Origin of the sequence: Pontibacter locisalis, from assembly GCF_042684605.1 — a bacterium.
Taxonomy (GTDB): Bacteria; Bacteroidota; Bacteroidia; order Cytophagales; family Hymenobacteraceae; genus Pontibacter; species Pontibacter locisalis.
In genome coordinates, this window is record NZ_JBHULU010000004.1 from 166,396 (window position 1) to 224,066 (window position 57,671).

Annotated in this window: 51 protein-coding genes and 2 tRNA genes (2 of these 53 only partly in view); 29 read left to right on the top strand and 24 right to left on the bottom strand. The window is 45.1% G+C overall.

What is annotated here, in order from left to right:
• Together ACFSRY_RS03860 and ACFSRY_RS03865 are read right to left on the bottom strand one after the other, a co-directional pair.
• On the bottom strand, positions 1-844 hold the 5' portion of the coding sequence (locus ACFSRY_RS03860) for a T9SS type A sorting domain-containing protein (protein ID WP_377503448.1). 1,427 nt of this gene lie to the left of the window's left edge; the window shows 844 of its 2,271 coding nt (coding positions 1-844); the start codon lies at positions 842-844; the stop codon falls past the left edge of the window.
• A 241-nt stretch (positions 845-1,085) separates the two neighbouring features.
• Positions 1,086-2,219, bottom strand: a complete 1,134-nt coding sequence (locus ACFSRY_RS03865) for a T9SS type A sorting domain-containing protein (protein WP_377503449.1) — start codon at positions 2,217-2,219, stop codon at positions 1,086-1,088.
• A 264-nt stretch (positions 2,220-2,483) separates the two neighbouring features.
• Here ACFSRY_RS03865 and ACFSRY_RS03870 point away from each other — a divergent pair, with 264 nt between their 5' ends.
• From ACFSRY_RS03870 to rodA, 10 genes are all read left to right on the top strand, one after another.
• Positions 2,484-2,942, top strand: a complete 459-nt coding sequence (locus ACFSRY_RS03870; RefSeq protein ID WP_377503450.1) for a Fur family transcriptional regulator — start codon at positions 2,484-2,486, stop codon at positions 2,940-2,942.
• A gap of 95 nt (positions 2,943-3,037) precedes the next feature.
• Positions 3,038-3,544, top strand: a complete 507-nt coding sequence (locus tag ACFSRY_RS03875) for a PaaI family thioesterase (RefSeq protein ID WP_377503451.1) — start codon at positions 3,038-3,040, stop codon at positions 3,542-3,544.
• 162 nt (positions 3,545-3,706) lie between these two features.
• On the top strand, positions 3,707-4,432 hold the full coding sequence (locus tag ACFSRY_RS03880) for a hypothetical protein (protein ID WP_377503452.1): 726 nt from the start codon (positions 3,707-3,709) through the stop codon (positions 4,430-4,432).
• A gap of 121 nt (positions 4,433-4,553) precedes the next feature.
• Complete coding sequence (gene purN / locus ACFSRY_RS03885) at positions 4,554-5,147, top strand: phosphoribosylglycinamide formyltransferase (RefSeq protein ID WP_377503453.1); 594 nt, start codon at positions 4,554-4,556, stop codon at positions 5,145-5,147.
• 31 nt (positions 5,148-5,178) lie between these two features.
• A complete protein-coding gene (gene purH / locus ACFSRY_RS03890; protein ID WP_377503454.1) occupies positions 5,179-6,702 on the top strand; it encodes a bifunctional phosphoribosylaminoimidazolecarboxamide formyltransferase/IMP cyclohydrolase in 1,524 nt (507 codons plus the stop codon).
• Positions 6,703-7,009: 307 nt separating this feature from the next.
• On the top strand, positions 7,010-8,035 hold the full coding sequence (locus ACFSRY_RS03895; RefSeq protein WP_377503455.1) for a rod shape-determining protein: 1,026 nt from the start codon (positions 7,010-7,012) through the stop codon (positions 8,033-8,035).
• Positions 8,036-8,043: 8 nt separating this feature from the next.
• Positions 8,044-8,910: a rod shape-determining protein MreC gene (gene mreC, locus ACFSRY_RS03900; protein WP_377503456.1), complete on the top strand. Its 867-nt coding sequence runs from the start codon at positions 8,044-8,046 to the stop codon at positions 8,908-8,910.
• A complete protein-coding gene (locus ACFSRY_RS03905; RefSeq protein ID WP_377503457.1) occupies positions 8,900-9,427 on the top strand; it encodes a hypothetical protein in 528 nt (175 codons plus the stop codon). The genes mreC and ACFSRY_RS03905 overlap by 11 nt, the downstream gene beginning before the upstream one ends.
• Positions 9,428-11,257 carry a penicillin-binding protein 2 gene (gene mrdA, locus ACFSRY_RS03910; protein WP_377503458.1) on the top strand — a complete coding sequence of 610 codons (1,830 nt, stop codon included), beginning with the start codon at positions 9,428-9,430 and terminating at the stop codon, positions 11,255-11,257.
• A 3-nt stretch (positions 11,258-11,260) separates the two neighbouring features.
• Entirely contained in the window at positions 11,261-12,586 is a 1,326-nt protein-coding gene (rodA, locus tag ACFSRY_RS03915; RefSeq protein ID WP_377503459.1) for a rod shape-determining protein RodA, read from the top strand.
• 5 nt (positions 12,587-12,591) lie between these two features.
• On the opposite strand, the gene ACFSRY_RS03920 is transcribed toward rodA, so the two are convergent.
• From ACFSRY_RS03920 to mutS, 5 genes are all read right to left on the bottom strand, one after another.
• The gene (locus ACFSRY_RS03920) at positions 12,592-13,683 is read right to left on the bottom strand and encodes an acyltransferase family protein (protein ID WP_377503460.1); all 1,092 of its coding nucleotides are present in this window, start codon (positions 13,681-13,683) and stop codon (positions 12,592-12,594) included.
• A gap of 732 nt (positions 13,684-14,415) precedes the next feature.
• A complete protein-coding gene (locus ACFSRY_RS03925; RefSeq protein ID WP_377503461.1) occupies positions 14,416-15,927 on the bottom strand; it encodes a DUF6056 family protein in 1,512 nt (503 codons plus the stop codon).
• Positions 15,928-16,241: 314 nt separating this feature from the next.
• Positions 16,242-16,325 (bottom strand) — tRNA-Leu (locus ACFSRY_RS03930).
• An 84-nt stretch (positions 16,326-16,409) separates the two neighbouring features.
• Positions 16,410-16,482: transfer RNA gene (locus tag ACFSRY_RS03935), tRNA-Gly, on the bottom strand.
• A gap of 226 nt (positions 16,483-16,708) precedes the next feature.
• Positions 16,709-19,342 (bottom strand): DNA mismatch repair protein MutS, encoded by a 2,634-nt coding sequence (mutS, locus tag ACFSRY_RS03940; protein WP_377503462.1) that lies wholly within the window; start codon positions 19,340-19,342, stop codon positions 16,709-16,711.
• Between the two features lie 256 nt (positions 19,343-19,598).
• On the opposite strand from mutS, the gene ACFSRY_RS03945 reads away from it, so the two are divergent.
• The 5 genes from ACFSRY_RS03945 to ACFSRY_RS03965 all read left to right on the top strand — a co-directional run bounded on the left by ACFSRY_RS03945 (position 19,599) and on the right by ACFSRY_RS03965 (position 26,039).
• Positions 19,599-20,138 carry an RNA methyltransferase gene (locus tag ACFSRY_RS03945; RefSeq protein ID WP_377503463.1) on the top strand — a complete coding sequence of 180 codons (540 nt, stop codon included), beginning with the start codon at positions 19,599-19,601 and terminating at the stop codon, positions 20,136-20,138.
• Between the two features lie 256 nt (positions 20,139-20,394).
• Positions 20,395-22,881 (top strand): TonB-dependent receptor domain-containing protein, encoded by a 2,487-nt coding sequence (locus tag ACFSRY_RS03950; RefSeq protein WP_377503464.1) that lies wholly within the window; start codon positions 20,395-20,397, stop codon positions 22,879-22,881.
• Positions 22,882-23,155: 274 nt separating this feature from the next.
• Positions 23,156-23,815 (top strand): porin family protein, encoded by a 660-nt coding sequence (locus tag ACFSRY_RS03955; protein WP_377503465.1) that lies wholly within the window; start codon positions 23,156-23,158, stop codon positions 23,813-23,815.
• A 158-nt stretch (positions 23,816-23,973) separates the two neighbouring features.
• Positions 23,974-24,978 carry a dipeptidase gene (locus ACFSRY_RS03960; RefSeq protein WP_377503466.1) on the top strand — a complete coding sequence of 335 codons (1,005 nt, stop codon included), beginning with the start codon at positions 23,974-23,976 and terminating at the stop codon, positions 24,976-24,978.
• 404 nt (positions 24,979-25,382) lie between these two features.
• Entirely contained in the window at positions 25,383-26,039 is a 657-nt protein-coding gene (locus ACFSRY_RS03965; RefSeq protein ID WP_377503467.1) for a hypothetical protein, read from the top strand.
• A gap of 59 nt (positions 26,040-26,098) precedes the next feature.
• Here the strand turns inward: ACFSRY_RS03965 and ACFSRY_RS03970 are convergent, their stop codons facing one another.
• From ACFSRY_RS03970 to ACFSRY_RS03985, 4 genes are all read right to left on the bottom strand, one after another.
• Positions 26,099-26,662, bottom strand: coding sequence for a DUF4142 domain-containing protein (locus ACFSRY_RS03970; protein WP_377503468.1), 564 nt, complete (start codon positions 26,660-26,662; stop codon positions 26,099-26,101).
• A 133-nt stretch (positions 26,663-26,795) separates the two neighbouring features.
• Positions 26,796-29,114: a M20/M25/M40 family metallo-hydrolase gene (locus ACFSRY_RS03975; RefSeq protein WP_377503469.1), complete on the bottom strand. Its 2,319-nt coding sequence runs from the start codon at positions 29,112-29,114 to the stop codon at positions 26,796-26,798.
• Between the two features lie 141 nt (positions 29,115-29,255).
• Positions 29,256-30,038: a TerC family protein gene (locus tag ACFSRY_RS03980; protein WP_377503470.1), complete on the bottom strand. Its 783-nt coding sequence runs from the start codon at positions 30,036-30,038 to the stop codon at positions 29,256-29,258.
• A 204-nt stretch (positions 30,039-30,242) separates the two neighbouring features.
• Positions 30,243-30,740: a YajQ family cyclic di-GMP-binding protein gene (locus ACFSRY_RS03985; RefSeq protein WP_377503471.1), complete on the bottom strand. Its 498-nt coding sequence runs from the start codon at positions 30,738-30,740 to the stop codon at positions 30,243-30,245.
• Positions 30,741-30,831: 91 nt separating this feature from the next.
• Between ACFSRY_RS03985 and ACFSRY_RS03990 the strand changes: the two genes are divergently transcribed.
• The 7 genes from ACFSRY_RS03990 (at position 30,832) to ACFSRY_RS04020 (ending at position 37,454) form a co-directional block, all read left to right on the top strand.
• Positions 30,832-31,263: a GNAT family N-acetyltransferase gene (locus ACFSRY_RS03990; protein ID WP_377503472.1), complete on the top strand. Its 432-nt coding sequence runs from the start codon at positions 30,832-30,834 to the stop codon at positions 31,261-31,263.
• 13 nt (positions 31,264-31,276) lie between these two features.
• The gene (locus ACFSRY_RS03995) at positions 31,277-31,825 is read left to right on the top strand and encodes a lipocalin family protein (RefSeq protein WP_377503473.1); all 549 of its coding nucleotides are present in this window, start codon (positions 31,277-31,279) and stop codon (positions 31,823-31,825) included.
• 223 nt (positions 31,826-32,048) lie between these two features.
• Complete coding sequence (locus ACFSRY_RS04000; RefSeq protein WP_377503474.1) at positions 32,049-32,984, top strand: alpha/beta hydrolase; 936 nt, start codon at positions 32,049-32,051, stop codon at positions 32,982-32,984.
• A 154-nt stretch (positions 32,985-33,138) separates the two neighbouring features.
• Positions 33,139-33,504 (top strand): hypothetical protein, encoded by a 366-nt coding sequence (locus ACFSRY_RS04005; RefSeq protein WP_377503475.1) that lies wholly within the window; start codon positions 33,139-33,141, stop codon positions 33,502-33,504.
• A 230-nt stretch (positions 33,505-33,734) separates the two neighbouring features.
• Entirely contained in the window at positions 33,735-36,104 is a 2,370-nt protein-coding gene (locus ACFSRY_RS04010) for a TonB-dependent receptor (protein WP_377503476.1), read from the top strand.
• Positions 36,105-36,216: 112 nt separating this feature from the next.
• A complete protein-coding gene (locus tag ACFSRY_RS04015; RefSeq protein WP_377503477.1) occupies positions 36,217-36,840 on the top strand; it encodes a hypothetical protein in 624 nt (207 codons plus the stop codon).
• A gap of 53 nt (positions 36,841-36,893) precedes the next feature.
• On the top strand, positions 36,894-37,454 hold the full coding sequence (locus ACFSRY_RS04020; protein ID WP_377503478.1) for a YfiT family bacillithiol transferase: 561 nt from the start codon (positions 36,894-36,896) through the stop codon (positions 37,452-37,454).
• A 21-nt stretch (positions 37,455-37,475) separates the two neighbouring features.
• Here the strand turns inward: ACFSRY_RS04020 and ACFSRY_RS04025 are convergent, their stop codons facing one another.
• The 9 genes from ACFSRY_RS04025 to ACFSRY_RS04065 form a co-directional block, all read right to left on the bottom strand.
• The gene (locus tag ACFSRY_RS04025) at positions 37,476-38,840 is read right to left on the bottom strand and encodes a serine hydrolase (protein WP_377503479.1); all 1,365 of its coding nucleotides are present in this window, start codon (positions 38,838-38,840) and stop codon (positions 37,476-37,478) included.
• A gap of 49 nt (positions 38,841-38,889) precedes the next feature.
• Complete coding sequence (locus ACFSRY_RS04030) at positions 38,890-39,816, bottom strand: NAD-dependent epimerase/dehydratase family protein (RefSeq protein WP_377503480.1); 927 nt, start codon at positions 39,814-39,816, stop codon at positions 38,890-38,892.
• Positions 39,817-39,827: 11 nt separating this feature from the next.
• Positions 39,828-40,214, bottom strand: coding sequence for a nuclear transport factor 2 family protein (locus ACFSRY_RS04035; protein ID WP_377503481.1), 387 nt, complete (start codon positions 40,212-40,214; stop codon positions 39,828-39,830).
• Between the two features lie 11 nt (positions 40,215-40,225).
• Positions 40,226-40,711, bottom strand: a complete 486-nt coding sequence (locus ACFSRY_RS04040; protein WP_377503482.1) for a hypothetical protein — start codon at positions 40,709-40,711, stop codon at positions 40,226-40,228.
• A gap of 13 nt (positions 40,712-40,724) precedes the next feature.
• A complete protein-coding gene (locus ACFSRY_RS04045; protein WP_377503483.1) occupies positions 40,725-41,231 on the bottom strand; it encodes a GDYXXLXY domain-containing protein in 507 nt (168 codons plus the stop codon).
• Positions 41,221-42,300, bottom strand: a complete 1,080-nt coding sequence (locus tag ACFSRY_RS04050) for a DUF4401 domain-containing protein (protein WP_377503484.1) — start codon at positions 42,298-42,300, stop codon at positions 41,221-41,223. The genes ACFSRY_RS04045 and ACFSRY_RS04050 overlap by 11 nt, the downstream gene beginning before the upstream one ends.
• Positions 42,287-43,255, bottom strand: coding sequence for a DUF2157 domain-containing protein (locus ACFSRY_RS04055; protein ID WP_377503485.1), 969 nt, complete (start codon positions 43,253-43,255; stop codon positions 42,287-42,289). The genes ACFSRY_RS04050 and ACFSRY_RS04055 overlap by 14 nt, the downstream gene beginning before the upstream one ends.
• Positions 43,256-43,327: 72 nt before the next feature.
• On the bottom strand, positions 43,328-44,716 hold the full coding sequence (locus tag ACFSRY_RS04060) for a hypothetical protein (RefSeq protein WP_377503486.1): 1,389 nt from the start codon (positions 44,714-44,716) through the stop codon (positions 43,328-43,330).
• Positions 44,717-44,853: 137 nt separating this feature from the next.
• Positions 44,854-45,384, bottom strand: a complete 531-nt coding sequence (locus ACFSRY_RS04065; RefSeq protein ID WP_377503487.1) for a DUF2911 domain-containing protein — start codon at positions 45,382-45,384, stop codon at positions 44,854-44,856.
• Between the two features lie 286 nt (positions 45,385-45,670).
• On the opposite strand from ACFSRY_RS04065, the gene ACFSRY_RS04070 reads away from it, so the two are divergent.
• A complete protein-coding gene (locus ACFSRY_RS04070; RefSeq protein WP_377503488.1) occupies positions 45,671-47,011 on the top strand; it encodes a mechanosensitive ion channel family protein in 1,341 nt (446 codons plus the stop codon).
• Positions 47,012-47,101: 90 nt separating this feature from the next.
• Positions 47,102-47,743, top strand: coding sequence for a hypothetical protein (locus ACFSRY_RS04075; RefSeq protein ID WP_377503489.1), 642 nt, complete (start codon positions 47,102-47,104; stop codon positions 47,741-47,743).
• Here the strand turns inward: ACFSRY_RS04075 and ACFSRY_RS04080 are convergent.
• Both ACFSRY_RS04080 and ACFSRY_RS04085 read right to left on the bottom strand, forming a co-directional pair.
• Complete coding sequence (locus tag ACFSRY_RS04080) at positions 47,738-48,514, bottom strand: sterol desaturase family protein (protein WP_377503490.1); 777 nt, start codon at positions 48,512-48,514, stop codon at positions 47,738-47,740. The two genes, ACFSRY_RS04075 and ACFSRY_RS04080, sit on opposite strands and share 6 nt — an antisense overlap.
• A gap of 101 nt (positions 48,515-48,615) precedes the next feature.
• Positions 48,616-49,956 carry a hypothetical protein gene (locus ACFSRY_RS04085; protein WP_377503491.1) on the bottom strand — a complete coding sequence of 447 codons (1,341 nt, stop codon included), beginning with the start codon at positions 49,954-49,956 and terminating at the stop codon, positions 48,616-48,618.
• 252 nt (positions 49,957-50,208) lie between these two features.
• Between ACFSRY_RS04085 and ACFSRY_RS04090 the strand changes: the two genes are divergently transcribed.
• Positions 50,209-51,276 (top strand): J domain-containing protein, encoded by a 1,068-nt coding sequence (locus tag ACFSRY_RS04090; RefSeq protein WP_377503492.1) that lies wholly within the window; start codon positions 50,209-50,211, stop codon positions 51,274-51,276.
• 30 nt (positions 51,277-51,306) lie between these two features.
• On the opposite strand, the gene ACFSRY_RS04095 is transcribed toward ACFSRY_RS04090, so the two are convergent.
• Entirely contained in the window at positions 51,307-52,224 is a 918-nt protein-coding gene (locus tag ACFSRY_RS04095; protein ID WP_377503493.1) for an alpha/beta fold hydrolase, read from the bottom strand.
• Positions 52,225-52,386: 162 nt separating this feature from the next.
• Here ACFSRY_RS04095 and ACFSRY_RS04100 point away from each other — a divergent pair, with 162 nt between their 5' ends.
• The 3 genes from ACFSRY_RS04100 to ACFSRY_RS04110 all read left to right on the top strand — a co-directional run bounded on the left by ACFSRY_RS04100 (position 52,387) and on the right by ACFSRY_RS04110 (position 53,730).
• Positions 52,387-53,088, top strand: coding sequence for a haloacid dehalogenase type II (locus ACFSRY_RS04100; protein WP_377503494.1), 702 nt, complete (start codon positions 52,387-52,389; stop codon positions 53,086-53,088).
• Between the two features lie 190 nt (positions 53,089-53,278).
• The gene (locus tag ACFSRY_RS04105; RefSeq protein WP_377503495.1) at positions 53,279-53,488 is read left to right on the top strand and encodes a transposase; all 210 of its coding nucleotides are present in this window, start codon (positions 53,279-53,281) and stop codon (positions 53,486-53,488) included.
• Positions 53,440-53,730 (top strand): hypothetical protein, encoded by a 291-nt coding sequence (locus tag ACFSRY_RS04110; RefSeq protein ID WP_377503496.1) that lies wholly within the window; start codon positions 53,440-53,442, stop codon positions 53,728-53,730. The genes ACFSRY_RS04105 and ACFSRY_RS04110 overlap by 49 nt, the downstream gene beginning before the upstream one ends.
• Here the strand turns inward: ACFSRY_RS04110 and ACFSRY_RS04115 are convergent.
• Positions 53,713-55,374 (bottom strand): T9SS type A sorting domain-containing protein, encoded by a 1,662-nt coding sequence (locus tag ACFSRY_RS04115; RefSeq protein ID WP_377503497.1) that lies wholly within the window; start codon positions 55,372-55,374, stop codon positions 53,713-53,715. The genes ACFSRY_RS04110 and ACFSRY_RS04115 overlap by 18 nt on opposite strands.
• Before the next feature lie 405 nt (positions 55,375-55,779).
• On the opposite strand from ACFSRY_RS04115, the gene mfd reads away from it, so the two are divergent.
• On the top strand, positions 55,780-57,671 hold the 5' portion of the coding sequence (mfd, locus tag ACFSRY_RS04120; protein WP_377503498.1) for a transcription-repair coupling factor. It continues 1,480 nt past the right edge of the window; the window shows 1,892 of its 3,372 coding nt (coding positions 1-1,892); the start codon lies at positions 55,780-55,782; its stop codon lies off the right edge, out of view.

Genomic DNA, 57,671 nt, shown 5'->3' on the forward strand with positions numbered 1-57,671 from the left:
TTACCACCTCATTTACTTCAGCTAGTACCACACCGTCAGTTCTGACAATTTTAAAAGCATAGTTATACACACCTGGTGCAGTAAAAATAGCTTTGAATAGATTCTCATCTACATCTTTTGCATCTGCCAAAGGATAACCATCCATTCCGCCTATGGTAATTACACCATTTTCATCAAATGTAAGCGGAGTAAACTCAGTTGCTTCGGCATTAGAAGCACGGAAGAGTTGTATATTCTGGGCCTGGGCAGGATTAGCCAATGCTATCTTCATATTTACCATTTCACCGGCCCTGTCACCTGCTGTAACGAAAGGGTGAAATAAATATTCCTGATTTATGATCAGGTATGGGTAAACATCCAGTGTAGTATTTACAGTTGGCTCAGTAAAGGCCACAACTACACTTTCATTTACAGTTGTCAACACCTCTTCCGTGGTAGCATTCATAAGTTTGAGGGTATAGTTGTATGATCCTACAGCGGAGAAAAGTGCACGAAAGGCAATAGTCTGATCATCAACTGCAACTTCATTTATAGTTGCCATGCCATTCTCATTAACCGGCACTTCAGTCCAATTGGTCCCATCAAGGCTGTACTCTAAGTCTAACAGGGTAGCCTGAGTGGCAACTTGATCACCAGTTAATTGAAAGACGATTTTCCCGGTTGTACCATCTGGCACATCACCCTGATCAATTATTACATTAAAGGGCGTTTGCTGATTTGCTTTAACACCGGCTTTACCATTTAAGGTAGAGGAGATGGTAGCCGTTCCCGCCCATGCTGAGATTTGACTTAGAAGTCCTACAATCAAAAGCAGGGCTGAAAATATACGTAAAGGTGTTCTCATTAAATAAGGGTTTTGAGGGTTAGGTTAAGGTTGATTGAGTATGCAGTGTGCTGTAACTTATTTGTACTCGAGAAACAGGCAGAAAACATCCTCATAAACATAATATAAATTTAACTAAATATAGTTATTAAGCAATACTCCCAGTTGCAGGCAAACAATACTGTTTACACTATCAAAAATTAAATCATAAAAAGAGCCCCCAGACTTACCTGTGGGCTCTTTACATAGGAATCTATTATAATTACCTTACAATGAAGCGGCTGCCGGCTACATCATTTCCTTTAGTGATCTTAACGAAATAAGTGCCTTTTGCCAGATTAGATGTGCTTAGTTGAACAGAGCCTGTGGCGTTATCAATTTGCAGTACTACTCTGCCCAGCATGTCTGTTACGGCAACTTTTGCGTTGCGAATATCACCAAGTTCTACTCTTACGGCACCTGAGGTAAGGGTTGGATACACGCTGATGCGGCTGTTGCCAATCATGTCGTCAATGCCTGCCACAGTGGCTACCTCTACTGACTCCTGCACAGAGGCTAGAACCGTGTTATCACCCGCTCTTGTGAAACGCAAAGAATAACCATAAGTACCTGCCTGCGAGAAACTGATTCTCATAAGCTGGCTTATTCCACCCTGAGGTAGTGATTCTCCTTCCGCAGGTCCAATCGTGGCCACGCCCTGCTCATTGAAAGTTAAAGGCTGAAAATCTACTTCCGCTCCTGTTGTAGCAGCTCTGTTAGCATCATAAAGCAATGTGATGTTGTTACGCTGCTCCGGATTGGCCAGTACCATTTGAATGTTACCCTTTACACCCGCGAACTGATTTGCAGTAACAAATATCTGCCAGTCTTCTGGCTGGGCTGTAGTAATCTCTTTTTGCTGATCTACAACATCAAGTGTGCCATCAATCGTTGGAAATTGGGTAGGTTGAGTTACCACCACTGACCCAGTTGTTGTAGCTACTGTTTGTGGAGTGGCGTCTGTTGTTACAAGGTCTAAGGTGTAGTTATAAGTATCTTCCCGATTGAAGAATATTTTAAAATCATGTGTAGTAGCCGTAGCTGGATAAGCAAAACCTGCCTCAGGGCCAAACATAACAACGCCTTCTGCTCCTACTGTGAGGGTAGTATACTCCTGTGCCCCTGGAGCTCTGTATTGTAACACAATGTCGCCTTCCTGGTATGGGGTGAAATCAAATCGCCCTCTTACCATCTGCCCTGTACCGCCTTGAGTGGTTACCGTGAATTCTTCCGTTATACCAGTTCTTACATTTGTCAAGCCTCCAAGAGAAGTCGTTAGAGGACTTTGAGCGAACCCGAACCCATGCATAACGAGCGCCAGAAGTAATGTAATGCCTATTCGTAAAGATGCTTTCATTGAAAATAAGTTACAGTGTTGTTAAAAAAGTCTATAGTTAAGCTTCAGTGGTTCTATTCCACCAGTGTCTATACGTGCTTTTTAAAGATTGATTCAAAAAAAAGTATATAATATATAGTACAATCACTATAAATAGCTAAATGTCAACACATATGCTCTAAAATATATTTTTCACGTGCTGTACTTTCACCAGTTGAAGCATGAAGGAATTTAACACAACATCTACTATACAATCACCCGCTAAATTTTATATTTGCAGATGATATGGCACAGCAGCAAAAAGAACTTAGAAAGCAGGCACAGGATCTCCTGCTAAAATTCAACCTCCGTAAGACGGGCTGCAGAATAGACGTACTGGAGCTCTTCCTTCAGAACCATTTCGCCCTTTCACATTCAGACCTGGAGAAGCTGCTCGGCGATGACTATGACCGCGTGACCTTATACCGCACCCTGCACTCTTTCAAAGAACAGGGGTTAGTCCACAGCATAAATGATGTAAGCGGGTCAGTTAAGTATGCACTTTGTAGAGAAGTTTGCAGCAATCATCAGCACCATGACAACCATCTGCATTTTAACTGTACCCGCTGCGGACAAACTTTCTGCTTGGATGAGGTAGTAATTCCGGCAACTGTGCTACCTGAAGGCTACCAGATCGACAGCCTGCACTTTTCTGCTCAGGGTATTTGTAAAAGCTGTAATGCCACTCCCCTGGCTGGTTTTTAGGCGTTTTTGAACCTGCAGCGTGGTCTTTGCTTCCTGCTTTTTAACTCTTAGTCCTGAACACAAGTATACACAAGCAGGAAAACAGGTAAGACAACATGATTACGCAAAACAAATCTGCCGAATCTTTCAGAAAACTGGTGGCTTCCCCTGCCAAATTCAAGCTGTTTATGCTATCTAAGCTTCCCATGGCTTATATGGCGGATTTACGCGTAACGTCTATTGAAGAAGATCGCGCTACTGTTACCATACCTTACAAATACCTCAATAAAAATCCGTTTAACTCTATATACTTTGCCTGCCTGGGTATGGCTGCCGAGTTATCCACAGGTGTATTGTGCATGATGCATGTTTACAAATCTGATCCGGCTGTATCGATGTTGGTAGTACACATGGAGGCTGATTTTACAAAGAAAGCTGTTGGGAAAATCACATTTATCTGTGAAGACGGCAAAACAATACAGGAGGCTGCTGAACGCACAAAGGCTACCGAAGAAGGCGTTACTGTTGTAGCAGTAAGCAGAGGAATAGACAAAAACAATGAACAGGTTGCTGAGTTCCGCTTCACATGGTCTTTAAAAGCTAAAAGCAAGCCACTCTCATAAGAGGTTAAAAAATAAGCATGGAGCTCCTTTGCGGGTGTAACAGAAAGCAATAACTTATACTTAAAATAGTTATATAAAATCTGCACATTCGGATAAATACTTTCTTTCATTGCTAATAAGTTCATACGCTTAAAAAAATCATCTCACCTTAACCTTGCTCATATGCAGTCACAGAAACGTTTATTTAAGAAGGGTCTCATTATAGTTGGTTTCTTATTTCTTTCCATGAGCGTAGCCTTTGCTCAAAGACCAGATAGAATCAAGGTAAAACCTACTGACGGAAAACTAAGCGCCGATGTCAGAAGTGAAGCCTACTATTACCCTGAATTTGTAGAAGGTGAGGTAGCTTTCAGAAACGGAAAAGTTACCGCAGGTGTCTTAAACTATAATATGCTAACCGGAGAAATAGAGTTTGTTAATAATAAAAAAGACACTCTGGCTTTAGCCAATATGTTTGATGTGCATTTTGTCTCTTTCGGCCCCGATTTGTTCTACTATGACGGAGAAAGCAAAAGCCTCTTAAGGCTTCTGCAGGATTATGATAATACCAGGCTTCTTGTTAAAGAGCGATATGAGCTAACAAACATAAAAAACGTAGGTGCCTTTGGTATGGAGTCCAGCACCTCGGCCCCTACAAGCTCCAGCAGAAACCAGATCGTAAGAGACACTCAGAATACGTTGAAACAAAACGAAAGCTTAATCTACTCCGCCAGGTCTTCTTACTACTTCGCTGATAAAAATCAGTACATGCCAGCCAGCAAATCAAATGTCTTAAGAATGTTCCCCAAGAGCCGGTCGGAGTTAAAGAAGTATATAAAGGAGCACAAGATCAATTTTAACAATAAAGAGGATGTAAGTCAGCTTTTACAATATGCTGCAGGTCTCTAGTAACAAGCATGCCTCTGAAGCGTTCAGCTTTTGGCTTAGAAGGTGCAAAACTTTGGTTTAAGTTGCTTAAACTATAGTTAAACCCGCTATATTTGCAGCTTCATAGCACAAGTTTTTACTTTTGGAACGACCAGATAAGAAAAATATAGTCATTTTCGCTTCGGGATCGGGGAGCAATGCACAGCGACTGCTGGAGCATTTCGAGCACCACCCAGACATCCGTGTGGCCGCCCTGTTCTCCAACAACCCGAAAGCTTATGCCCTAAAAAGAGCCGAGACCTACCACGTCCCGGCTCTTCTGTTTTCCAGGGATGAGTTTTACAACTCCTCGAAAGTACTGGAGCAGGTAAAGCAGTTTAATCCTGATCTGATCGTACTGGCTGGTTTTTTATGGCTGGTACCTCAGAATCTGCTGCACGCTTTCCCCAACAAGATCATTAACATACACCCTGCCCTACTACCCAAGTATGGAGGCAAAGGCATGCATGGGATGAACGTACATGCTGCCGTATTACAGGCAGGTGAAGAGCAGTCAGGCATAACCATACATCACATAAACGAGGAGTACGACAAAGGTGAGTTTATACTCCAGGAGTATTGCCCTATACACCCGGAAGACACTCCAGAGGAACTGGCAGCCCGTGTACTGCAACTGGAGCACAAACACCTGCCGCAAGTGGTGGAGAAGCTCCTTTTAGAAAAAGATGAATTGTAGAATCCAATATTAACCCATACAAGCAAGTCCCATGCAACCCGTTCAAATTAAATCAGCGCTTATTTCAGTTTACTATAAAGACCGGCTAGAACCGCTTGTAGAACTCCTGAAACAGCATAATGTAACTATCTACTCAACAGGCGGAACCCAATCCTTCCTGGAAGAGCAAGGCGCAGAAGTGGTAGCCGTAGAAGACTTAACAGCTTATCCTTCTATCTTCGGAGGACGTGTAAAAACACTTCATCCGAAGGTATTTGGAGGCATCCTGCACCGTCGCGACAACGAAAGTGATATTTCCGAGAGAGAGAAGTTTGAAATACCACCGATAGACCTAGTTGTGGTAGACCTTTACCCTTTCGAGGAGACGGTGGCATCCGGTGCCTCAGAAGCTGATATAATCGAGAAAATAGACATTGGCGGTATTTCCTTGATCCGGGCAGCCGCAAAGAACTTTAAAGATGTACTGATCGTGTCATCCCGTGACCAGTACGGAGAAGTAGTAGAGCTGCTAAAGGAAAAGAACGGCTCAACAGACCTTGAAGACCGTAAGCGTTTTGCTGCAAAGGCTTTTGATGTCTCATCACATTACGACACCCACATTTTCAATTACCTTAATAAAGGTGAGGATGAGCAGGTATTTAAGCAGAGCGTGCGTGAGGCTACACCATTGCGATATGGTGAAAACCCTCACCAGAGAGGCACTTTCTACGGTAAATTAGATGAGCTCTTTGAACAGCTGAACGGTAAGCAGCTTTCTTATAACAATTTGGTAGACGTGGATGCCGCAGTGGCCCTGGCTGCAGAGTTTGAGGAACCTGTTGTTGCCATTTTGAAGCATACTAACGCCTGTGGTTGTGCCACTGGCGAAACTATAAAAGACGCTTACCTGAACGCACTCTCATCTGATCCAGTGTCTGCTTTTGGTGGTGTCATCATTGCTAACAGAGTTATAGATATAGCTGCGGCTGAAGAACTAAACAAGCTGTTCTTCGAAGTGCTTATTGCTCCTTCTTTTGATGCTGATGCGCTGGAGCTTCTGAAGACGAAGAAGAACCGCATCCTACTGAAGCAAAACGATGTGGAGATGCCGAAGAAACAGTTCAAAACTTTACTGAACGGGGTAATTGAGCAGGATAAAGATTTAGCTACAGAAACGGAAGCTGATTTTAAAACAGCAACCAAGCGTGAGCCAACTGCCGAGGAGAAAAGGGCACTGGTATTTGCTGCCAAGGTCTGCAAGCATACTAAGTCTAACACTATTGTACTGGCTACGGACAAGATGATGTTCTCGAGTGGTGTTGGACAAACCTCACGAGTGGACGCTCTGCGTCAGGCTATTGAAAAGGCTAAAAGCTTTGGCTTTGATATAAGCCAGACAGTAATGGCATCGGATGCTTTCTTCCCTTTTCCAGACTGTGTAGAGATTGCTGATCAGGCAGGAATAAAAGCAGTGGTTCAGCCAGGCGGCTCTATCAAAGATCAGGACTCCATAGACTACTGCGATGCGCACAATATGGCAATGGTAATGACGGGAGTGCGTCACTTCAAGCACTAAGCTTTGCACTTAATTTGAAAGCCCCGGCCTGAGATTGAGGTCGGGGCTTTTTTGTTCATGCCTTGGGTAAAAAAATATGGTATCTTATTCAATACTGATTTTCAATTTAACGGATCAAATTGCGTTGTATGCTACAATTGAGCTTTACAAAGAGGCTTTAGCCAAACAAAAAATTTTAATTAAACTATTGGAGTATAAGTAACATTATTAATTCCGCTGAATTTCACTAATTTTGCCGCAAGTTTTTGACTAAAAATATTGTATATTTAAAATATAAGTGGGTGTAACCTACCTGCACAACTACAAAATGGGACTTTTCAATTTTCTAACAAGTGATATAGCGATTGACCTGGGTACGGCCAATACCCTAATCATTCATAACGATAAGATTGTAGTAGACGAACCATCAATTATTGCAGTGGACCGCACTACAGGCAGAGTGTTGGCTATAGGCCGCAATGCCATGCAGATGCACGAAAAGACTCACGAGAACATTAAAACTATTCGTCCGCTGAAAGATGGTGTGATTGCCGACTTCCACGCTGCCGAGGAGATGATTCGTGGCATGATTAAAATGATCGACACAGGTCGTCGTTTATTCCAGCCTTCTCACCGCATGGTAATTTGTATTCCATCGGGTATCACAGAAGTTGAAAAGCGTGCCGTTCGTGACTCTGCACAGCACGCAGGAGCCAAGGAAGTTTGGATGATACAGGAGCCAATGGCAGCTGCTATCGGTATTGGCATAGACGTGGAACAGCCGATAGGCTCCATGATCGTTGATATCGGGGGTGGTACAACAGAGATTGCTGTAATTGCGCTTTCAGGTATCGTTTGCGACCAATCCATCCGTATTGCCGGTGACGTATTCACCAAAGACATTCTGGACTATATGCGCCGCCAGCATAACCTGTTGATTGGTGAGCGTTCTGCAGAAAAGATTAAAATTGAAGTAGGTGCTGCGCTAACAGAAATTGAGAACCCTCCGGCTGACTATGAGATTCGTGGCCGTGACCTGATGACTGGCATACCAAAGGTTATCAAGGTAACTTACCAGGAAATTGCTATTGCGCTTGATAAGTCTGTTTCTAAAATAGAAGAGGCTGTTCTGAAAGCACTGGAAATCGCTCCCCCAGAGCTTTCTGCCGATATTTATGACAATGGTATTCATCTGACTGGCGGTGGCGCCATGTTGCGTGGTCTGGACAAGCGTCTGGCAGCCAAAACAAAACTACCTATTCATATTGCTGAGGATCCACTTAGAGCGGTAGTTCGTGGCACAGGAGCTGCTATCAAAAATATCGACGGGTTTAAGAACGTCCTGCTAACATAAGGGACTAAATGCGGGATCTATTTGCTTTAATATACCGGTTCCGTGCATTCCTTGTATTTGTATTGCTGGAGATACTGTGCATTTTCCTGATCGTTCGTTATAACACATATCAGGGTGCAGCCTTTTTTAACTCAGCAAACAAGTATGTGGGGCAGGTACTTGACTTTCAGAGTGGCATTACCGACTACTTTAGGCTGGCATCTGTTAACAGCACGCTAGCCCGGGAGAATGCTGCCCTACGGGAAGAGGTGCTTCAGTATAAGAGGGTTGAGCTCATTGACAGCACCAGTGCATTAGATACTACTTTCTTTGCCAAGACGGATACGCTAAAGGCTAGTCCTTATATTTTACATGCCGGGCGGGTAATCAACAACTCTATCCGCCGTTCTAATAACACGCTTACGCTTGCCATCGGAACAGCGGATGGTGTGGAGCCTGGCATGGGTGTCATATCTCCTAACGGAGTTGTAGGACGCATCAAAACAGTCTCGAAGAATTACGCTACAGCTACTTCGCTGCTGCACTCACAGATGCTTATTTCTGCCAAAATAAAAAAGAATAATACCTTTGGCACCATTAAGTGGACAGGGGGCGATTACCGCACAGCGTTACTTGACTACATTCCGCTGCATGTAAAGCCTGAAAAAGGTGACACCATCGTAACAAGCGGATTTAACACGGTTTTCCCGGAAGGTATTATGGTTGGCACCATCAGTGGTGTGGAGAAAGAGCAGGACAAAAGCTTTTATACTATTCGGGTAAAGCTAGCGGTAGACTTCGCCCAGCTCTCCTACGTGTACGTGATCGAGAACACGGTAAAACAGGAGCGAGAAGAATTAGAACAAAACGCAGGTATACTTCCAAATGAAGAGTAGCTTGGGCATATCAAATATCCTACAGTTTATACTGTTTGTAGCACTGCAAATCCTGCTGATGGATAACCTGGTGCTTTATAGTACCGGCTTCTGCTTTATTTATGTGGCTTTCCTGCTTTTCCTGCCTTTAGGCATTAACCGGCTTCTGCTGCTGTTCTTAGGTTTTCTGGTAGGTTTCACGGTAGATATCTTCTACGACACCATGGGTATACACGCAGCGGCCAGCGTACTCCTCGCCTTTCTGCGGCCACATGTTTTGAACCTTCTTACCCCCCGGGATGGTTACGACATCAATGATGCGGTAAACATCCATATGATGGGCAAAGGCTGGTTTTTAACCTATACTTTTATTTTGTTATTTGTACATCACTCAGCTGTATTTTTCCTGGAGAAGATAAGCTTTGATGATATACTATTCACACTGCTAAAGATAGTGGTTAGCACTCTGTTTACCGGGGTGGTTGTTATCATACTACAGTTATTGTTCTTCTCACCCAAGAGAACAAGTAGAATATAAATGAAATACCTAGAAAACAGAAAGTACGTCATCCAAGGCATTTTCCTGTTGGTGGGCGTCATTTTTGCGCTTCGCCTCTTTTATATTCAGGTGATTGACAGCAGTTACAAGCAGGCTGCCGAAACAAACGCCATCAAAACTATTATCCAGTACCCTTTCCGGGGCCTGATCTACGACCGGGAAGGCAAGCTACTGGTGCAGAACACGCCTGTTTACGACCTGATGGTAATTCCGAAGGAAGTAAAGCAACTGGATACCCTGCGTCTTGCTGAGTTATTAGAGTTACCATTGGAGGATGTTCGTGAGCGGCTGAAAAAAGCCCGCACCTTTTCCTATGTGCAGCCTTCTATTTTTTACCAGAAACTAACCACACAGGATTTTGCTCATATTCAGGACAACCTGATTGATTTTCCGGGCTTCTATATTAACGCACGTACGGCAAGAGGCTATCCGCATCAAAGCCTGGGGCATGCTTTGGGGTACATTGCTGAAATTAGCCCAAAGCAGCTCGAAGACTCTACTTACAGAGGGTATCGCCCTGGGGATTATATTGGCAAAGCCGGTATAGAACTAGAGTATGAGAATTACCTGATGGGCAAACGCGGCGTGAAATACAAGATGGTCAACGTTCGCGGCATTGAGAAAGGACCTTTTAAAGACGGAGCGTACGATACACTTTCAGTAGCCGGCAAGAATCTGGTCAGCACCATAGACTTAGACCTACAGGCTTATGGGGAACACCTGATGAATGGTGCAAAAGGTAGCATTGTAGCTATAGAGCCTGCCACAGGAGAGATATTGGCATACGTTTCAGCACCATTTTATGATCCGAATCTCTTCACGGGAAAGGACTATGGAAAGAACTACATGGCTTTGCTTCAGGACAAGGACAAAACCATGTTTAACCGCCCTATCATGGCAGACAGAAATCCTCCTGGCTCAATCTTTAAGCTGGTACAGGCTCTAATTGCCCTGGAGGATGGTGTTATTTCGCCTAGTACTAAGTTCGCGTGCAACAAAGCATTGGTAAACTGTCACCCTCACCCTTCTCCACTTGACCTCTATGGTGCGGTACAGCATTCCTGCAACCCTTGGTTCTTCCAGGCTTACAGGCTGCTGATCAACCAGGGCAAATCTAAAAATACATTTACAGACACAGCCATTGGTTTAAAGGATTGGCGTGAACAGGTACTAACATTTGGGTTTGGACAGAAATTAGGGATTGATATCCCAGGGGAAAAGACTGGTATTATAGCATCAACTGATTTGTATGACCGCGTGTACGGTAAAAACCGCTGGAAGTACTCTACTATTTACTCACTCAGCATCGGCCAGGGTGAGCTAGGGGTAACCCCACTGCAGATGGCGAATTTCATGGCTATTGTTGCTAATAAAGGGTATTATGTAACGCCTCATATTATCAGATCTGTAGGCGAGAACGGTACACCTCTTGCAGAGAACCAGGAGCGTCATTATTCTTCTGTTAAGCCACAGCACTTTGAGCCAATTATTGAGGGCATGGCAGAAGTTGTGCGTGCTGGTACAGCCAGAAGAGCTAATTTAGAGAAAGTGGGAATTACAGTGTGCGGCAAAACAGGTACCGCTCAAAACCCGCAGGGAGCCGACCACGCCGTATTTGTTGCCTTTGCTCCGAAAGAAAATCCTAAAATTGCTATAGCTGTTTATGTAGAGCACGGAAAGTGGGGAGGCCAATCTGCAGCTCCTATTGCTGGCCTGATGATAGAGCAGTACCTAACAGACACTGTTACCATTAAGGAGCAGGAGAAGTGGGTATTGAGCAGAGAGTACATGAACATTAAATCTAAGTAGGCAATGAGTGTTGAGCAGAAAGTTTTACCAAAGTATAAAATAGCCACTCGCAGTAGCCACCGTACCTCGCGCCGTATTACTGAACATATTGATTGGTTTACGGTGCTGATCTATTTTTTATTAGTGGCTATGGGTTGGATGAATATCTATGCTGCTGTTTATAGCCCTGATAACATAGTTAATATCATGAGTTTTGATATCAACTCAGGAAAGCAGTTGGTATGGATTGGTGCCTCTCTTTTGCTCATCCTGGTGTTGCTTGTAGTTGACTACAAAGTGTATGAACACCTTGCCTACCCTATATACGGAGCTATAATCCTGCTGCTGCTGGTAACACTGGTCGTAGCCAAACCTATTGCAGGGTCAAGGTCGTGGCTTGATTTAGGAGCCGGTATAAGATTACAGCCTGCCGAACTCGCAAAGTTCGCAACCGCACTTGCCGTCTCAAAATACCTGAGCAATGTGAATTTGAGTCAGCAGAAATTTAAGGACCAGTTGGGTCTGGCTGCATTAACTTTTCTTCCTCCTGTTATTATCATTCTTCAGAACGAAACGGGATCGGCCCTGGTATTTGCCGCGTTTATACTTGCTTTCTTTCGTGAAGGCATGTCACCGATGATCCTTATTATCGGAAGTGTTGCTGCAGCTATTTTTATTTTAACACTGCTTGTCCCCAAGCTCTACCTTATAATTGGAATTACTGCTCTAATGGGGCTTGCTGTTTGGCTGGACTACCGTCTGCTCCGACGCATTAAAACGATGGCTGCAATGCTCCTGTTAATTGTCGGGATGATCTTCAGCGTTGATTACTTTGTAAATAATATTCTGCAGCCACACCAGCAAAACCGAATACAGGCACTTATCAACCCGGAAGCAGATCCCCTTGGCTATGGCTGGAATGTAACCCAGTCTAAAATTGCAATAGGCTCAGGAGGCTTCTGGGGCAAAGGGTTTTTAGAGGGCACCCAGACAAAATTTGACTTTGTCCCTGAGCAAAGTACTGACTTTATTTTCTGTACTATTGGTGAGGAGCACGGCTGGATTGGCAGTTCAATCCTGATTGCCCTTTTCATCTTCCTCCTTATCCGGATAGTAAAAATTGCGGAACGCCAAAGGTCAGTGTTTGGCCGAACGTATGGTTACTGCGTAGCCTCCATTATCTTCTTCCACTTCCTGATAAATGTTGGCATGACAATAGGTCTGGCACCGGTAGTGGGTATACCTTTACCATTCTTTAGCTATGGCGGGTCCTCACTTTGGTCATTCACTATCTTACTATTTATTCTGATAGCCTTAGACGCTAACCGGTCCAAAGATTTAGCCAGGTAATCAAATTAGGGAGCAGAGGCTTCATTTGCCTGCTTAACTGAAAGCCCATCTACAACAGCAGGCTCTACTTGTACAGATTCTGCAGCAACTGCCACTTTTCGCTTCCAAAAAAGCTGCGGGAAGAAAATATTGTCTTTGTACAGGTTCATTAGCTTCCGCTTGACATATCGGGATGTATTATGCTCAACGTAACGATTTATGATTGTAGCAAGCAAAGCAATTCCAACAAAGACAACTGCCACTACCGCTATGTGCACGAACAGGTTATCAGTAGTAAACAAGCGCCTGAACGTCAAACCAATCTCCTGGTGCAAAAGGTAAAACGGATAGGATATCTCCCCTAAGAACAACATCCACTTATACTTCTGTAGAAAAGCAAGCTTTCCCATAACCAATAAAGTAAATAACCCAAAGAAGGCACAAATTACCCCAATCTCAATCGTATGGTTAAAATAGGGAAGATAGCTTCCGTAGCCATATTGTAAAGATATTCCAAGGCAAAGCAAGAGTGCTGCTACGTACTTCACACCAACTTTTTGGGCCAGATACATGTGATAAAAAATAACCCCGGCTACAAATAAGCTAAAGTATTTTACTACAGCCTGTATGTTCTTTTCCATCCCTCCAAGTTCAGGGTTCAAGAATAAGCCTCCCATTGCTAACAGAAGCATAACCCCAGTCCAAAGCTTTACATGATTGATGAGCCCGAGCAGCAGCGCAGTAAATATGATCACATAAAACACCAGTTCCTCTGTTAAGCTCCAATAAGCACCATCTATATTCTCTACACCTATAAACTCCTGGAACATGGTGAAATTATAAGCCAGCTGGGTAAAGGTTACATCGCTTTCACTGACAAACAAGACAGCGAAGGTAAGCAACAAACATACCCAGTAGGTGGGGTACAGCCTGGAGAAACGTGCTATTACGAAATCTGATGGCTGCTTTACACTTTTTGCACTCAGGAAGATCACAAACCCTGAAATGATAAAGAATAAATGTACACCAAGATATCCATAGTCAAATAACTGAAAGTGAAACAGGAAAACAGCAAAAGCTGCAAGTCCACGTAACGCATCAAGTTCTTTTATCCTCATAATATATAAAGTGATATAAACACTGTTTAGAAGTTTCCATTTCCAGACAAAGGGTAACCTCCCAACTTGTATAAAGTAAATTTTATCGACTGTTATACTGAAAAAGTCCAATTACGTTGTAGCTGTAAACAGGAAATCCAGGAAAGACAGAAAGCAATTGTCCTTACTGTACACTAAGAACCTACTAGTGAACCGTTTAAACACATATACAGTTGAGGATGCAAGAAAACAAATAGCAGCTTCTTTGCTTTAAGAAGAGGCCAAAAACGCATTAACAAAAATTTGCACTTTTTTTCCGTACTTGGGCAACTTATACAAAATCGTCCCGTAAATAGAGACGGCTAAAAGTTGAAGAGTCTTTTGAAAAGAAAACCTTCTCAATAAAACAGCAAAGGCTCCTTGGCGGGAGCCTTTGCTGTTTTTAAATAGTGATTGCACGTCAACTCTAAATAAATATAAAAGAAGCCCATGCAGATTAGATGTGTATGGGCTTCTTTTATCCCAGCCAGCACCAAAAGTAGGCTATAAGAACAGCCAAAGAAGTGAAAGGAAAATAATAATATAATTAAGCTAAAAGCTAGTTATAAGTAAATAACATTGTTTAGCCTATTGCTGGAGGCCCTTCACCTGATAAAACCTTATATCCTCACACATAGAAGTAGAACCTGCAATGCAGGCAAACCTACACCGAATGGCAGGCACACAGGCAATTGAAAAAGAAAAAGGGAACAACTACATGAAAAAGCTTCCCATTTTTTCCCCTAGATTAGCTCTTAATTCTGCGCCTAATTGATGGAGTACTTCAGAATTCGATGTTTCATTTATTAGGCTCGGTTCTGACAGATAAATTTCCTCTTTTCCCCAATACTTTCTAATAGCACTGTTTTTAAGTAGGCCCCTATCCTCTAACTTATGTGTGAGGTCATAAATATATAATGTTTTGGGCATCCCTGATAAAGGCTCTACAGCACAGACCTTACAGTCAGAAGTTCTTAAAAAGGTGTACCTCTTATTGAGCTCCTTATCATGTCTTGTGGCTTTACCTGATAATAGATCCAGGTAAGCAGTACTAACATTGTTGTCAATGTTGAATATGAGCCGAGCAAATAGAAGCATTACTGGAATAGCAAGTACAGAGGGAAAGCCAATTTGCTGGAAATGTGTTGGAAATCTGTTTATCACCACGTGTAGGTTGTAAAACCAACCCATTATAAAGTAGAAGTAAATTACATTTCCTACGCTCCCTTTTGTCTCTCCCCCTGTCGACCAGGAATATGCAAAGCTCATCAGAAAGAGAGTAGTTATAAAAACTGCTACAGAAACCGGTAAAGGTATATCAAAAGCATTATTGAACCTGTTGCTAAAAGAAATGCCCCTTTGCCAAAGAAGCATGTACAGGATAGAAGCGACTGTTAGTAACGCGCCCCATTTATAAAAGTATTTTAAAATAAGTATAGCAGCTGTCATAGAGGACCACATTATATTCCCCGCCCCACTTATAGTGGTTTCCATCCTAACATAGTTGCCGGGAGCTAGCACTACACCTAAACTTGCAACAAGACTACATATAAAAACTACCAAGATAAAGTTGAATGCCTGATGTTGGATTCGCCATAACTGGAGTAACAGCAGAGACAGAGTTGTAAGAAGATAAATAAGGGATAGCTCATTTGTGCCAATAATAGATAAACAAGCCACAAGGATACCTATTTTACATAGGAACTTAGCTGTTTTCCCTCTTAGGCTAAAGAGCATAGTCAGCAACACCAGTAAAACAAGGGTTAGGATATTAGGCAACTGATAAACTAGGTACGCTGTCATGTAGTACAATCCCCGTGAAACATCTGGCATCTGTGAAAAATACAGGGCAGTTATAAATAGCGTTAATGTTAACTTTTGCCTTGACGCAAGTTTATAAAACAGGGAAGAAACAAATACATGCAAAGTTAAAATGAACGCACAAAGGAACAAGAATGAGCTAATTTTATACCCTATCCATGATCCCACCCTTATAGGGTTTATTCTGGAAATTGCTGTTGAAAAATATCTGCCTGACCAGTTGTAGTAGGTCTCTATCTGTGTTGCTACAAAGCTATTCCTGTTATCTCTTACTGCATATTCAAAATCGTCTACTGATGGTTGGTTAAAAATGCAAAGCACAAAAAAGGGTATGATTGTGTAAAGGCCAATAATGATTAAGATATCATAATAGCGATTATGAGGATAGCTGGATGTTGATGACATTAGTCTCTAATATGATCATAAATATAAATAGATCTTGCCTCAGTTTGAAAGATGCCTTCATATAATGTATAACTTAGGGGTAGGACCTGCAAAAGTCTTCAAGGCAGGCAGACTTAGATCGCATGACAGCAATCAGCCACACAAGCAACTGTGAAAGAAAATGCAAGTAGCTGTTTACCTGTACATTCATTTCAACAGCTATAAAAAGTTAATTTTAGTTACAAAAATGACTTTCAGTATTGACAGGAAGACAAGGAAGATAAAAGCAAAGAAGCCCTTGCAACTTACGTTACAAGGGCTTCTTTGAAAATTAGTACCAGGAGCGGGAATCGAACCCGCACGAGCTTGCGCTCACAAGATTTTAAGTCTTGCGTGTCTACCAGTTCCACCATCCCGGCAACTCTCTGAAACGTTCTCCAGAGTAGTTCTTGCAAAAAACAAAGACGTTGTTTTAGACAACGTCTTCTGCCGATATTTTGCTGAGCGGGAGACGGGATTCGAACCCGCGGCCTCGACCTTGGCAAGGTCGCGCTCTACCAACTGAGCTACTCCCGCTTTTGTTATTACCAAACCGCCGTAGTGATTTAGTGTTGCAAAGATAGAGACAAAATCTCACATGTCAATAGTCTGCTATAAATTTTTCATGCATTTTAAGCTTTACAGCTGATTTTCAGGCAGAAAATTTTTATTGATCTTGGAGTTGCCTGCTCCAACTCCTGTTAAACGCGTAAGCATGAATCGAAAATATATGTAATAAACCCTACAGCTTATACTATAGACCTTATCGGACTGCCTCCTTTGTCTTGTCCTGCATCAGCAGCTTTAGCTCATTCAACTTTAGCAAAGCCTCTACAGGGGTAATGGTGTTTATGTCCAATTGCTCCATCAACTCCTTTACTCGTTGCATTTGAGGATCATTTACCTCGAACATGCTTAGCTGGTAGTTATGCTTTGGCGCTGACTTCATTCGCTGTTGCGGAGCGTCTTCAGATACCTTCTCTTTCTCCAGGTGATGCATGATCTCATCCGCTCTTAACACAACACTGTTAGGCATACCCGCCATCTGGGCTACATGTATACCAAAGCTGTGCTCACTGCCACCTGGCACCAGCTTACGCATGAAGAGTATCTTCCCTCCCGCCTCACGCACTGAAACATTGTAATTCTTTACACGCGGCAGCTCCTCTGCCAGCTGATTCAGCTCATGATAGTGGGTGGCAAACAGAGTCTTGCCTTTATACTTCGGGTGGTTATGCAGATGCTCCACAATAGCCCAGGCAATAGAAATACCGTCATAAGTACTTGTTCCACGACCAATTTCATCCATAAGCACCAGACTACGGTCTGATAGGTTATTTAAGATACTGGCCGTTTCAGTCATTTCCACCATAAAGGTAGATTCGCCTTTAGACAAATTGTCTGACGCCCCCACACGGGTAAATATCTTATCAATGATGCCGATACTGGCTGCTTCTGCCGGCACAAAGCAGCCGATCTGTGCCATCAGCACGATCAATGCTGTCTGCCGCAGCAAGGCACTCTTACCAGCCATGTTGGGACCTGTAATAATGATTACCTGCTGCTCCTCCTTATCCAGAAATATGTCATTTGGAACATAAGCCTCTCCAGGTGGCAGCTGCTTTTCAATTACCGGGTGGCGTCCTTTCTTTATGTCAAGCGTATAGCTGTCGTTAACCTCCGGCTTAATGTAATGATTGACCTGCGCTATTCCAGCGAAAGAGGACAGGCAGTCGATTACCCCTATTACTTTAGCATTTTGCTGCACCTGCGCCACATAGTCCATCGCATGCAGCACTAGCTCGTTAAACAAACCAAACTCTATGCTAAAGATGCGCTCCTCTGCGTTCAGAATTTTCTCCTCGTACGTTTTCAGCTCCTCTGTTATATAACGCTCCGCGTTCACCAGCGTCTGTTTCCGTATCCAGGAAGCAGGAACCTTATCTTTATGCGCATTGCTTACCTCCAGGTAATAGCCGAACACTTTGTTATAGGCAATCTTAAGCGAACTGATTCCTGTATTCTTTACCTCCCGCTGCTGCACCTGCGCTAAATAATCCTTGCCAGAGAAAGCAATAGCCCTGAGCTCGTCAAGCTCCGCATGCACACCATCATTGATCATGTTGCCCTGGTTTGTGAGCATAGGAGGCTCCAGCTTCAGCACATTTTTGATCTCTTCACGAAGTCCGTCGCAAGGCGCCAGCTGAGCAGCTAGTTTTTGCAGAGCAGGGATATCGCTTAGTGCTAAAGCTTTTTGAATAGGCACAATAGCATCCAAAGCCTTAGAAAGCTGGACCAGTTCACGTGGGTTTACCCTTCGTACCGCAACTTTAGAAATAAGGCGCTCCAAATCATTGATCTGCTTCAGGTGCTGTGTCAGCTCCTCTAACAACTCCTGGTGTTTGGTAAGAGCCTCAACTGTATCCAGTCGCCGACGGATCTGAACCACATCCTTCAGCGGCAACACCACCCACTTCTTCAGCAGGCGTGCTCCCATAGGAGTTATGGTGTGGTCAAGCACCTGTATCAGTGGCACACCCTCCTGGTGTTGCGGGAACAGCAGCTCAAGGTTACGAACCGTAAACCTATCCAGCCACACGTATTTATCTTCCTCCAACCTGGAGATAGCAGAGATGTGGCTGATCTCGTGATGCTGTGTTTCTGAGAGGTAATGCAGTATGACCCCGGCAGAGATAATGGCCTCAGCCATACCTTCTATACCAAATCCTTTTAGCGAGGCTGTTCCAAACTGTCGTGTGAGGGATTCATAGGCAAAGTCATACTTAAATACCCACTCATCCAATGCATAATACCTGAAATCAGGACCATAACGCTCTATAAAGGTTTCCTTCTCACGTTTACAGAACAGCACTTCCGACGGAGCCAGGCTTTGCAGCAGCTTCCCAATATAGTTTCTGTCGCCTTGTGCTGCAATGAACTCTCCAGTGGATATATCTAAAAAGGAAACGCCTGTTTCAGTTTTTCCAAAATGCACTGCAGCCAAATAATTGTTGCTGCGCCTTTCCAGCACCTGATCATTGAAAGACACGCCCGGTGTTACTAACTCCGTCACCCCTCGCTTCACAATGCCTTTTACTGTTTTGGGATCCTCTAGCTGATCGCAAATAGCCACACGCTCTCCGGCCCTTACGAGCTTTGGCAGGTAAGTATCAAGAGAATGGTGAGGAAAACCTGCCAGTGCAGTTTCGGAAGCAGAACCATTGCCTCTTTTCGTAAGTACAATATCCAGTATTTTACTCGCCTTAATGGCATCCTCGCCAAAGGTTTCATAAAAGTCACCTACCCTGAACAACAGCAGTGCTCCCGGATGCTTCACCTTAATAGCATTATACTGCTTCATAAGCGGGGTAACCGTGCCTTTGCCTTCTCCTTTCATACTGCTTTATACTTTACCGGACGCACAGCATCCGCAATTATGAATTCTGAACTATGTTTAGAAGAGGTTCTTACCACTCCTACCCCTACTGAAGGGGATTTATACTTTGCCAGCCGACCTGTAGAACCTCACAAACAAATCATCAAGCTACCAACAACAAGCTTCGGTTGACTTTTGGAAAAAACCGACTGACCTTTGCAGCAGCGCTGGCACAACAATGTCTGATATCTAAAGCCTGCGTTTAACATCTATAATAATGCGAAAGCTTTCGATGGACGACCTCAACCGTGATTCGGTTGAAGAATTCAAAAATAAGAAAAAAATACCGTTAGTTTTGGTGCTGGATAATGTGCGCAGCCTGAACAATGTTGGCTCCGTATTTCGCACTGCTGACGCCTTTATGGCCGAGAAAATATACCTATGTGGTATAACCGGCACCCCACCTCACCGCGACATAGAGAAAACAGCGCTTGGAGCCACTGACTCTGTAACATGGGAGCATGTTCCGGACACACTGGAGCTTGTAAAAAAACTACAGACAGAGGGGTATAAGATATGCTCTGTAGAGCAAGCGGAGAACAGCACCATGTTAAATGACTTTGCTCCTGCACCTGGACAACATTATGCATTTGTGTTAGGAAATGAGGTTTTCGGGGTGGAACAGGAAGTTGTCAGCGCCTCTGATATAGTACTGGAAATCCCTCAGTTCGGAACAAAGCATTCCCTTAACATCTCAGTAGCAACAGGTGTTGTTGTTTGGGATTTTCTTAGCAAAACACTTAGCCAACAAGGTTAAAATTCCTCTAGTAGAGCAGATGAAAAGGAAGGCTTATAAACAAGTGCTTCCTTTTTCTGTTGTTCCCATACCTGATTCAGAAGCGCCTCTATTTTTCCACAGCATTAAACCCTTTGGCCCGTAAACAGTCAATTATAACAGGAGGGCCTGCTAACGAGAAGCTTAAGCTATAGCTTAGGCTATGAGGGATACACTTTTTGCAGACCCTATCGATGTTTAAACAAAAAGCTCTTTTGCTTTCGCTCTACTATTAACTATGAAATACAGTTTATTACGCATATTACTTTTTCTTACCAGTACCTGCCTATTTCCTATAGCCTTACGAGCACAACAGTCACCAACCTCTACATCAGGAAAAATTTCAGGCACATTAATCGAAGGTGACTCCAAAGCACCGGTAGGCTTTGCCAATGTGGTGCTGCTTACAGCCAAGGATTCCAGTTTAGTTACAGGAGCCACTACCGATATTGAAGGTTATTTTTTGCTTGAACGAGTACCAGCTGGCCGTTACACCCTTCGTGCCTCCAGGGTAGGCTACCCCACCAAATTCATTCCTAACATTGTTGTATCAGCTCAGAATCCAGAGGTAAAGCTGGGGAACATTCCTCTGAAAGCCTCCTCCACGAAGCTAAGCGAGGTGGAGATCGTGGCAGAACGACAGATAGTGGAGTATGAGCTTGACAAGAGGGTAGTAAATGTAAGCCAAGATATTAATGCACAAAGTGGCTCTGTGGCTGAGGTCATGCAAAACCTTCCATCTGTCACAGTTGACATTGATGGTAATGTAAGTATGCGCGGAAGCTCCAATGTCACGATACTCATAGATGGTAAACGGTCAGCATTATCCAATCTCACCCTCGATCAGATTCCGGCCAACCTGATTGAAAGCATTGAGATGATTACCAACCCCTCTTCAAAATATGACCCCGAGGGCACATCAGGCATTATAAACTTGGTGCTAAAGAAAGAGAAGAAACCCGGTTTTAATGGCTCTGCTTCTGTAACAGCTGGCACCTACGATAACTACAATGCTTCGCTTAACCTGAACTACCGCTACGACAAGTGGTCTCTCAACGGCGGGTATGACTTCAGACAACGCAACAGGCCTGGTATCCGAAACAGTTTTACCACCAACTTCTTCTACAACGATCTGGAGCAAATAGACAGCGTCAGCTTCCGGTCGCAGACTGGCGATCGAAGTAGTACGGATATTTCTCACAGCTTCCGCTTTGGGGCAGACTATTATCTAAGTCCTAAAAAAACAATATCAGCCTCAGGAATTTACCGGTTTGGCCAGGATGAGGACAATAACACAATTTTATATCGTTTCCTGAACGAGAACCGCCAGGAGACAAGCGCCAGCCTCCGAACTACAAGCGAGACAGAAGATGAGCAGGCACTGGACCTGACACTTGGATACCGGCAAACTTTTGGGCGCGAAGGTCAGGAGCTAACGGCAGACATAGTGTACAATACCAATGTAGATGATGAGTTAAGTCTTTTTGATGAGGCTGACTTAGTTTCCTCTGCCCTACCCGAGGTACAGAGAACGTTGGTTGATGACGGGAATCTGGAATTTGTCACCAGAGTTGATTACGTGCACCCTATCTCTGAAGACAGCCGGTTTGAAACTGGCTTTCGTAGCTCATTTGAACGCCTGGATGAGGATTCTCGCTTCTTTAACTTTAGTAATCTTACGAGAGATTTTGAGTATGATTTGTTACAAAGTAACCGCTTTGTGTATGATGAGCAGGTTTATTCACTCTATAGCAACTACAGCAACAAGTATAAATCGATAAGCTACCAGGTAGGCGTTAGGGCAGAACAAACTTACACAAAAGCAGACCAGCGTACGCAGTCTACTGTATTCAACAACAGCTACTTCAGCTTGTTCCCTACCGTATTTATAACAAATGACTTTAACGATGACAATAAGATCCAGTTCAGTTACAGCCGTCGTATAAACAGACCCAGAAGCCGCTTTCTAAATCCTTTTGTGGATAGATCAGACCGGTTTAGTCTTAGGTTTGGTAACCCGGACCTAAAGCCGGAGTTCGTTAACTCGCTGGAGCTAGGCTATTTAAGATACTGGGGAAACACATCTTTAAATGCTACTGCCTTTTTCCGCCACACCACCGATGAAATTGAGCGCTTCAGAACCGCAACGATCGTAGTGGTCAACGGAGATTCCATTCCGGGCACAGAAGTTACTTTCCTGAACTTATCGAGCAATTCTTCTTATGGAGTGGAGCTCGGATTCAATCATCCTGTTACTAAGTGGTGGCGCTTGAATGGCAGTGCTTCTGGATTCAGGACACAATTGAATACCACACAAGGTGACACAGAACTTAGCAGCAGCCGCATCAGTTGGAATGCTAAACTTAACTCAACCATGACTGTTTGGAAAGACCTAGACATCCAGCTTTCCGGGTTCTACCGTGCACCCATGGCAGACATTCAAGGCCGAATGGAGCAAATGTACAGCGTGGACTTAGGGATGAAAAAGGATATATTAGACAGTAATGGCACTGTCTCGCTACGGGTTTCTGATGTTTTCAACACACGGCAGTTTAACTTTCTGAGCTTTGGCCCAGAGTTCAGAACAGAGAGTGAGAACCGCAGGCAAAGCCGGATCATTTTTCTTGGTTTTACCTACCGCATCAACAGTGATGGGGAGAACCAGCGTAGAAGGCGCGATCAGCAACAGAATGATGGTGGTGGCGATTCGAATGATGAATATTAAACATGCCTAGCCTACTCCTGCAACTTCTAGCTTCTTACAGGATATTATATTAAACCTTAGCTCCTCTGGCATAGGTTACCTGTGTCATTAAACAAATCCAAATTCCCCCATTTCAGTACAAACATCAGCTTCCGTATATTTATATATACAACTTAAAATCAGCTATTTAAAAAATATAAAACCTTTGCTTTTTTGAAAATATATCAGAAAACCCGTCCTAGTTTCCGTATACCTGAACGAAAACAAACTTAAGTATAACTAAAAATCGGAAACTATGAAGAAGCTACTTTTATTGTTTTGTGCGCTTGCCACTATGCAGCTGGCTGAGGCGCAGGTCTCTTTTGGCGTAAGGGCCGGCGCTAACTTATCCAATCTTTCAGGTGATGTCAGGGACGACAGCCGCTTTAATAACAAAGTCGGGTGGCACGCCGGCGTGACGGCAAATTTCGGCATAGTTGAAGACTTCTTTTCTATTCAGCCTGAGCTGTACTATACAAACAAAGGCTTCAAGAATGAAGAAGAGGAGTTCGAATTAGACAACCTGACCTACCGCAGAGAAGGCAGCGTGAATTACAATTATCTTGAACTACCTGTTTTAGCCAGAATAAATGCAGGCCCACTGTATTTCGAGGGTGGACCGTTGGCATCGTACCTGCTTAGCGTAAACAACAGAACCGACACGTTTATTAATGGGGCGCCAGAGCCCGAAGCTGTAAACCGCAGCAGCACTGATGGCCTTAAAAAGTTTGAGTTAGGCTACGCTGCCGGCATAGGTTTTGGAACACCCGGCGGGCTTAGTATAGGAGTACGTTATGCCGGCAGCTTCACAGATCTTGTTGACGATGCCCCTGATGATTACTTTGAGGGAGATCTAAGAAATGCCCGGCACTCCGTTTTTATGCTTACGCTGGGATTCACTCTGCCTACACGATAGGGAACATCCTCGAAACAAAAACAGCAAAGCCAGTCCTGCCGGATATGCGGGGCTGGCTTTTTACTAAATTTAAACAACAGACAGTGCAGCGGTTATAAAAAATATCTACTAAAGCTGCTCTTTTCCGTAATCAGGCAACAGAAAAAACAGACATAAATATGACTTCCCGCTTACCAATCATCGACATGCACTGCGATTTGCTTGTGTACCTGACAGACGTACCTAATCCTGACATGAATAAAGTGGAGGAAATAGGTTGTGCCTTGCCTGCCCTTACAGAGGGCAATGTGAAGTTGCAGGTAATGGCTATGTACAGTGCCACAGAAAGCGGCAGCACCAATTACGCAGCATTACAGCGCGATATGTTCAAGGTGTTGGCAGACAGTGACAACTCCCTGACTTCCGTAACCAACAACAAAATACTACAGCAGGTTATGCGGCAATCAGGTTCTGTGGGCATGGTGGCCGCCGTAGAAAATGCTTCCGGCTTTTGCGAGGAGAACGAGCCGCTGGAGGATGGTTTTAAAAAGCTTGAGAAGATGATCGAAATATGCGGACGCCTCCTGTACATCAGCTTCACCCACCACACCGGCAACCGCTTCGGTGGAGGCAACATGACAAATGATGGGATTACCACAGATGGCAAAATGCTGCTTGACTACCTGCATGGCCGCCATATTGCTGTTGACCTCTCACACACCAGCGATGCCCTCGCCTTCGATATGCTCACCCACATAGATAAAGAAAGACTGGATATACCAATCATCGCCAGCCATTCCAACTTCAGACCTGTATGGAAACATAACCGTAACCTGCCTGATGAGTTAACTCAGGAGATCATCAGACGCAAAGGGCTTATAGGAATGAACTTCTTAAGGGCGTTTGTGAATGATGAAGACCCAGAGGCACTTCTTAACCACATCCTGTATGGCATCAGCAAAGGAGCCGAAGACGTGATTTGCTTCGGAGCAGACTACTTTTATACCGCTGACAGCACCGACCTTAGCCGTATTCCTTATTACTTCAAGGAGCATGAACAGGCAGGCACCAGTTATAACTCCATTTTAAGCCGGTTGCAGGAACAGCTTTCTCAGGAGCAACTGGAGAAGTTAGCTTTTGGAAACGCGAGACGTTTTATCACTAATCTTTGGAGTAAAGACTAAAGCTTATTTGGCTGCAGGAAACTGAGTTTACACTCTTGCTTGTCTTTTACTAAAACAAAAAAGACCAGGAGCCATAAACTGGAAACCCGCACTTCCCAAACCTGCTGCCCTGCATAGACTTATTGCACAGAATTAGAGAGGTTCAATAAATTTTGTTAAAATCATCAGTGTTTTTTCTAAAGCTGCACATCTACGTTCAGCAACAAAAGCAGCATTATAAACAAAAGATTATCAATAAATTACAAAATATCCAGATTGGTTCATTCAGAAAAGCCAGTATAAGCAGATTTAACTAATGGGTAATTTTTGTGTCAGAAACTGGTTAAAAGTCGTATACTATCTAACAATAGCTGCCCCTTAACGTACAGGCAGCTATACAGACTGGTACACTCAAAGGCAACGCCATGGATGCTCAGGAATACTCGCCGCTCTACGTACAAATCAATGAATTGTACATCGACACTGTTGTAATAGATGACACGGAATTTATTACGCTCTGGTGTTTCACTGTGCTCGATGAGGAATATAAATTTATCTACATGGGCTGCGACTTCACCCAGTTCAACCAGATACTGATTGCAGCCGGAGAAAAAGGCAAGGAGATCGCCCTGCACATGGCTGATGTACTCAACAAGCCGTACGACACACCAACCATTATTTCTATCAAAGAAAAGTTTGACGAGTACCTGGAGCTAACCTGCCACGACATCATTGTATATGAGCCTTTGGCCGTGGAAGACGATTTTGAGGAGTTCGAGGATGAGGACGACATGGACATTGAGCAACTCTTTGGAAACCGCCAGAACAAAACACAGCAGAAGTACCTTATTTACCAACTCGACAAACTCTACCCATCTAAAGTATTTGAGCCTAAAAAGGCTTCGCAGGAAGAACTGGTAGATTGCTTTGAAGATGACTCCCTGGAAATGGCTCAGCTGTACTATGATTACCTGAATGCGGTAGAAAATGGCTACACCGAGTATGAGGCACGCCAGGTAGCAGGCCTTGAACGTGAACTCTTCTTCCGGATGGCTCGCAAAGCCTCTGAGATCTGGAAGTAATTTTGCTGCTACTGCCCCTTCACTAAATCAACATTCCCTGCACCTGTTTATTGTATTAACTACTGCTGCTTCACAGAATCTATGTTGGCAACGGAATTAAGCTCCTTCCGAAGGTGCACTAGCATTGCCTGCAGCCAGTCCAGGGTTCTTTTATTTTCAGCTCTTCCCAGAGCTTCTTTGTAACGCTCCAGTTGCACCGTGTGCGTGTTAAGTATAAAATCACGGTAGCGGGTATTGAACTCTTCTCCTTCAAGTAATTTGAATTCTTCCACCAACGCACGATCTGCGCTGCCCAGGCTATCTGGTATTTGTACCTTTTCCTGATTTGCTACCAATGACCGTAGTTGCTGCATAGCTTTGCTATGAAAATCAACTGTTTTTTGGCCCATGGTTTTTATTGAGTCGGAAGTAGCTTTTTCAGCAGCAATTCTGCCTATTTCTGTTTGCAGCATGTTACTACTGGCAGCATAGTCCCAGAAAACAGGATCATCCTGAAGAGCCTTTCCTCCAACAGCTGTCGCCTCTTCTTCGCTAACTACTGAATCAGAGGAAGGTCCATCGCAGGACAGGACGAAAAGAAAAACTAAACCAAAAAGAATTGATATTGCTTTATCTATAAACATTGTAAGGGTGCGTAGTATAAGTCTTTATATAACCTATACTACGCACCTTTCTAATTTAGTTGGCGCGAAAACTAAATTCCTCTGAAAAATACAGGCTTACCTTAACAGCCTACTATCTATTACCTACAGTTAACTAAAAGGTGTAGCTTTTGCGGACGACAGTCAGGTTACTTGTTGATCCCTGCTCTGCGATAACATGGGAAGGCTTTTGTGTTTTTACCAGTTCATCAGGCAAACCGATGCTTTGGTCGTATAAGTATAACTTTAAAGGCGAGTTTGGCTCCAATTGCAACTCCAGCTCTGTTTGCTTTTCCTCAGGTAAGCCATGCAGACGAACAAAATAAACCTTGCCTCCCTCTGCCTCAATAGGCTCCAATTGCAGCTCCTCACCAGCCAGCTTTATGCTTTGCAACGCTTCTGGCGTTTGCGGCTGAAGAGCCAGCTCCATATGGGCGGCATCTCTGGGTGAGGACAGGCGCAAACGAAGCAAGCGTTTATTGCCTGCTACTGAATCTGATAACACTTCCGCTACTGGTGCAGGCACAGCTATGGCTTTAGCATCATTCTTTAGGTATTCCAGTGTAGCATGTGGATAAATATCATTTAATGCCCCTTTGGAGCTTTTTGAGAAGAATTGCTGATTCCAGTCATCAGTAGTTTGATAGTAAGAAGCCCAAAATGCATTATCAGTGTCGGCGTTCAGGTAGTAGCTTACATGGCTGTGCAAGGGTTGTTCTTCGGATGGCATCTCACGTCCTATCGCACTATACAATAGGGTCCCACCACAAATTAACAGCACCAGCGGCAGCAAAGGAAGATTGCGCCAGCTAAAGCTACGCTCTATGATCCAAAGCAATGGCAGTAACAAACTCAGTAGCAGTATAAACAAGGCGACTGACCCAACAGGTAACTGTAACCCAAAAGCAACGAACACTACCTGCACAAGTGGCATTAAAATAAAAATGGCCGGAACAGAGGCCAGTAAAAGCACCAAAGCGAAACGCAGGTTCACTCTCGGCGCATCATAAATCCTTGTTAAGAATAAAGCTAGTACTCCTGCTAGGCTGAACAAAAGGGGGAACATCAAAAGATATGCAGCATTGGGAACTAGCAGGAACAGCACGATCATAAGCACGAACTGCAACACAAAAACTCCCATCAGCAAAGAAAAAAGGCGCAACCAGCGCAGAGCAATCCAGCTAAGCAGCAGAAAAAGGCCCAGCGCCAGCAGCAAATAAGCTATAAAGAAGTAGTCAGCGCTGTACACCCCATTCATACGGTGCGTGAGCGGAAGCATGTCCAGCACCAGGTTGTTTATAGGAATGAACAACGCAACAGTTACCGCTACAATAAAGAGGTAAACAAAGAAGCTGATGATTAGCTGCCGTACATTATAGGTATTTTTTCTCAGACCTATTCGCAATGTAACCACCAGTAAAAGGGAAGTAATTGCTACCCATAAAATGTTTAGCCCCTGCGGATAGTTGATCACCCAACCACCAATAAAGTTAAAGAAAACAGAATCGGGTGCCTTTGTTTGGCTGAGGGAGGTGTTGGCAAAGTGCCGGGTTAGTGCCAGCATGTTACTTCCATGCTGCTGCAGGCTACCCAAGTCAAGATTTTCGGGAGAATCTGTGGCTTTATGATAGTGTACAAATCCATCGATAAACGCAGAGTTCACACCACTATAGCCGGCATCTTTGAATACAGTAAAATCAGTGTCATTGGGCATGCGGCGGTATATTTCATAGGCCAGTGAACTAACAAATGGATAGGGTGCCTTTTTAATGTACTGCTTTGCTACCCAACCGTTTTCCGGGCTTAACTCAAAGGTCATACTTGGGCCCCGGTTACCACGTGCCTCCACATTCAGTACCATCGCAACTTCCTTCGCCCAGGGGTGCTTCATAAAAGCCCTTGCACCGTACAGGCCATACTCTTCGCCGTCTGTTAACAGCACAACCACATCATGATCGGGCTTGGGACCTTGTTTTAATGCCCTTACTGTTTCTAGAATAGCAGCCACGCCCGCGCCATCGTCGCCGGCTCCACGTGCATTAGGTTGCGAGTCATAGTGCGCCATAAGAAGAACGGCTGTGCTATCTTTACCTTCTCCTTCTAGCCTGCCGATTAGGTTATAAACATACCCCACCGTAGCGGCACCATTCTTTCCGTTTACTGCCGTTGTCTTCTGCACCTGCGGATTCAGTCCCAGTTCCTGCATTTCCTGTAACAGGTATCTTCGTAGCCTTGCGTGTTCCGCTGTACCCATTGCATGAGGTTCCTTAGCGATTTGCTCCACATGCCTCATTGCACGCTCAGCAGAGAAGGCTGTTAACGGCGCATTTGCGGGAACTGGCTCTGGAGGCTGAAGCAAATAAATGCTAAGTAATGCCAGGCCTGTAACAGCCAAAAACAAAAAAGCAGCAATAGGAATGCTTCGGTACTGCATAAACCGGTGATTTAGGAGGTTTGTATATCTAGCCTAATGTATAAATAAATTCGATCTAATGTTTTATACATCATCCGTAAAAACAGAAGGGGCAGCACCTTTGCCTGGTGTTGCCCCTTCTGTGGCTCATTATTTTCAGGCTTATACAACCTCTTCTTTCTCAGGTTCCAGCACCTCGTTTTGGCGCAGGTGCACAGGAGTAGTTTTTTTGCGTAGCCGCAGATTCAACATCTCTACCATCAGCGAGAAGAACATGGCAAAGTAGATGTACCCTTTTGGTATATGCTGGTGCAGTGCTTCCACAACCAGCATAAAGCCGATTAGAATCAGGAAGGAGAGTGCCAGCATTTTAACGGTTGGGTGTTCGTTCACAAAGTCACTTACATACTTGGCAAACGCAATCATGATACCCATTGCCAGAATAACAGCGATGATCATTACAAGTACTTCCTGCGCAAGACCTACAGCAGTCAGGATGGAGTCAAAAGAGAAAACAATATCAATGAGTACAATCTGAACCAGGATTTTACCCATGGTAGCATGCACTTTTGTATTTCCATGACCTTCTTCCTCTCCTTCTAACTTGTTATGTATTTCGGTAGTACTCTTGGCCAACAGGAACAGGCCTCCAACAAAAAGAATAATATCACGCCACGAAACAGCAAATTCGTTTTCCGTAAAAGGCAGATTTATACTAAACAGCGGCGCACTTGCCCCTATAATCCAGGAGATAAACAATAACAGGATCACACGGAAGATCAGTGCCAGGGCTAAGCCGATATTACGGCCTTTTGCCTGCTGATCCTGAGGCAGTCTGCCAACCACAATAGAAATAAACACGATATTGTCTATTCCCAGCACTACCTCCATAAAAGTAAGTGTCAGTAAGCTTATCCATGTATCCGGATTAGCGAAAATTTCCATAGTCTATTTTATAAAACAGTTATAAGTAATTATTAAAAATTATTTGTCCCTTCAGTACATATTAATTTTCTCGGTTGCCTGGTTCTTTACCAGTCATGAGTAAGCCTGGCAGGGACACTCAACTTAAGCTATCATGAACAACAGGGGCCAGATTAAACCATCAACCTGATCAATATTTATTAAGACAGCAATAAGCAACAAAATTTAGCTTTTCATGTTCACGTACTGCAGTGGCATACCTATCTCTTCGCTGTTGCTGCGCATTAAGGCCATTACCTCCTGTAGGTCGTCTATTTTTTTGCCGGTTACCCGAATGGTCTCATCCATCATCGCCGCAGACACCTTCATCTTGCTGTCTTTGATGATTTTCATGATCTTTTTGGATGTCTCCTTGTCAATACCCGCCTTCACTTTAATGTCTTTCTTTACCATTGCACCTGACTGGTAGTGGTCCTTTGAGAAATCAAGAGCTGTCGCATCCAGCCCCTGTTTCACCATTTTACCGATCAGCACATCCTCCGTATGCTGCAGGCGCATTTCATTCTCCATACTTATGTGCACTTCGCTTGCCTTCTTGTCATACTCCAAGGTGCCTTTGGTGTCGCGGAAATCGTAACGGTTCATGATCTCTTTGCGCGCAACATTCACTGCATTATCCATGATCTGTGGATCAACTTTACTTACAATATCAAAAGATGCCATAGTGGTTCTAAGCTTTATACTTTAAAAATTGATTTTACCTATCTTGACACAACAAAGTTATCCTTTTGCTAATAAGAAGCTATATAGTTAAATGCATATAATTGAACCAAACACTCCAGCTCAATTTGAAAAATATTTCCGCCTTCGCTTTGATACACTACGTCAGCCCTGGGGAGAACCTGAAGGCAGCGAGCGAGCGGAAGATGATGCCACTGCCACACATGCCATGCTACTAAATGATGCAGGTGAAGCTATAGGAGTCTGCCGCATGCACCTGACTACACCACAGGAAGCACAAATCCGCTTTATGGGCATCCGAAATGACATGCAGGGCCAGAAGTTGGGCGACCAGTTAATTGAGTACATGGAGAAGCGGGCCAGGGAGATGGGTGCAACCAGAATGATGCTGCACGCACGCGAGAATGCTGTAAACTTTTACCGCCGCAACGGGTATGAAGTAGAGGAAGAATCATACCTGCTGTTTGGCACCATCCAACACTATAAAATGGCCAGGCAGCTTTGAAGCTGTTTGGAAAATGAAGAAGAATACTAAAATACTTATTAGTGCCGGTGCTTTGGTTTTGGGTGCCTGGCTTATCAGTAGCTGCAGCAAAAACAATATGCCACTGGAAACGGTACCTGGTGTTGACCTGAATAAGTATGAGGGCCGCTGGTACGAAATTGCTGCACTGCCCCAGCGTTATGAAAAGGGCTGCCACTGTGTTTATGCTGAGTATACTCAAAATCCTGAAGGGTATGTAGAGGTATTTAACTACTGCCGTAAAGGCGGACCAGAAGGCAAAGAGGAAAGTGTTAAGGGTAAAGCATTTCCCGTTGAAGGCAGCAACAACAGTAAGCTAAAGGTACAGTTCTTCTGGCCCTTCAGAGGCGACTACTGGATCCTGGAACTGGACCCCGATTACCAGCACGTTCTTGTTGGCTCACCGGACCGCGAAAGCCTCTGGATTCTCTCCCGCACGCCTACGCTGGATGATGCCGTTTATAACCTGATGGTACAGCAGGCAAAGAGCAAGGGGTTCCCTGTAGAGCAATTAGAGAAAATGGACCAGAGCTGCTATAAATAATCTATAAATGTAAACTACAGGAGCACTATTCTTAGAAACAAGACAGAATGTAATTTTCATTTGCCCTCTGATCAGGTAGTACTACCTTAACCTGCTTCACAACAATAACTTGGAGTGCATTCATTAATAGGAAAAAGTTTTTATGTCGCAACTTTCCCCACTTTTAAAGGCTACATCAGTTTAATAAGGGCGTATAGTAGTATAAATCAAAGTAGACAAGTTAATGAAAAAGCTCCTCACCCTTTACCTGCTGCTGACTTGCATACTCACTGACATAGCTTTTGCTCAAAATCCCTCTGTAGAAAACGGACATATAAAGCGGCTGGTAAACTTCCCCTCTAAGTTTGTTGCACCACGCAACGTGGATGTCTGGCTCCCATCAAGCTACGACCCTAGTAAAAAATATGCAGTGCTTTATATGCACGATGGGCAGATGCTGTTCGATTCCACCCTTACCTGGAACAAGCAGGAATGGGGTATAGATGAGGTAGTCGGCAAGTTAATTCTTGAAAATAAAATTGAAGACTGTATTGTAGTAGGTATCTGGAACTCGGGCAGCAGCAGACATTCTGATTATTTCCCCCAAAAGCCCTTTGAGGCACTTCCGACGGCGTACAGAGAAAACTTAGCCAAGCTGCCCAGCACTGTTAAAGAAATAGCTTTATTTGCCTCTGGGGTGCAATCTGATGATTACCTGAAGTTCCTGGTAAAGGAGCTTAAACCCTACATCGACAGCAACTTCTCAACCAGGCCGGAAAGGGAAAATACCTTTATAGCCGGCTCCAGCATGGGCGGCCTAATCTCGTGGTATGCCATGTGCGAATATCCTGAGACTTTTGGAGGGGCGGCTTGTTTATCCACACATTGGGTGGGTATATTTTCAACTCAGAATAACCCCATACCTGTCGCTTTCATGACTTATTTGAAGAAGAACCTTCCGTCGCCTGTTACCCACAAGCTGTACTTTGATTATGGAACCGAAACGCTCGATGCCCTCTATGAACCTTATCAGAAACAGGTAGATGAGATTATGAAAGAGAAAGGCTACACTTCCAGTAGCTGGGTAACTAAAAAGTTTGTAGGGGAAGATCACTCAGAAAGAGCATGGAGAAAAAGATTGGCTATCCCCGTCACTTTTTTACTTGGCCAAAATAAATAGCAATAGTAGAACCTATGCAAGTTATTTGTAAATTTAACCACACAACACACTGTGTTTGAACTCTAAGGGTATTAGCACGTAATAACTATTCCTTCTTTCAAATGCACTATAGCTGATTAACACATATTTACTTATTGTTTACCCTTTACACTTCATGATGAAAACATCCCGTTTTTTACTGGCTGCCGCTATTTTAGGCTTCGTAGCCTGCTCTGAAAAAGAGCCAGGAGCTACTACCACAGCCCCTCTAAATCTACCCGCCGCACAGCCTGCAGGCAACACTGCTCAAGCCGCAGCAGGAGCGCTTAACCCGGAACACGGACAGCCAAACCACCGTTGCGATATACCTGTTGGTGCACCGTTAAGTACTCCTGCTCAGCCAAACCTGAATGTGCCGCAAAGCTTTACGCCTCCACCAATGCAATCATCTCAGGCGGTAGCTGCATCGGGCATTAATCCTCCTCACGGACAACCAGGACATGACTGCTCTGTTGCAGTTGGTGCACCATTGAATAAATAGGCTACCGTCGTTCACAAACCAATCTTTACGGGCATACGCATCAGTAGATTTTTTCTGATGCGTATGCCCGTAATGCTTTCAAGCCTGCAGTACCCTTCTAAATCAACCTCTTAACTCCTTGCTTATATTTCCCCTTGCCCTTGTATTATTTCATTATTTAACATTGAAATAATACAGCATTTGCTACCTTTGCGGCCTGAAACGCAAATAACCACTACCAAAATAAAACTATGAAGTTAAATTACTACCTCATGCACCTGCTTGGGCTGGTGCTGCTGTGCCTCCCTTTTGTTTCTACAGGGCAGGAACTGACTCAAACTATCCGCGGCCGGATCATTGATAAAGAGTCGCAGGAGCCACTGATTGGCGCTACCGTTGCCATTGTTACGACCAATCCTGCCATAGGGGCCTCTACTGATGCAACCGGGGCTTTTCGCTTAGATAAGGTGCCTGTAGGACGACATACCTTGCGTGTAAGCTACGTTGGCTACGAAGAGCAGGTGCTACCTGAACTTTTATTAGGATCAGGCAAGGAATTAGTACTCAGTATTGGCCTGAGTGAATCTTTCAGCAAGTTACAGGAAGTTGTAATTAGTGCTGAGGAGCAAAGCAAGGGGAATCCGCTGAACGAGATGGCTATGATCAGCTCCCGTTCTATAGCAGTGGAGGAGACCAAGCGCTATGCCGCGAGTATAAATGATCCTGCCCGGGCTGCCCAGAACTTTGCCGGTGTTGGCACTTCAGATGATCAGAGCAACGAGATTGTAGTACGCGGGAACTCTCCAAGAGGAGTATTGTGGCGTATTGAAGGTATAGAAGTACCTAACCCAAGCCACTTCGCGGAAGAAGGTGCAGCGGGTGGTGCCATCAGCATACTAAGTGTAAACATGCTCGAAAATTCCGATTTTTACACTGGTGCTTTTCCCGCTGAGTATGGTAACGCTCTCTCCGGAATCTTTGATATCCGGTTGCGCAATGGCAACAACGAAAAACGTGAATATGCTTTCCAGGCAGGTTTGCTTGGAGTGGATTTTGCCGCTGAGGGACCTCTTAAACCAGGCTCAAAGGGATCTTACCTGGCCAACTACCGCTATTCTACTTTAGCAATCCTTAATAAGATAGGAATAAAAATAACGGGTGATGCCTCCCCTGTTTTCCAGGATTTCTCTTACAAAGTGTTTCTGCCAACCGAGAAAGCAGGCACCTTTTCTTTCTGGGGTATTGGAGGCCTGAGTGAGCAGGACATGAAAGCCTCCCGAAACGTAGAAGAATGGGAAAGCTACTGGGACCGTTTTGACCAGAGCTTCAAAGGAAACATGGGAGCAGCGGGGATATCGCACATGCTCTTCCTGGACAAGGACGATTACCTCGAAACTTCTGTAGCCATATCAGCGAACAGCAATAAGATTGCTGTGGATTCTTTAGCGACAGACTTTAGCTCCACGCCCTTTTATCATCAGCGCTTCCTTTACAATACTGCCCGTTTTTCTACCTTGTACAACCGTAAAGTCAACAATCGCCACACTTTCAGAACTGGCCTGATCCTGAGCCGATTGGGTTTTGACGCTTTTGCAGAGGGACCAAATGAAGACGACCAGCAGGAACGCCTGGTAGAACAGACAGGAAATACTTATTTATCACAAGGGTACGCCCAATGGAAGTATCGCCTGACAGAGGAACTCACCCTGAACACTGGTATACACGCCCTTTACCTTGGCTTGAATGGGAATACAAGCCTTGAGCCCCGCCTTGGCCTGAAATGGCAGGTAAATGCTGCACGCTCTTTTAGTGCAGGCTTTGGATTGCACAGCAGACATGAAGCTATGTCTACTTATTTTGCGCAGCAGCGTCTGCAGGGAGATACGTACACGCAGCCAAATAAGAACCTTGGCTTCACCCGTGCAGCACACTATGTTCTTGGCTATGACCAAATGCTGCGTGAAGACCTGCGCCTGAAGGTAGAAACGTACTACCAGCACCTGTACAAAGTACCAGTTGGGGCTGAACCGGGCAATTCATTATCAACTCTTAATTATGAAGACGGATTTATTACCGACAGCTTAGTAAATACTGGCACCGGCCGTAACTATGGCCTGGAGATGACGCTGGAGAAGTTTTTTACCAACAACTATTATTTCCTTGTTACATCCTCTCTATATGACTCCAGGTATACAGGTGCAGATGGGATAGAGCGTGACACGCGTTTCAATGGCAACTATATTGTCAACTTATTGGCAGGCAAGGAATTCAAGGTAGGAAAGAACAGGCAAAACCTGATAGGCACAAGCTTTAAAATACTTTCTTCGGGCGGCAATCGTTTTACTCCTATCAATCTGGAGAAATCAAGGGAAACCGGCCGGGAGCAACTACAGGAGGATCAGCGATATGCCATTCAGGCCGACAATTATTTCCGATCTGATATAAAGGTAAGTTACCGAAAGAACAAGCCTAAAGCTTCTTATATCGTTTCGCTGGACATCCAGAACATCACAAACCGCCTTAACATCCGTGGAATTCACTATGACCGTACAAAAGAAGAAGTTGTGACAATCTATCAAAACGGACTTATTCCAGTGCTTAACTATAGAATTGAGTTTTAACTATCTCTTTCTCACGCAAAACGGCAGAGCTTCGGTTCTGCCGTTTTGCTTTTTCTAAATTCATAGCTTATACTGCTTGAATTCCGTTACAGAGAAATAATACCTTACCCACATGAAGAGTTTAAATCTGTATCTGCTTACAATAACCGCTGCTTTTGTACTTTCCTGCGGGACTGAGTCTGGTAAGGAAGAGGCTGCCTCTGAAGAAGTAGCAGCAGAGGAGGTCTTGCCTTCTGAACCTGAAAACCCTGTAGATGCTATTAGTTACCAACAAGAGTTAAAAGCTGGCGGTATGCAATTCGACGTTAGCACAACGGGCCTTGGCTCTATGCGCACCCTTACAGTGCTGGTAGCACGCGAAGACCAGCAGCCTACCCGTATCGATGAACCAATAGAAGGCACGGTAATGAACACAACGGTAACTGACCTGAACCAGAACAAGAAGCCGGAGCTGCTGGTTTTTGTAAATAGCGGCGGTACCGGCAGCTATGGCACTGTGTACGGTTATGAGTTTGAACGGGAGTATTGGGGACAGCTAAAGATGCCAGAGCTAAGTCCGGAGCTGCAAAAAGACTATATGGGCCACGATAAATATGAGGTGGTAAATAACCGCCTCATCCGCACTTTTCCCATTTACCTCGATACAGACCCTAACTGTTGCCCTACCGGGGGCCAGCATACCATTGTGTATAAGTTAGATGATGCGCTAAACCTGCAAGTAGAGAAGGTGGATTAATTTTTCCTGAATCCGTACATAAAACTATCCCTTTCACACTTAGCACCTACCCCATGTCAGACGAAGAATTAGAGCAACTGCGTTATCCTATTGGTAAATTTAATGCCTCGCAGCCGATTACCCAGGAAGCTGTGGAACAGTTCATACTCTCTATCGGGCAGCTTCCGGAAAAACTCCAACAAATGGTAGCCAAGTTAACCCCTGAGCAGTTTAATACACCTTACCGTCCCGATGGCTGGACAGTCCGGCAGGTAGTTCATCACCTGCCAGACAGCCACCTGAATGGCTATGCCAGGCACAAATTAGCGCTCACAGAGGAGGTGCCTACCATTAAAACCTATAACGAAGGAGAATGGGCTGAGCTATTAGACAGCACGCAGGGAGACCCAGGAATTTCGATTTCTTTGCTGGCGGCACTGCACCTGCGTTGGGTGCTACTCCTAAAAACTCTGACTCCTGAACAACTGGACCGTAAACTAAATCACCCATTATCCGGGGAGTGCAGCATCCGGCAAAGCATTGGTATTTATGCATGGCACGGAGAGCACCACCTGGCCCAGATACAGGCACTGATTAATCGTAAGAACTGGAAAGCGGCAGAGCAGGAAACATAGCGATAGGTTTCAAAGCTTTGACTACTTCACCTTCTCACCTGGAATACTGTTGCCATTCTGCTGCAGTACAAGGGAAGTAACTTTGCCATTTTCTTTCTTGAACTCCAGCTCCGCATCTACAACCTTCATAAAAAAGCTGGTCTCTGATGCTGGATATATGGCTACTGCTGGCTGGTTTGTTGCCTGCGCCTTCAGTTGCCCATCCTGCAGCGAAATGGTAATGTTAAAGTTTGGGGCCAACTGGTAGACACCTGTATACTGTTTCAGAATACTATCAGGCAAATTAACAGTTTTACGGATTGACGGAAACTCAGGAGCAAAACCAAGGGCATACGCTGCAATCTGGTCTACATCATAAACTGAGTTGGCTAAGATCACTACTGCTCTATCTTTTCCGGGTATAAAGCCGGTAAAGGACCTGAAGCCACCTGTGCCACCATTATGCCAGTACAGCGTATCCCCGTCTTTTACTTGTATCTGCCAACCTAAAGTCAATCCACCTTGCAGCCCTTTATCGTTGCTCATAATCTTTTGCACACGCAGCACCTGCTTCGCGTGTGGTTTTAGCTTTGATCTGCCAGTACCCATATAGGCTAATGTATACTGCATCAGGTCTTTTGCACTCATATCCAGGGCACCTGCCGGAGCAACCGCTTTAAAGCTCCAATCCTTTACAGGTTTGCCGTCCAGATAACCCTGTGCTCTTGTATAGGAGGGATTTGCCCCTTCTAACAGGGCACTTTTCAGCTGCAACGGCTTTAAAATTCGCTCCCGCACCATTTCCTGATAGGTTTTGCCGGTTGCATTTTCCAGCACCTGCCCCAGCAATGCCACTCCTGTGTTGGAGTAATTTATTTTCTCACCGGGTACTGTTTGAATTGGCACCTGCTGCAGATAGGCATAAAGGTCTTTTTTTGTATAATCGGCGTAAGGATCATAATTGTCCTTTGGCTGAAGATTAGAAGGCACTTTAGGTAGGCCGGCAGTGTGGGAAGCCAAATGCCGCAGTGTTACCTTCTTCCCATCTTTTTCAAGGACCTTTAGTGAGTCCGGCAAGTATTTATTAACAGAATCATCCCAATTAATCTTCCCTTCGCTTATGAGCATTTGCGCCAACAGCGTTGTAAATGTTTTGGTGATTGAGCCTATTTCGAAGATAGTGTTTTCAGTTAAGGGGACTTGTTTCCCCTTATCAGCTACACCATAGGTATAAAATTGTATCTTCCCATTTTCATAAACACCCAATACCACTCCCGGAACCTGGTTCTCCTGCACCAATTCCTGTAAATAAGACTTTACTGAATCCTGGCGGCTACTGGTATTTTGCTGTGCCTGGACATGAAGTGCGGGCAGGAGCAGAAAGAGAAGCAGTTGTACCTTTTTCATAGTAGTTAAAAGTTATTTTAGGTTTCTTACTTTAGGCACTAACCCAAGGTTATTTTATTTCTCCAGAAGCTACCACCGCTTTCACTGCTTCTTCCGGGGTAACAGGTGTATAATTGAAGCGCCTTTCAAACTTACTGCTGTCAAACAGGTAGTCACGGTCATACTGGTACAGCATCTCTTTAAGCTCTCGCATGATCGGCATGAACAGGCCCAGCATACTTACCATCCAATTTGGCAGCACCGTAAGCTTTGGTTCTGTGTTAAGCTCTTTTGCGAACAGATTCACCCAGTCTTTTCCGGTTAAGGGTTTTCTGCTGGTTGGCAGATGCCATACCTGGTTGTAGGCATCTGTTGTGTTGCCAAGCATAGCAGTGGCTATGGCTGCCTCAGGAGTGTAGGTGAAGGTATGTATCTTGTCTGCAGACCCAAACCACATCGCTTTCTTTCCCTGCTTTAGATTTTTAAACACAGTCTCTACTAACATGCTATTTTTAGTAGGCCCGATAAAGTCAGCGGCACGAGCAATAAGAGCTGTCAAATCTCCTTTATTTACTTCGTCAAACAACATTTTATCGACTCCGGCCCGTACTTTCCCTTTTTTGCTGTTAGGGTTAACCGGTGTTTCTTCGGTCATGTGGTGCATGTACGCAGGGTCGTACATATATACATTATCAAAGAACACCAGCTTTGCGTTATTCTTTTTGCAAGCATTAATCACATTGCGCATCAGGCGGGGCCACTGCTCCTGCCAAACACTGGCCTTGTATTCTAAACCAGCAGTCAGGTATACTACTTCAGAGCCAGCCACGGCCTTTTCTACCTGTGCGGCATCGGTGAGGTCTGCTGGGAACAGTTCGTCTGTTGGATTTACTTTTTCTGGATTGCGGTTTACCAGCCGGATTTTATCTGTATAGGCAAGAAGTTCTTTGGCAAGCGGTGTGCCGATGGCGCCACCTGCTCCGAGTATAGTTTGCATAGAACTGTGATTTAAAACATGGTATTGTTATTTGCTGATGTTTCCGGTACAACCTGCAACACATCCCAATGCTCTACTATCTTTCCATTTTCATCGAACCGGAAAATATCCATGCCTGCATAATTTTGGTCGCCAGGCCATTCCTGCAGGCAATGTAAAACTACATAATTTCCCTCAGCTAGTGCACGCTTAAAAATTACTTTTTTGCCCGGATACTCCTGCGCCATCCGGTTAAAGTATTCAATAAATGCCTGCTTGCCGTCACCTACGTGTGGGTTGTGCTGAATATACGCCTCTCCTACAAACTGCTCTACCGCCTCTTCTGGCTGGCATTGGTTGAACATCAGGTCGTAAAAGGCTAATGCATTTTGCTTGTTCTTTTCGAGTGATGTATCCATAGGAGTAAAGATTAATAGTGTTTGATTTCTGTCTGATCACGCAGTTCTATTCCCAGGTCATCGGATATCTTTCCCATCCGCTTTAATGCTTCCTCTTTTGACTCATCTTGTACCAGGTGCAGCTTGGTATTATCCGCCAATTTGATGAACCCATCATACTTAACGCTGCGGAACCTCATCATGGAAGCTCTTAACTCTACTTGGCCAGCATATTTGTTTTTGTTCAGGTACAGGAAATCAATACCTGGCAGGTGCAGTATTTTACCAAACGTCACTGTACCAAATCTCACGCCTTCTCTGTAGGTTCTTTTCAAAAGATCGAATTCGGTGCGGCAATGCGTAAATTGTGTTATGACACCTGAAGGCAAAAACAAATATGCTGCAATAGAACCATCTATTATCTGAAACAGCGCAAGAGCAGTAGCACCCAAGCCTAACAACCTCGCGGCAGTACTGAAATAGTAACCTGTGTTGTAAGAGAAGTTGTTTCCTCTCATTTAAAATAGGTTCTTACTCTTGTAACCCATGGTCTGATTGGATCAACTGGCGGTGTTCATCATACAGCCCTATTAGTATGCTGTTTCCTTTATCATCTACTTTCAGGCCGCCATACCTGGCATCCCCGAAAAGCTCCGCCTGTCCCTCCTGAAAAAAGTATGACTCTGCCCCAAGATTTAAACTCCACTGGCCCTTGGTATACTTCAGCAGAAACTCCTGCGGGTACAATGGTGTCTCTTCTTTTTGATAACGCACCAGCTGGGCTACCTGCTTTTCATTCAGCTTCAGCACCGCATAACCTCTGGCCGGAATACTGTCTAGTTTATCAGTCTGGCTAACAGCATAGCTCAGGCGCATATAGTCACCCTGCATCAGGGAGCGGGGGTCTACAGGGGCCAGTTCCAGCAACACCAGCTCTCCTTCAGCAAGCACCTCCTCTTTCTCTGCTACTGACAGGTTAAACAGAACCAGCACGAGTACCAGGTTTACCAATATGATGATTCCTCTTTTAGTCAGCATAGCTTCTCAGTTGTTTGTTGAGTAATACAAAACTGCCAAGGAACAGTAACCCACTCGCCACCAGCACTCCCGATTTCGCAAGTAATGTCATGTTCAGGTCGTAATAGTAGAGAATGACAAAGTATGCCAGCGCCAGCAATCCAACCCAAAAGCCAGGTCTATGCCCGATGTAAAAGCTTGTCAGCAAAATGAGCAAAGCTCCGGGAATAGAGGGTGTAAGTACAGTGGGAATCAGTACAAGGATACAACAGCTATAAACTACGGCTTTGGTCTTACCTGCTGTGATCGCAGCGTCTTTAACCACATGGTGTACCTGCAAAAGCAAGCAACCCATCAGAAGCAGGCTGGATACCCAGAAGTGCTCAATGGTAGTGGACAGGAACTTCTGGTGCACAAAGAGCGCCAGCGTTATCACTAAAGAAAATATTACGCCCATTCTTACCGGCCCATATTTCAGGCTTGCCTTTTCCGGAGACGCAGCTAATAGCTTTGGCTCGCTCAGGCTCATGTAAGTCAGGACAACACCAAGCACGGCAATCAGGGCATGAGACAAGTCGTATAGCTTGTTTGTGAAGATCAGCGCCAGAAAGCTTCCATTAAGTACCAGTATGGATATAAAAACACAGATTGAGCTTCTTGAAATAATAGCAACCAGCACAGATGCCAGGGCAAGTGCACCAGCAACGGCTGATGTACTTTCGGTTAGAAGGCCAGTGCCCATCGCAAACAATACATACCCGGTTATATTCAGAGATACACCAATCGAATCTGATGTAGAATCCATTTTGGCACGAATCAGCAGCTCTGCTCCTACCAGCAGGCACAGGCCAAGAAACAGCAGACCAACACCAGATTCATATATTCCGGCAGCCAGGAAAAAGCCCATAAAAGTACCAGTAGCCAGAAAACCGCCAAGAATGGTCAGTATTTTGATCGGCAACTTTTTAAGCACCGAGCCCCCCTGTGCAGCCTCTTCTTCTATTGCTGTCCTGTCATAGGTAAAGCCTTCCTGTTCCTGCTCTATTTTCTGCAGCAGCGTATCCAATTGTTGCATATCAGTATTTGCCATGCCACTGTCGGTTTAATTTGCCTAAATATTGAACAAGCAGGGTAATGCTGCCCATCACAAACAGGGTAGCCAACAGCATTATAAATTCAGGCACGTTCTCCCCCATCCGTACTATAACTGCTGTACCAACAGAAATAGCACTGAAAGGAATAGCAGAGAGGTAAAAAAGGTCCCTGACCCTGTGTCCGTACCAAACAGCAGCCCCATACACACTGAAGCCAAGCAGGTATGCTAAGCCGTAGCCCTGTTTAAGGCCTGTGAACAGCAGTGAGATCATACTTATTGTTATCACTACAATTGCAACCAGCCCCACAACTCTGGGAAACCACCTGTGCTGCTCCTGCACCCGCCCCTTTGCAGCCAGAATCTCCCAAATAATAACTGCTACTGCATTCAGAAGAAACAGCACATCAAGCACAATCTCAAAGGTCCAGTGGGTAGCTACCTGCTGCGTATACAGTACAAAAGTAGTGTTGACTAATGCCAGAAAAATGAACCACAGCGGCTGAAAATTTGCCACCAGCACCCACAGCACAACACAATAGGTCCAGCCAAAGAAGAAGTCGAAAGCATTGGCTCCTGTCTGGTAGATCTGACCGAAAACAGCGAACAGCACACCTACCAGCACAGCACTGGCGGTTAACAATACATTTTTGATCGTCTTATGCAGCTTGGTAAAAAGGGCAGTAGCCGTAGTAGCCAGGAGCAGGAACTCCAGAATTCCGAGCTTCAGGAATTTGTGCATTTCATCCCAATTATAAGCAAAAAAGAAAATGATGCCGGCTATGGTAAAACTGGCACCAACGCTAAGAAGGAAAAGCCGGATAAAGTTAGCCCAGCTGCGGGTTGTGGCGTATACCCCTTCGCTCCGCAGCGTTCGTTCCATGCTCTTCTTCTGCCAGTTACTGTGCCTGGCAATGGCATAGATCAACTCCCGATTGATATTGCTTTTCATGGCGGTGCACTCGCTATTAGTAAATTACGAAAGCTGATCTATAAAAACAATGTAAGAAGCTGGCAATCAATCTTACCTGAACTCAACAAGCGCCCGCTCTGCTAAAACCTTCTGCCCTTGCACTACCAGGCCATACTTTGATTTCAGCTCCTGCTTCAGCTGTTCAAAATCGCTTTTTTCGAACTCAAAATTATACTTGGAAGAGCTTTCAGCTTTGTTTACAAAGGTTACATTGTAGGCTTTGCCAATCGTTTCCAGTAAATCATTAAGTGTAACGTTCTCCAGCGTTATCGCTTTAGAACTCACCACTGTTTTAAGCAGTCCCTCTTCTGGCGCAGTGTGGCTGGCAAGCATGCTACTATCTTCTATTTCCAGATACCAGACTTCGCGCTCAAAGTTGGCAGTAGTTACTTCAAAATTATACAGCTTTTGTAGCTCTCCCAGAATATTCTGGCTGCTCTCGGCGCTGTCTGCGGCATAGCGCTTATAGCTTAAATTTATAGTTCTGTTAAGTTTAGCTTTTTCACCAAACTGCACAGAGACCTGCTCTTTCTTTAACAAGTGGGAAATAACCTCATCCAGTTTCTTGTTTTCAAAGCCAACAGAATCTTTCGCAGTGTACATCAAAGTGGTGCTGTTATTTTTAACGGATGGCATTCGCATGTATTCCTCTACCTTTAAGGAGTAGTTATCGTTGCTGATGTTCAGCTTCTCTTCAACTTCCCCTAAGTATAGCACACCAAGCGTCAGGAATATGGCATTGTGACCAGCATGTAGAAAGTAGCCCCAGAAAAAGCCATGTTTCACGCGCATATAACCGAATAACAAGCCGGCCACTATTTGCGGGGCAACAAGAACAGGCGCCAGTATCAGAATAGCTAAGGAATATTCAAAGTTAGTGAGGTGCACCAATCCAAAAAGGAGTGCCATCGTGTAAAATACCACCTTATATATCCTGGCCCAGCTCTGTTTTAAGAACCTGCTGACTATAGCAGAGGAATTGAGGAGAAGCAATGCCAATAAGGTGCCTAGAGCCACCATTGCTGCCAAAGCCCACCACAGTGGTAGAACGGAATAGGCGAAGGCTGCAACGAGCAACAGTATTGCGGTAAAGAAAAACACCAGATACCTTTTCTTAAACCGAAGACCATACCTGAACACATACTCTTCTAATAAAGGCAGTAATATCACTCCAACTAAAAGGAAGGTCCAAACTGGCATGGTGCGCATCATCTCTGCCACAGCATGGTTATCTGTACTGTACCAGCCTGTTTTTTCCACGAGTCCGATAACTCCGGCTAGCACTAAGCTGATGGCTACATCAATAAGTAGCACTGAAAAAAACACTTTTACTTTACCCGGGGTGCCTGTTTCGGTATCCGGATTGTCAGAAGGATTCTTAAGAAAAGCTTTAAGATCTGTAACAGTTTGTTTTAGGTGAAGTGGTAGTGTTTTAAGCATGTGCAAAGGTTAAAGAAGGAGTAAGATTAGATACAGTTTGGCTAATATATAAATAATATCCTTTTTTATTTCCTTAAACAACAAAAAAGCGGCTGCTGCTGGAAAGCAACTGCCGCTTTTTTTATTACAACTTTTTTCTACTCCTTCACTTTCACCGAAACCGGTACTTCCATCTTTTCCCAAATCAATACAATGCCATCGTCTGTTACGTCATACTTCAGACGCTCATTCATGGATGCAGTTTCCCGCGGCTTAACATTTACGCGAAGTGCGTCATGACGATCATCATATTCAGTACCCCACTGGTTAGCTACCTTATTGAAGATGATGGTCCATTCTTCTTCTCCCGGTATGGTATAGAAGCTGTACTTACCAGCAGGCAGAAGCTTCCCCTCAACCATTACATCCTGATCAACCTCAAAAGTGGTAGCCTCATTAGCACCAGCACGCCATACTTGCCCGTACGGCACAAGCTCACCCCAGATGGTGCGGCCTTTAACTGCAGGACTGCTGTAGTTAATTGTAATGTTAGCAGGTCCTATTTCCCCCGTGGCACTGGCCGGAGGACTTGGCCTGTTTGCTTTATTATTCTGAGCGCACGCACCAAAGGACATGAATACACAGATCAGCAGAAAAGAAAGCGGTGTTAGCAGATGTAACTTTTTCATTGACAGAAACATTAGATGAAACAATAAGGTTTTGCCAAAACCTTACCACATAACGAAAGCCCACAAGCAAAGTTGTACTCAAAACATAACAACTAAGAATATTTCAACACATCAAAACCATCTTTCGTAGCAAGTGTTAAAATCAGAACAGGAGTTAACGATACAACGCAGGCCATAAAAGTATCAGCAAGTGTTTGTTCCTTCCGTATAGGTGGTGCAGCAGGAATGGGCAGACTGTATCAAAACCACGTACTTTCTGTTAAATCATCAGCCTAAATAGTTTTATATGCCTTCCTATAACAGAAACAGGAGATTAAATACAACATCCCGCACCGACAGGACGCGTGCGCAGCAAACAGGCCAGGCATCTTACCGGAAAAGGAATGTAAGGCCCAAGAGCAACAGCAGGATCAGGGGAAGAGGCAGGAGAAGAAGAGTGTCTGGCGAAGCCGCAGTGAAAGGTGCCGAAAACAGATTGAAAAATTTCAGGCAAGCCTCTATCCTGGCGGTGGCCATCACAGGTTTTATCATGTTGATGTTTGCCCCAAGCGAAGCAGGCTTGGCCCAGGGCGACACAGCACAGACTGAAATAGAGGACACTGCAGCTATAGAGGACACAGCTCCCACAGACACCACAACTATTGCCTCTAGTAAAGAAGCCGCTGATGAAGCTATCGGAGCCTTACAAGGCCTCTGGGATGGCTTTTTCTATAATCTCCCCAAGATATTGATAGCTCTTGCAACGCTTGTGTTTGCCTGGCTACTGGTAAAAGGCATCAAAGCCCTTCTCCATCGTACGCTTGGCCGTTGGCAAAGCTCCAGCGCTGTTATTTCTCTGGTATCAATAGCCGTTTGGTTGCTTGCTATCGGTGTGGCCTTAAGCGTGGTAGCCGGCGATATACGTGCCCTGGTAGGTTCCTTAGGTTTAATTGGCCTGGCGCTGTCGTGGTCGTTGCAAACACCGATAGAAAGCTTTACAGGCTGGCTGATGAACTCCTTCAAAGCATATTACCGCGTTGGGGACCGCATTCGGGTTGGTGACGTGTTCGGGGATGTATACCGCATTGACTTCCTCACAACCACAGTCTGGGAAATAGGCGACCCCTATCAGCCAGGGTTCGTACAGGCGGAGCAACCTACTGGCCGGCTGGTCACTTTTCCGAATAATGAGATATTGACTGGCACCGTTACAAACCTCACTGGTGATTTCCCTTTTGTATGGGACGAGCTATCAATAGCCGTAGCTAATGAATCAGACATTCCGCTCTCAATGGATGTACTGCAGCGTGTAGCTGAAGAATTGCTGGGAAATTACATGGTAGAGCCTGCCCGTAGCTATGCTAAACTCTTAAAACGATCCGGCCTAGACTATAATGTTCCGGACAAACCGCAGGTATTTATCTCCCTTGCCGATTCCTGGACAAACGTAACGATTCGTTACCTGGTAGGTGCACGTGAAAGGAGGAAATGGAAAAGCGAATTAACGGTGCGCATTACAATGGAAGTGAATAAACCAGAGTACCTTGAGAAAATCATTCCTGTTTACCCTCGCCAGCAAGTGCAGTTTATAGACCCGGATGGTGTACCTGTAGAAGCAAGATTTATTGAGGATGGCAGAGAAAACTAAATTTGTTCCCAATTTGATGACAATTGTCATTTCAATCAACTGCCGGATACACTTATTTTGCAGGGATACAACAAATTACTACTTCACCAAATGAAAACATACTACTTAGCTTTTGCTGCCTTGGTCGCTCTTTCTGCCTGTGGTTCCGACTCAGCTGACAGCAACTACAACCGCGCTGCCAGCGATGAACTGATAGAGGAGCAGATTGATGCCGGAACAAAAAACTCTGTAGACAGTTTAGCAGAAGCGACTGCTGAGGGTAAAATCCTGTATCCTATACCGGATACTTTAGCAACCCTGCTTGAGCAGAAACAGCCTAAGGCTAAGATTGCCACCCTACCCGATCAAACGATGGCAGAAAACCGCCTGCAAGTCCATAATCCGCTCTTCCTGCGTGGTGATTTCAATGGGAATAATACGCTTGACTATGCTGTACAGGTGATACAGAATGACTCCATACACATCCTGGCATTCCTGGATTATCCTGCTAGAGCCCGCGAAGTAAAGGTTGCAACATATCCAGCCACCAGGTTGGTTGGAGAATGGTACAGCACTTACCAGTTGAAACTTGCTGCAAAGGACTCACTGGTCTTGGATAACCGACAGCAAAAGAAGGTGCCTTTAAAAACTGATGGCGTTTCGGTTGTAGGTGAAGACCGCACCGTCTTATATATACTGGAAGGCAACCGATTTGTACCTCTCGATGCGAGGAAGGAGAGCAATGTTTTATAGTTCCTGTTTTACGCGCTCTTTTAATTCCGGCCTCACCAGCTTTGCCAGTGTTTTGTCATAGTGGGGGTGCGTGGTATGCAAAAGCTCATCCCAAAACCTGAAGTACAGGCCGTAGTTACCTTTAAAGTATTTGTGGTGCATGTTATGACTCGTGGAGGTGTTTAACCATTTGCCCAGCCGGCTGTTCACTACCCTGGCAGGGTATATTTCGTAGCCCAAGTGCCCGTACACGTTGTAGATTGTCATCAGGAGCAGGAACAATAGGATAGCATATTTGTGAATCGGGATCAGCAGCACAATAAATACTATCACGCCTGCCTCCACCACAGCTTCTAAGGGGCTAAAGGCAAAGGCTGCCCAAGGCGAGGGGTTGGTAGATTTATGGTGCGTGAGATGAAACAGTTTGAACAACCGCGGGTGGTGCATCAGGCGGTGCGTCCAATAAAAATATGTATCATGCAGCAGCAGAGCCAGCACCACACTAAGCATGAAATAATCCCAGCCATAGTCTGAGATGCTGCTGTAAATTTGTGTGTAGGGCAATACGGCCTTAGAAGAAATCACCACCCCCACCAGCGCAAAAACGAGAAAGGTAAAAAAGGAGTACCCCACCTCCCGGACATAATCCTTCTGCTTTGGAAACAGCGCCTGTACCTTCCGCGCCAGAAGTCGTTTCGGCATCAGCACGTAGAAAATCAGAAAGGCAAGCCCCGCAATCAGCACGTACCGCAGCGCCAGCAAAAGATAAAATCCCCAGAACAGCTTTTCCATTGTTCTCTGCCTGTTTAAAACCGATTCAACTTGCCGCTAAACGATAAAGCCGCTATACCCGAAACACTATTTATAGCCCAATAAGTTTACATGCTTAACTATCATATCAGCACCGGCTTTTCTTCGTCCGGCAAGAAAAGCTTGATCATTCCGTCGTGGGAAATCTTGATGGACAAGCCATTTCTCGATAGCACCTCAGCAGCAGCTTCGCCGGTACCTTTTATTTGGGTAACGCGCAGCTTGCTCGTATCTACAATACAGCCAAAGTACCTCAGATAACCCTTTGGATCTATCACAGCGGCTCCATCGCTGGAGATGAAACGCAGGATCTGGTTTGTATACTTACTTTCAAGTATAGATATAGGCTCATACACCAGCGTGTGCAGACTTTCCGGCTTTACAGAATTGCTGATAGCATCCATATCCTCCGGCACCCAAATTACAGAACTTATACCCCGTTTGGAGCAGTACAGTGCAAAGTATAAAATTCTATCCACGGCCCTGGCATCTTTCACCAAAGTACGAATATAGCTTTTGATGATGTTATAGTCCCGGATGCGCCAACGGTTCTCCAAATAAACAAACTCCACCCCATTGGAACACAGGATCGAGAACAGCTTATTATTCTCTATCCGAAACATCACATCTCCTTCTCTAAGCGTGGTAGATAATACGTTGCTATCCAGGTATTCCTGCTCCTGTTCGTTTGGCTCCATCACCATGATATGCTGTATCTCCAGGTCCTTGGTTGCCACAAAGTAGGTGTACTTTCCATCTACCAAATACCAGAAGCGCCGGTCAATGTCCAGGGTAGATCTGATGTTCTTTTTTACCGTAAGGGGGATGATCTCACGGTAAGGTTCTTCCTTGCCCCGTTTGGTGTTTGCGTAACGTGCCCTGGTAATGATGAGCCCGGTACTGAAAGGTTTACCCTCAAAAGTGGTGGACTTCAGTTTTTGGAAAAATAGCAGCAGGTGCTGGAAGGTCTGGTAATCGATGTGCCCTCGCACAGAGTAGTTGGCAATGGTATGGATGATGATCTCATCGCCGAACAGGCTGCTGCAGTCTTCAAATCCTTTCCCGTAGCTACTACTAAGCTTTTCAGAAATAGACTTTTCAAGCACTTGAATGATACCCCTGTACGCCCCGATTGTTTTGCCTTTCAGCACAACTCCAATGCTGGTAACTAATTTGCCTTCATCAATCACTTTGGCGTAGACAAGAAACGTACCGGCATCAATAGGAAAACAGCCCCTGCCGGAGCTATGCGGAAGATCAAGTCCGTACCTCTTCCTGGCCTGCTCTATAGGATTAAGAAGATAAGCTACCTTGCAATTCAGGAATGTCTCTATGGACTCCTTCAGCAAGGGCAGCCCCAGCTCCTTTAGGTGCTTAAAGTAGGCAAGGTGCTCAATAACTTTATAACTGTCAGAGACTTTCATGTGCAAGTACGATTTTCTCCGGGAGGTATAACCCTATAGAATTATACTGTGCTGGTGACAGATCGTTGAGGAAAAGCCAAAGCAAGAAAATGGAGAAGCTATAGAAAGTTTCTACCTGGAACAGGAGCAATTTTTCAGGTTAGAAGCTGCCACAGCATCTTGCATGCGGATCTGGTAGACCATCTATCATTAAAAAGCCATACTTTCGTATCTTAAATAAAACTACAAGCACGGTTCATTAACAGTCTTCTCATGTCTCAAAACAACACGCCGTCACCTTTGCGAATCCCACAGATTTCCATCCAGGACAAAAGCAAACTGAGCAAGTTACAGCAGGAGTTTAATCAGAAGACTACGCTGATAGACCAGTTGAAGCAGGATTTAGCTGCCAAGCGTGAAAGTATGAATCTGGCCCAGAAACGGATTGAAAAAGAGCTACGTCCCATTATTAAGCAGCAGCTTGAAAAACGGGTGGAGCTAGCAAAGCTGCTGGATGAGGCATATGCACTACCCATTTTCAGCTTCAGGGAAAAAGAAAAACTGGCTGCGCTGATAGAGAATATTACGTTTGATTTAATCGTCAACTATGAGCGCCGGGATATGGTGGAGCTACACGATAGATATGCAGAGTTCACTTATGCAGAACGAATAGCCTATATAAAAGAAGACGAGGAGGATCTGGATAAAACCATAGTTGATGATGTACCTGATGCAGACAACACCTTCGAAGATCTGGATGAATTCGAGCGTATACAGGCACAACTTGACCGGGAAATGGAGAAGCGGGAACAGGAAAAGCAGAACCGGCAGAAGGGCCGGAAAACAAAAGCTCAGTTAGCGAAGGAGGCTCAGGCAAAAGCCGAGCTCAACAACATCAGCAAAGCAAGCCGCCGCGTTTACACCGAACTAGCCAAACTACTGCACCCCGACAAAGAGCGCGACGAAACTATGCGTGCCTGGAAAGAAGAAGCCATGAAACGCGTTACGCAGGCTTACCATCAGGATGATTTTTTTGAACTACTGCGGTTACAGCTGGAGTTCATGCAGGAGCAAGGCCAGGCACTGGACCAGCTGCCCGACGAACGGCTTGAATACTATGTAAAGATTTTGACCGAACAGGTTGATGAGTTAAAAACTGAACTACAGGAGTTCATCTCCGGCCCAAATGCTGGTTTCTTCACCCGCTTTTGCGGCACTCCCAAGCAAATGGACCAGAAGTTTAAATCTGCTAAGGAGGATTTAAGTCATGAGTTGGAGCAATTAAAACATAACCTCCGCTCCTTACAGGATCCGCAGATAATCAGGGTGCTGCTGAAGTAGACAGACGGCTCAAGGTGCTTAGAAAACTTGTTACTTACGGTTTAACAGCCAAACACCACCTGCTGCCAGCGCAAGACCTATCCCTAGCACAGCTTTCCAGTTACCGGAGGTAACACTGCTAGTTTCAGTTGCCGAGACTAGACCCTCCAGCTCCTTGCCGCCGGTTGCAGCCAGGATCAGGCGCACCGTTTCCTTAGGCACATCCCATTGTGGAAAATGGCTGCTGTCTGAAAACCAGTACAAGCGTGCATCCGGAAAGGCCTCTAACGCCCTTGAAGCTTGCAGCGGGAGGCACACCCGGTCGTGGCGCCCCCAACCAATGACAAGCGGCTCTCTTATGCTGCCCTTTGGCGCTCCCTCCTGTTGCGGGTTTTTATAGGCCAGGTTGTACAAGAGCTCGTCAAAGGAGGGCGATGCAGCGAAACTCTCCATTTCGTCCAGCACCAGCTCAGGCGAAAGCCTCCAGGGGTGAGCTGAAAACTGGGGTAGCAGCACTGTGCGGCCTATAGGGTTAGCCGTGAGGGCTGGCATAACCGGCTGTAGTAGGCGCACTAAACGGACCGAAGCCGCAATAGAGTAGTAGAAAAAGGGAATTTCCCATCCTCGCCAAAAGCCACCGGGGTCCAGCGAAACGACTGCACCTACTACTCTGCCGCGCCTTGCCAACTCCAGCACAAGGCGTGCGCCCATAGAGCTACCTACCACATCGACACCTAGCAGGTCGTGCGTTTGCAGAAAGTCCGTCACCGCATTGGCCATGGTGCGTATGGACACCTCGCCAGAGAGCGGAGGTGTTTCCCCGTGGCCGGGCAAATCGACTGCAATCACCTCACGGCCTGCGGCTACTAAATCCTCTATAATAAGTTGCCAGGAGCGCCAGCTACTTCCAATCCCATGTATAAGCAAAAGCGGCTTTCCTGTGCCGCGGCGGATGTGGTGCATATCCATAAGCAGTTTGTCTTGATAGTGCCCCTTTGTTGAAGCTGCTTTTTCTTACGCAGCAGCATCTACGGCGTTGTTTGCCCTTATCCGGCACAGCAACAACAGACCCTTTGCCACACCCGGCGCGTATGCAGAATTATTTTACAGAACCCGCTAACTCTGCTCCGAATGACTAACAATACGAAAAGCTCCTCCAAAGGCCGTCCCACCGTTTTGCTGTTCGATGTAAACGAAACGCTACTTGACTTGTCGCACATGCAGAAGGCCGTGAACCAGGCCTTCGATAATGAACTAGCTTTTAAGCTGTGGTTTTCGCACCTATTAGAGTATGCGCTGGTGGAGAACTCCACCGACACCTACCACGACTTCAGCGAAGTGGGGAAGGCCGCCATGCAAATGGTTGCGAAGATTATTAGCAAGGATGTATCGGAGGAAAAGCAGAAAGAACTGGTGGGGATGGTAAAGGAGACGCAACCGCACCCTGACGTAATACCGGGTTTGAAGAAGCTGAAAGAGGCTGGTTTTCGGATGGCGACACTCACCAACTCTCCCGCCAAGTCAAGCATACCACACCTGGAGAAGGTAGAGCTGAAGGAGTATTTTGAAGAGACTTTCAGCGTGGACAGCGTAAAAAAGTTTAAGCCACACCGCAGCCCTTACCAATATGCTGCCAATCAATTAGGTGTTAAAATTAGCGATATGATGATGGTAGCCGCCCATGGTTGGGATATGGCCGGGGCTTTGCGTGCCGGCATGCGTGCTGCCTTCATTTCCCGTCCGGGCCAGGCATTATATACGTTGGCTCCCGAGCCGGAGTTAACTGCCCCTATCCTGCTGGAGCTGGCGGAGAAACTGGTGAAGATGGAGTAAATGACACTTACAGCATGCACAGCTCCTGTAGTTGTCTGGTGGATAGCTAATCATCATAGCTTATGAGATTCTTGTAGGTTAGGAAGACACTGTGAGAACATTTCTCTGCCGCAAGCGTAGCGGGTAGAAACCTTTAGCTATCCATCAGGTAATCCTGCAACTTACGAACATAGTGCCGGTATAAGGCCTCATGAGCCGCAACTACAAAATCAGCAATCAAACTGAGCTTCACTTTATTTCCTTTGCCACCGTCTATTGGATAGATGTTTTCACAAGATCAGCCTATAAAGATGTTATTGTAGATAGTCTGAACTACTGCATCAAGTATAAGGGACTGGAAGTATACGCCTGGTGCATCATGTTAAACCACATACACCTGATCATAGAGGTTCGCAAATAGAAAACCAGTCTGGCATTATCTGCGACCTGAAAAAGCATACTTCCAAAACAATCTTAAAAGCCATTGCCGATAACCCGCAGGAAAGCCGGAGAGAGTGGATGCTCTCGATGTTTGAATGGGCAGGGAAGCAAAACACCAATAACAAAAACTACCAGTTCTGGGAGCAGCACAACCAACCTATCGAGTTAAATACAACCCTCCTGATGGAGACCAGAGGGAGGAAACTACTTCTGCAACATTAGCTTTCGATTGATTTCTTTGCCGGCAAAGTTAACACGCAGCACGTAAAAACCACTTGGCAAATCGGCCGTTGTTAACTGGAAACCAGACTCTAATTGGTTTACATATACTTTTTGCTGTTTTACGATCTGACCGGTACTATTTGTAAGAGTCAATTGTAGAGCATCAAGACCTGCTTTTACATCATCAAAAATAAAGTTAAAGTTACCACTACTTGGATTCGGGTAAACTATAAAATTTTGCTCTTCCTCATCCAATGAAGCTGCATTAAGTATGCTTACATTAGCTTTAACTATCCAATAATCCTTAAGTCCTCTTGAGGCTTCAGTTTTGTCATTACCTATGCCTGAATCAGAAGCGCCTCCAAGCAAAAAATCATCATCTGAAGCACTAGCCATAGATTCTATCCAATCATCCCCGCTGCCACCAAAAGTTTTATCCCATACTTTTGTACCGTCAGCATTTAACTTCACCACCCAAAAGTCTTTACCTCCCTTAGAAGCCTCTGACTTGTCGCCGCTAACTCCTGAACCTGAGCCACCCCCTAACAAATATCCTCCATCTTTAGTGGACATTAAAGAACCTATCCAGTCATTACCGCTCCCCCCATAGGTTCTGTCCCAGACCTTCGTTCCGTCTGCGTTCAGCTTCACCACCCAGTAATCTTCTCCTCCTCTGGAGGCTTCGGTCTTATCATTACTAATTCCTGATACTGACAAGCCACCCAATAAATACCCGCTACCGTCCGAAGATACAAGGAGGGATTTAAGATCGTCTTTACCGCTCCCCCCGTAGGTTCTGTCCCAGGCCTTGGTTCCGTCCGCGTTCAGCTTCACCACCCAATAGTCTTGACCTCCTTTGGAAGCTTCGGTCTTACTTCCTCCTGCGCCTGATTGTGATGTCCCACCCAACAAAAAACCACCACCTGAGACATGTTTTACAGTATTTAATAAATCTTTACCGCTCCCCCCGTAGGTTCTGTCCCAGACCTTGGTTCCGTCTGCGTTCAGCTTCACCACCCAGTAATCTTCCTCCCCATTAGAAGCCTCTGACTTGTCGCCACTAACTCCTGAAAAGGAATAGCCACCTAACAGGTATCCTCCATCCGAAGCTGTGGTTAAGGTCGTTAATTCATCATATGCTACCCCTCCAAAAGCCTTATCCCATACCTGATCACCGTCTGTATTCAGCTTCACCACCCAATAGTCTGCATCGCCTCTTGATTGATCGGTTCTTTCGCCGCTAATCCCTGAAAAGGAGTAACCGCCCAAAAGAAAGCCTCCATCAGGCGTAGAGATTGCTGCAGCTAACCAATCATCACTGCTTCCCCCGTAGGTTCTGTCCCAGGCCTTGGTTCCGTCCGCATTCAGCTTCACCACCCAATAGTCTTGCCCCCCTCTTGATGATTCCGTCTTGTCGCTGCTAACACCTGGTTCTGTTGTACCTGCCAGTAAATAACCACCATCTGAAGTGGCTATTACTGAGGTTAAGTAGTCTAACTGGCCACCTCCATATGTTTTATCCCAAACTTTGGATACAGAAACCTGAGCCCTTAAAGATAAAACACTAGAGATAAGAAATATAGCTAAAGTTAAAAGGCACTTCAACTTTTTATTTGAAAGGGTAAGAGTAGTTGTTGGATTCATATCAGGTACATTAATTGAGTGAAAACTGCATCTGTATTTACAGATGTTTTAAATTTTGAGAGACAAATTGCTCCTTAATTTACGACATCAAAAACCAATAGTTTATAAAGGAATAACTATATTTTAATAATATTGAAAAAATTATATTACATTTAAACATTACTATTATCCCAAGCTTAAACAATTATAAACTCTAACCTAAAATACTATTTAGAGTAGGCAGCTTCATAATTACAGCAGTTGTTTAATCCTGCAAATCCTGATTCAGACAAAAGCGCAACCTTCTCCTCCTCCCTCCTGTTCAGGTATAGACAATTGTTTATTTGTATCTTTGTAAAAGAGAACAGCAGAACACGGCTAATAAAGAAGCCCTGTGTTCTGCCTTTGCCGTTTTGTTAGAACCAGATGAAAGTTAAAGATTTCTTAGAGCTTTACCGCCTCGATAGCGTGGTGCAGACCATTGCACAGCGCCTGAAGGCAGATGAGCCTTACCGACTTCAGATTAAAGGCATGGCGGGTAGCATGGATGCTGTGCTGGCGTCGGCGGTGTATACCCTAAATTACGGGCACCAACTTTTTGTGATGCATGATAAAGAGGAGGCAGCTTATTTCTATACTGATCTGAAAAACCTGCTTGGAGAGGAGAAGGAAATCCTGCTCTTCCCAACATCCTACAAGCGCCCTTACAGCTTCGACGATACCGAGAACGCCAACATCCTGATGCGTGCAGAGGTACTCAACCGCCTGAACCAGAAAACCGGCAAAGGTGAGCTGATCGTGACGTACCCGGAGGCACTGACGGAGAAGGTGATCAACAAAAAATCACTGGTAGAGAATACGCTGGGAGCCAAAGTGGGCGAGAAACTGGACACAGCTTTTTTAAGCGAGATGCTGGCGGAGTATGGCTTTGAACGCACGGAGTTTGTATACGAGGCGGGTCAATACGCTGTGCGCGGGGGTATTGTGGATGTGTTCTCTTACGCCAATGACCTGCCTTACCGTATTGAGCTATTTGGCGACGAAATAGAAAGTATACGCACCTTCGACCCAGATACGCAGCTGTCGGTGGAGACGAAGAAGGCCATCTCCATTATTCCTAACGTACAGACGAAACTGCTGCAGGAAACACGCGAGGCTTTCCTCGACTTCTTACCAGCAAACACTACGCTTTGGTTTAAAGATGTGCGCCTGACACTGGACGTGATTGATGAGTATTTCGACAAGGCATCGCACAACTTCGAGAAACTGATGGCAGGTAGCGGCGGCACACAAATCGTGTCGGACCCGGAGCAACTGTTCCAGACGCAGAAGCAGTTCAAAAAGCTACTGGAGAAGTATACCGTGGTGGAGATAGGCAAGCGTTTTCATTTTAAGAACACAGAAGTACTCCCACTACAGGCCAAGCCGCAGCCTTCCTTCAACAAGGATTTTAACCGATTGGTAAAAGACCTGCACGAGCAGCAGGGCGCAGGCTTTGTAAATATTATCGCTACTGATTCGCCGCGCCAGATCAACCGCCTGACCATGATCTTCGATGAGCTGGACCACGACGTGCGTTTCCAGCACCTGCCGGTTTCCTTGCGCGAAGGCTTCATCGACCAGACGCTCAAGATAACCTGCTACACCGACCACCAACTGTTCGACAGGTTCTATCAGCACAAGGCCAAAGAAGGGCATTCTAAGTCTAAGGCTATGACGCTAAAAGAGCTGCGTTCGCTGCAGCCCGGCGATTATGTAACCCACGTAGACTATGGCATTGGCCGCTTTGCCGGACTGGAGAAAGTTGAAGTAGGCGGCCGCCTGCAGGAAGCAATTCGCTTGGTATACCGTGATGATGATTTGCTTTATGTGAGTATTCACGCACTACACAAAATTTCAAAGTATAGTGGCAAAGAGGGCGGGCCACCAAGTATGAGTAAGCTGGGTTCGCCGGAGTGGGAAAATAAAAAGAAGAAGGTTAAGAGTAAGGTTAAAGACATTGCCCACGAACTCATCAGCCTGTACGCCAAGCGTAAGGCTGCCCCGGGTTTTGCCTTTAGCAAAGATGGTTTTCTGCAGGCAGAGCTGGAGTCATCGTTCATCTATGAGGATACACCGGACCAGGCAAAGTCCACGGAAGATGTAAAGTCTGATATGGAGCAGCCACACCCGATGGACCGCCTCGTGTGCGGCGACGTTGGCTTCGGTAAAACAGAAGTGGCTATACGCGCTGCTTTCAAAGCTGCCTGCGACGGAAAGCAGGTTGCCATACTCGTACCTACCACTATTCTGGCTATGCAGCACTACCGCACCTTCCG

Coding starts and splice junctions, on each gene's coding strand:
- ACFSRY_RS03975 (WP_377503469.1), bottom strand. CDS start 29,114: ATGCAGTACCGAAGCATTCCTATTGCTGCTTTTTTGTTTTTGGCTGTT.
- ACFSRY_RS04115 (WP_377503497.1), bottom strand. CDS start 55,374: ATGAATCCAACAACTACTCTTACCCTTTCAAATAAAAAGTTGAAGTGC.
- ACFSRY_RS04055 (WP_377503485.1), bottom strand. CDS start 43,255: ATGAAAAGCAATATCAATCGGGAGTTGATCTATGCCATTGCCAGGCAC.
- ACFSRY_RS03990 (WP_377503472.1), top strand. CDS start 30,832: ATGCATATAATTGAACCAAACACTCCAGCTCAATTTGAAAAATATTTC.
- ACFSRY_RS03985 (WP_377503471.1), bottom strand. CDS start 30,740: ATGGCATCTTTTGATATTGTAAGTAAAGTTGATCCACAGATCATGGAT.
- ACFSRY_RS04090 (WP_377503492.1), top strand. CDS start 50,209: ATGTCTCAAAACAACACGCCGTCACCTTTGCGAATCCCACAGATTTCC.
- mreC (WP_377503456.1), top strand. CDS start 8,044: ATGCGGGATCTATTTGCTTTAATATACCGGTTCCGTGCATTCCTTGTA.
- ACFSRY_RS03970 (WP_377503468.1), bottom strand. CDS start 26,662: ATGTTTATAGATAAAGCAATATCAATTCTTTTTGGTTTAGTTTTTCTT.
- ACFSRY_RS03950 (WP_377503464.1), top strand. CDS start 20,395: ATGAAATACAGTTTATTACGCATATTACTTTTTCTTACCAGTACCTGC.
- ACFSRY_RS03870 (WP_377503450.1), top strand. CDS start 2,484: ATGGCACAGCAGCAAAAAGAACTTAGAAAGCAGGCACAGGATCTCCTG.
- ACFSRY_RS03925 (WP_377503461.1), bottom strand. CDS start 15,927: ATGTCATCAACATCCAGCTATCCTCATAATCGCTATTATGATATCTTA.
- ACFSRY_RS03965 (WP_377503467.1), top strand. CDS start 25,383: ATGGATGCTCAGGAATACTCGCCGCTCTACGTACAAATCAATGAATTG.
- ACFSRY_RS04020 (WP_377503478.1), top strand. CDS start 36,894: ATGTCAGACGAAGAATTAGAGCAACTGCGTTATCCTATTGGTAAATTT.
- ACFSRY_RS03995 (WP_377503473.1), top strand. CDS start 31,277: ATGAAGAAGAATACTAAAATACTTATTAGTGCCGGTGCTTTGGTTTTG.
- ACFSRY_RS04025 (WP_377503479.1), bottom strand. CDS start 38,840: ATGAAAAAGGTACAACTGCTTCTCTTTCTGCTCCTGCCCGCACTTCAT.
- ACFSRY_RS04015 (WP_377503477.1), top strand. CDS start 36,217: ATGAAGAGTTTAAATCTGTATCTGCTTACAATAACCGCTGCTTTTGTA.
- mutS (WP_377503462.1), bottom strand. CDS start 19,342: ATGAAAGGAGAAGGCAAAGGCACGGTTACCCCGCTTATGAAGCAGTAT.
- ACFSRY_RS04080 (WP_377503490.1), bottom strand. CDS start 48,514: ATGGAAAAGCTGTTCTGGGGATTTTATCTTTTGCTGGCGCTGCGGTAC.
- ACFSRY_RS04035 (WP_377503481.1), bottom strand. CDS start 40,214: ATGGATACATCACTCGAAAAGAACAAGCAAAATGCATTAGCCTTTTAC.
- ACFSRY_RS03875 (WP_377503451.1), top strand. CDS start 3,038: ATGATTACGCAAAACAAATCTGCCGAATCTTTCAGAAAACTGGTGGCT.
- ACFSRY_RS04050 (WP_377503484.1), bottom strand. CDS start 42,300: ATGGCAAATACTGATATGCAACAATTGGATACGCTGCTGCAGAAAATA.
- ACFSRY_RS04065 (WP_377503487.1), bottom strand. CDS start 45,384: ATGAAAAAGTTACATCTGCTAACACCGCTTTCTTTTCTGCTGATCTGT.
- ACFSRY_RS04095 (WP_377503493.1), bottom strand. CDS start 52,224: ATGGATATGCACCACATCCGCCGCGGCACAGGAAAGCCGCTTTTGCTT.
- ACFSRY_RS04085 (WP_377503491.1), bottom strand. CDS start 49,956: ATGAAAGTCTCTGACAGTTATAAAGTTATTGAGCACCTTGCCTACTTT.
- rodA (WP_377503459.1), top strand. CDS start 11,261: ATGAGTGTTGAGCAGAAAGTTTTACCAAAGTATAAAATAGCCACTCGC.
- ACFSRY_RS04100 (WP_377503494.1), top strand. CDS start 52,387: ATGACTAACAATACGAAAAGCTCCTCCAAAGGCCGTCCCACCGTTTTG.
- purH (WP_377503454.1), top strand. CDS start 5,179: ATGCAACCCGTTCAAATTAAATCAGCGCTTATTTCAGTTTACTATAAA.
- ACFSRY_RS04000 (WP_377503474.1), top strand. CDS start 32,049: ATGAAAAAGCTCCTCACCCTTTACCTGCTGCTGACTTGCATACTCACT.
- ACFSRY_RS04070 (WP_377503488.1), top strand. CDS start 45,671: ATGCCTTCCTATAACAGAAACAGGAGATTAAATACAACATCCCGCACC.
- ACFSRY_RS03880 (WP_377503452.1), top strand. CDS start 3,707: ATGCAGTCACAGAAACGTTTATTTAAGAAGGGTCTCATTATAGTTGGT.
- ACFSRY_RS04005 (WP_377503475.1), top strand. CDS start 33,139: ATGATGAAAACATCCCGTTTTTTACTGGCTGCCGCTATTTTAGGCTTC.
- mrdA (WP_377503458.1), top strand. CDS start 9,428: ATGAAATACCTAGAAAACAGAAAGTACGTCATCCAAGGCATTTTCCTG.
- ACFSRY_RS03955 (WP_377503465.1), top strand. CDS start 23,156: ATGAAGAAGCTACTTTTATTGTTTTGTGCGCTTGCCACTATGCAGCTG.
- ACFSRY_RS04045 (WP_377503483.1), bottom strand. CDS start 41,231: ATGCTGACTAAAAGAGGAATCATCATATTGGTAAACCTGGTACTCGTG.
- ACFSRY_RS04040 (WP_377503482.1), bottom strand. CDS start 40,711: ATGAGAGGAAACAACTTCTCTTACAACACAGGTTACTATTTCAGTACT.
- ACFSRY_RS03945 (WP_377503463.1), top strand. CDS start 19,599: ATGCGAAAGCTTTCGATGGACGACCTCAACCGTGATTCGGTTGAAGAA.
- ACFSRY_RS03920 (WP_377503460.1), bottom strand. CDS start 13,683: ATGAGGATAAAAGAACTTGATGCGTTACGTGGACTTGCAGCTTTTGCT.
- ACFSRY_RS03895 (WP_377503455.1), top strand. CDS start 7,010: ATGGGACTTTTCAATTTTCTAACAAGTGATATAGCGATTGACCTGGGT.
- ACFSRY_RS04060 (WP_377503486.1), bottom strand. CDS start 44,716: ATGCTTAAAACACTACCACTTCACCTAAAACAAACTGTTACAGATCTT.
- ACFSRY_RS03980 (WP_377503470.1), bottom strand. CDS start 30,038: ATGGAAATTTTCGCTAATCCGGATACATGGATAAGCTTACTGACACTT.
- ACFSRY_RS03865 (WP_377503449.1), bottom strand. CDS start 2,219: ATGAAAGCATCTTTACGAATAGGCATTACATTACTTCTGGCGCTCGTT.
- ACFSRY_RS03960 (WP_377503466.1), top strand. CDS start 23,974: ATGACTTCCCGCTTACCAATCATCGACATGCACTGCGATTTGCTTGTG.
- ACFSRY_RS04030 (WP_377503480.1), bottom strand. CDS start 39,816: ATGCAAACTATACTCGGAGCAGGTGGCGCCATCGGCACACCGCTTGCC.
- ACFSRY_RS04010 (WP_377503476.1), top strand. CDS start 33,735: ATGAAGTTAAATTACTACCTCATGCACCTGCTTGGGCTGGTGCTGCTG.
- ACFSRY_RS04075 (WP_377503489.1), top strand. CDS start 47,102: ATGAAAACATACTACTTAGCTTTTGCTGCCTTGGTCGCTCTTTCTGCC.
- ACFSRY_RS04105 (WP_377503495.1), top strand. CDS start 53,279: ATGAGCCGCAACTACAAAATCAGCAATCAAACTGAGCTTCACTTTATT.
- ACFSRY_RS03905 (WP_377503457.1), top strand. CDS start 8,900: ATGAAGAGTAGCTTGGGCATATCAAATATCCTACAGTTTATACTGTTT.